The organism is Pseudoalteromonas sp. S3178, from assembly GCF_005886985.1.
Taxonomy (GTDB): Bacteria; Pseudomonadota; Gammaproteobacteria; order Enterobacterales; family Alteromonadaceae; genus Pseudoalteromonas; species Pseudoalteromonas carrageenovora.
Window position 1 is genome coordinate 1 of record NZ_PNCW01000052.1, and the last position, 56,033, is coordinate 56,033.

Below are 56,033 nucleotides of genomic sequence, written 5' to 3' on the forward strand. Positions count from 1 at the left end.
GGGTTCTTTCTAGGGACTATTACCTCTTTGTTGCTCGGTTTTTACTTAGCCCACTAGGTTACAAATCTCGCGCAGCGATTTAATCGCCCTAGATTGAACAAATTTCAATCCACAAAGGCCAACACGCCCTAGGTTTAGAACATAATTTCATAGTGGAAGTAGAATGGATCAATATATTGAATTTATTACAAATCATCCCATTTTAAGCCTTGCTTGGGTTGGTCTTGTTTTTCTTATTGTAAGCGGTTTGATTAAAAGTAAATTTTCAGCAATCCGTCAAATTAACCCTCAACAACTTACGCTTTTAATTAATCGTGAAGACGGTAAAGTTGTTGATATTCGCGCTCAAAAAGAGTTTTCGGCAGGCCATATTGCTAACTCTGTGCACTTGAGCCCTGAAAAAGCGAAACAATCTGACTTTTCTAGCCTTGAAAAGTACAAGAGCAAACCCATTATATTGGTATGTACCACAGGTATGACTGCCCAAGGTACTGCAACTGCGATGCATAAAGCTGGTTTTGAAGAGGTTTATGTATTGGCAAGCGGTATGGGTGCGTGGCAATCAGCGAGCCTACCAACTACAACAGGTCGCTAATCATTTTAGCTAGACCGATAGAGGATTTATTATGAGTAATGTTGTTTTATACACCAAAGCGTATTGTCCATTTTGTCAGCGCGCTCTTTCGCTTTTAAATAGCAAAGGCGTGGAATATACAAATATTGATATTGGTGTACAGCCTGAACTTCGCGATGAAATGATCGCCAAAGCAGGCGGCGCAAGCACAGTACCGCAAATTTTTATTAATGATGAACATATCGGTGGCTGCGACGACATGATGGCAATAGAAGCGCAAGGTAAACTTGACGCTAAGCTAAACGCTTAAACTTAAATTATAATAACGAACAAGTTAGGAAAAACAATGAACGAAGAAACTCAAAACGCAGCAGCTGCAGAAGCCGGCGCACAATTTACTATTCAACGCATTTACACTAAAGATGTATCGTTTGAGACGCCAAACTCACCTGCTATTTTTCAAAAAGAATGGACACCAGAAGTTAAGCTAGACCTAGACACTCGCTCTAACAAGTTAGATGAAGGCGTGTTTGAAGTTGTTTTAGCGCTAACTGTAACCGCATCTATTGGCGAAGAAACTGCGTTTTTATGTGAAATTCAACAAGCAGGTATTTTTACTATTGCTGAAGTTGAAGAAGTGCAACTTGCACACATGCTAGGTGCATTTTGTCCTAACGTGTTATTCCCGTATGCTCGTGAAGCAGTATCAAATTTAGTTAATCGTGGTACTTTCCCACAGCTTAACCTTGCGCCAGTTAATTTTGACGCATTGTTTGCACAATACATGCAACAACGTACTGCGCAAACAGACCAGGTTACAGCAGACGCATAACCTATGAGTACAGCAACTACAGCTGTTACTGTATTAGGGGCGGGGTCTTACGGCACCGCCCTTGCTATTTGCTTAGCCCGAAATGGTCATAACGTGACTCTTTGGGGTAGAAATAGCGACGACGTTGCCACGCTTGCAGCTGAGCGGAAAAATCAACGTTACTTACCTGATGCTCCTTTCCCAGATACTCTTACTCTTGAAGCCGACTTACATCAAGCCGTTGCTAGCAGTAAAATTGTACTTGTTGTGGTACCAAGCCATGCATTTGGCGACACACTTCAACAAATTAAACCTGCATTACAAGAGGGTGCTGAGATTGCGTGGGCAACTAAAGGCCTTGAGCCAAATACAGGACGCTTACTGCAAGAAGTAGCTTTACAAGAGTTAGGTGACGAAGTTGCGCTTGCCGTGCTTTCTGGTCCTACATTTGCTAAAGAAATGGCAATGGGTTTACCTACCGCTATTTCTGTTTCGTCTACGTCGCCTGAGTTTGCTCAGCAATTAGCTGATTTACTTCATTGCGGTCGCTCATTTCGTGTGTATAACAATGACGACTTTATTGGTATACAGCTAGGTGGTGCGGTTAAAAATGTAATTGCTATTGGTGCCGGTATTTCGGACGGTGTGGGCTTTGGTGCTAATGCGCGAACCGCACTTATTACTCGTGGGCTTGCTGAGTTAACTCGCTTAGGTTGCGCTCTAGGTGCAAAGCCAGAAACCTTTATGGGTATGGCAGGCCTTGGCGATTTAATTTTAACCTGTACTGATAATCAATCACGTAACCGTCGATTTGGTTTAGCACTTGGTAAAGGTGAAAGTGTAGAGGCAGCAATTGAGTCTATTGGCCAAGTAGTCGAAGGATTTAGAAATACCAAAGAAGTGTATTTATTAGCGCAGCGTGCTGGTGTAGAAATGCCAATCACTGAGCAAATTTATAAAGTACTTTATGAAAATAAAGACATGAAAGAAGCCGCAATGGCGCTATTAGGCCGAGAGCAGCGTTCTGAATAAATCTATACAAAGTATACTAAAACTAAAAAACCAACTTTATGTCGGTTTTTTGTTGTTTGGTACAAGGTGTTTATTGCGCGTTAGGAAAACCCAACTGGCGCCAAGATTCATACACAAATACGGCAACCGCGTTAGATAAGTTCATGCTGCGGCTGTTTGGCTGCATAGGAATGCGTACGCGTTGATCGTTTGGCAATGCTTGAATCATTTCATCAGGCAGGCCACGTGTTTCAGGGCCAAAGACTAAACAATCTCCCGCTTCGTAGCTAGCTTCATGATGAAACTGGCTGCCTTTAGTTGTACATGCATACACTTTTTTTGGCTTGCACTTTTCTAGGTAGGCTTCAAATGATGCATGGCGTTGTACGTGGCTAAATTCGTGGTAATCAAGGCCTGCACGTTTTACACGCTTGTCGTCCCACTCAAACCCTAAAGGCTCAATTAAATGCAGTGCATAGCCTGTATTTGCACATAGGCGAATAATATTACCTGTATTAGGTGGAATTTCAGGTTGGTATAAAACAATATCCAGCATAATGAGCCTTTTTAGTAATCGGTTGAGCGCAGCAGTATACACGAAACCTTTTAAAAAAATGATATACTCAATACATTGAATACAGTGATTAACGGATATACGCGTGCACAACCGCAGCTACGAATTTTGGGTTAAAACTTCAAGTATTGTCACCATGGTTATGGTGAGCTTAATGATTGGCGCAAAAACATGGGCTTGGCTTGCTTCAGGCTCAGCTTCGATGCTTGGCTCGTTGACTGATTCGTTAATGGATATTACCGCCACAGCCATGAGTTTTTTGGTGTTAGGTTACGCACTGCGCCCTGCCGATGACGATCATCGTTTTGGGCATGGTAAAGCTGAGGCGCTTGCAGGATTAGGGCAGGCTGCATTTATTGCAGGCTCAGGGTGTTTACTTGCATTTCATGGTATTGAGCGCTTATTTAACCCAATACAGTTAACGCATTCATTATTGGGCGTATGGGTAAGTATTTTTGCAATTGTGTGTACGCTGGTAATTGTATTTGTACAAAATAAAGTAGTTAAGTATACCGACTCTATTGCTATAAAAGCCGATTCAGTACATTACAAAGGCGATTTAATATTAAATGCTGCCGTGCTATTGGCTATTTTACTCGCTTATTATGGCGTACTTTATGCCGATCCTCTTTTTGCAATTGGGGTGGCGGGCTACTTACTTTATAACAGTTGGGATATAGCGCGTGATAGTGCCGATCATTTAATGGATAAAGAGCTGCCAGATGATGAAAAGCAAAGCATATTTGATATAGCTAAAGAACATACCGATGTACATGGTGTACACGGTATTCGCACTCGCCAAGGCGGGAAAGTTAAGTTTATTCAAATGCATTTAGAGCTAGATGACAACTTAAGTTTAATACGTGCTCATAATGTGGCTGATGAAGTAGAGGCCATGATAAGTGCACGTTTTGAATCTGAGGTAGATATACTCATCCACCTCGATCCACTTTCTGTTTTAGTAAATCCTAGCACTGATCAAGAAGTAACAGACTCACAAAACTGATAAAAGTTAGTTAATAGCGGCTTTCTAATCTCGTCACGTTCAAAAAGTAGCTCGTGTTTTGCATTTTCAAAACTCTCGATTGTTGCATGAGCATGCCTTTTTGCAAGGCTGTACTGTGCTTCGTTATTAACCACTGTATCGCTAGCTGCACTTGCTATAAACAAAGGAATTGGTACGTTTAGATTATCAATAGACTTTAAAAACGCTATTGTAGCTGCTAGCCAGCCAAACGTAACGCCACCTAATTGTATGTTAGGTTCTAATTTATAGGTTTGCCTAAAGTAAGTGTAGCGCTCCTCGCTGCTAGTAAGGACGTTTTCGGCAAATGGGATCGGGTTGTAGTTGCCTTGTCCAAATGCATAGCAAGAATGTAAACCAAGTAAAGTGGCTAATTTAACAATAAACTGCGTTGGTATTTTTGGTACGTCTTTTGTAAAAATATCAAACATAGGCGCAGACAAAAACACGCCTTTATAGCTATTTTCAAATTTTGCTAAATAATCAATAGCAATCGCGCCACCCATTGAATGAGCCAGCATGACTTTTTTACCCTGCCAATGCTTTGAAACTATTTGCTGATCAAAGTTATTTAGGTCACTGCTGTAGTTATTATAGTGTTTTACAAAGCCTTTATGCTTATTTTTAAGATGCCTGTAAGAGCGCCCCTGACCTTGATGATCCATAATAAACACAGCAAAATTATTACAATACAGCTCCCATAACAGTTCTTTATATTTTTCTAGGCCTTCAATACGCCCTGTACTTACTACTATAGCGGTTGTAGCGCTTTTAGGAATTGCATATGCGTAAAATAGCTTTCCTGATGGCGTATCTAAGTAGCTTTTAATTAAATTTGAAGTATAAAAAACATTAATGGCCTCTTGATTGCTCTCAAGCTGGGCTTCTGAACTATAAAACATGTTTTACTCTTTGATTAATGGCAAGGTTATATTAGCACACAAGCCACCTTGTTCTTTATTCGATAAGACTAAATCTCCGCCATGCGCGGTAATGGCATTTTTAGCAATAGCAAGCCCTAAGCCAGTGCCGCCACTTACGCGGTCACGAGCATCTGATTGTCTAAAAAAGGGCTCACAAAGCTTACTTAGCTGCTCATTAGGCACGCCTGAGCCGTCATCACATATTTCTATATAAATGGCATCTGAATGCTTTAGCGTTATGCTAATGGTGTGCTGAGCATATTTAATCGCATTACGAAGTAAGTTTTCAAGCGCACTAGCTATAAGTGTTTCATCGCAATTAATATTTACAGCCACGCTGCCAGTAATTTTTAGCTGCTTATTGTTTTGTTTAGCTTCAAATTGAGCATCATTAATTACGTGATCCACAATAACTTGCAGTGATTGCTTTTGCAGCGAAAGCGCTTGGCTTTTAGCCTCTAAACGAGAAACCTGTAGTACGTCGGCTATCATTTTATCAAGCTGGTTTGCTTCTTTTTCAATACGTAGTAAATACGATTGGCTGGGTTCGTTAGCCTGCATTTGTGCAAGCCCTGTAGCCATTTTTAAACGTGTTAGAGGTGAGCGAAGCTCATGCGATATATCAGCAAGTAAACGCTTTTGTGAGCTAATAAGTAGTTCTAACTGATTAGCCATACTGTTAAAATCGCGCCCAAGAACGCCTAGTTCATCTTTACGGTTTAGTGGAATGTCGGCCCTGGCGGTTAAGTCGCCGGCAGATAATTTAATAGCGGCTTTTTTTAGGCTATTTATTGGGGCGATTAAGTTACGGCTAAATACAAAGCTCAAAACAAGTGACGCTGCAATTGCGATAAATATCTTCATCCAATTGGGCATTAGTTTAAAACGCAAAAGTAGCGGTGGTTTATGGTTTATATCTATTTCGTATAGATAAAAACTTCCTTCTGGCACATTTATATTAACAGGCCCGAAGGCTTGGTATTTTTCAGTAAAAATAATTTGCGGAGACATGTTTTGAGTAAAGTTTAATAAACTAAGATCTATATCGTCCGGCACTTCTTTATTGCTGCGGGCGTCTTCGCCTTGCGCGGCGCTTAAATATAAAAGCTTACGCTTTGTGAGTCTTGGATGTACTAATATTTCGTTTAAGCTGCGTTTGTGCTTAATTACTGAGCGCTCTATACTTTTGGCTGTGTATATAAGGTTCTTTTTCATCGGGCCAGATAGTGGCTCGTTGGTTACAGCATTAATTGCGGTTATGTTACTCAAAAATACAAGAGCAGCTACAGTGCCAATTATAGTTAGCCAAAACCAAAAAAATATTTTAAAAAATAAGTAATGCCTAGGGTGCTTTAGCCAAGCAAAATACACATTATTATTCGCCTTGGATAAAGACATAGCCCGTACCTCGCATGGTTTTAATTCGCTCGGCTTGTATATGCTCTGCTATTTTTTTACGTATATTACTTACATGCATATCAATAGAGCGATCAAATGAGGCTAAGCGCCTACCTAAAACTTCCTCACTTATTTGTTCTTTACTCACTACTTCGCCAGCGTTTTTACACAATAGCGCTAAAATTTCGTACTCGGTGCCAGTAAGCGTCAGTGTGGAGTTATTAATTGAAGCTTCGCGCGCAGCAAGGTTTACAGTAATTCCATTAACAATCAGCTTACTATTGGTAGTGGGTACGCTTAAGCTATTAATATGCTCTATACGGCGGGTTATTGCTTTAACGCGAGCTAGTAGCTCACGGTGGTTAAAAGGTTTGGGTATATAATCGTCTGCACCAAGCTCTAAGCCAAAAATACGGTCAAAGTCTTCGCCTTTAGCGGTAAGCATTATGACCGGTGTAAGCTTTGTTTGCCTAAGTTGTTTAAGTACTTCAAAACCATCAAGCGTAGGTAGCATTACATCTAATAATATAAGTGCGTAGTCGTTTGTTTGCGCTAACTTTAGACCTTGAGCACCGTCGTGTACGCTTTGAATTTCAAAGCCTTGCGCAGTTAAGTACTCACTTAAAAGCTCACAAAGGCCAGTGTCGTCGTCAATCATTAATAGTTTCATTTCAAACCCTTAGGCAATTCTCATATTGTTATTTTACTTCTTAAATTGTGCAAAAGTGAATCTTTACACAACCTTTACACTGCTTTGCGTTACTTTGCGTTGAGTTATGTATAGTTAACTCACTGGCTTAGCAGTCACAACCAAATTCAATCCATCCAATATTAAGGTGATGATTATGACTAAAGTAAATACACTTTCAAAATTAGTACTTATTTGTGGTCTAGCAACGGCTACACTTGGCGCAGGCAGCGTATTAGCTAAAGGCGGCATGCATGACAAGCAAGGCCATTCTCCAGCGCGTTTTTTACTTTCTGAGCGCGGCGCCGAAAAGCTTAATTTAACCGATGAGCAGCAAACTAAGCTCGAAGCTATTTTTGAAGCGCAAAAAACGCAAATGAAAGCATTACGAGGCGACGATAAAGAAGCACGTAAAGCGATGCGCGAAGCACATAAAGCTAAAATGGATGCGTTACTTTCAGCGGCAACCTTTGATGAAAATGCGGCAAAAGAGCTGTTAAATGCTCGCCACGATAAAGGCGAACAGTTTGGCTTAATTAAGCTAAAAACTCAGCACCAAGTATTGAAAGTACTTAATGCGGAGCAAAAAGAGAAATTTGCTAAAATGCAAAAACGCATGGGCAAAAAGCACCGTAAGCAAAAAGACTAATCGTTTAATTATAGATTAAACACTAAAAAGCCAGCTTAATGCTGGCTTTTTCTATTAATATAATCACTTAAACTTATTTAAAAAACTCGTCTTCATTTTTTGCCATCATGGCTTCAATATCTTCAATCATGTCTTGGCTAAACTGTTCAGCCGAAGTGATTGGCGCTGAAATTTTGTTATTTTCAAACGACCATTCACCTAAATCAATAAGTTGGCAACGTTTTGAACAAAAAGGGCGGTGTGGGCTTTGCTCAGACCATTCAACTTTGTTTTTACACGTTGGACAGTTAACAATAGTTGGCATACTTTACTCTCTAAATTTTTTGTTTATAGCTCTAAAGGCAACCCTTAGAGCTATACACTTACATATTAGTTACGCGGTTTATTTCAGCCAGAGACGTTAAACCATCGGCGGCTTTTCGTAAACCCGATAGGCGTAAATTATTAAACCCGGCTTTAAGGGATACCTCTGCTATTTCTAGTGAGTTACCACCACGCATAATAATTTGTGCAATTTCTGGCGTAATTTGCATTACTTCATAAATACCTACACGGCCTTTATAACCATCGGTACAGCTATCACAGCCTTTAGGTGCGTAGAGTGTCATATCTTCAATTTGCTTAGCTGTAAAACCTTGGCGAGACAATTCTTCGCTAGGTAGTTGCTCTGGCGTTTTACATTTAGGACATAAACGGCGGGCCAATCGCTGCGCTATAATTAAGCTAATAGAGCTTGCCACGTTATAAGCTGGTACGCCCATATTTAATAAACGAGTAATGGTTTCGGGTGCAGAGTTTGTATGCAGTGTTGATAATACTAAGTGACCCGTTTGCGCTGCTTTAATTGATATTTCAGCGGTTTCAAGGTCACGTATTTCACCTACCATTACTACATCAGGATCTTGACGCAAAAATGCACGCAGTGCGTTTGCAAAAGTCATCTCGGCTTTAGGGTTTATTTGTACTTGGTTAACCCCTTCAAGGTTTATTTCTACGGGATCCTCTGCGGTACTAATATTTCGCTCTGGCTGGTTTAAAATATTTAAGCCTGTATAAAGTGATACTGTTTTACCAGAACCTGTAGGGCCTGTAACGAGTATCATGCCTTGTGGTTGAGCAAGGGCATCCATATAGAGTTTTTTCTGCTCTTCTTCATAGCCGAGTACATCAATGCCTAGCATAGCGCTTGATGAGTCTAAAATACGCATTACTATTTTTTCGCCCCAAAGGGTCGGCATAGTACTTACACGAAAATCGATACTTTTTCGTTCAGTAATTTTTAATTTAATCCGGCCATCTTGTGGCTTACGTTTTTCAGCAATATCGAGCCTCGACATTACTTTTATACGTGCAGAAAGCTTCGCAGAAAGCGTATTAGGTGGACTGGCTACTTCATGTAAAATTCCGTCTATTCGAAAGCGAATACGGTATTTGTGCTCGTACGGTTCAAAGTGTAAATCTGACGCGCCTTTTTTAATGGCATCCATTAAAATTTTATTGATGTAAACAATGATTGGCGCATCGTCTTTGTCATCATCTTTAGGAGCAGTTTCTTTTGCGCTTTCTGTATCTAAATCGGCAAACTCTTTAAACTCATCATCACTTAAATTTAAGCTACCAGTGGCATCTAGTAGCTGCTCTATTTTATTGTCGAGTTGAATGTAATCAACCACTACCACTTCACACGATAAACCCGTACTAAATTCAAAGTTTTCAAAGGCACCGTAATCTGTAGGATCTGAGGCGGCAATGTATACTTTTCGATCTTTTTGAACGAGCGGTAAAATATGGTGTTTACGGATCAGCTTTTCTTTTACAAGATCAGCTGGAATAGATGCAGGGTCAAAGTCTTTTAAATCAAAATAGGGTACGCGGAACAAATCTATGCATTGCTCTGCTAAGTCTAGGCTGTCGATTTTTCCGCATTTAGAAATAAGCTCAGCAGTTGAGGCAAATTCGTTCTGTTTTGCTTTAACCGTGTCGGCATCAATACGGCCAAGGGTAATAAATTTTCTCAATAACGGTGAGTTAATATTCATTGCGCACCTGTTTTATTCCTTCAATAGTAAGCAATTTACCAGAAACAAGAAGGGGATTACATTATCTTTCGTTCATTGCTGCGATTTTACTAACTAAAATATAAGTTTATGTGAGTTATGACCCTATTAATGGGATTTAGTTTTACTGTGTAAAGCATATTGTAGGTAACTTTTATGAAGATCAACAACCTCTGTACGGACTAAGCTTAAATTACGGTCATTATTTAAAATATCATCCGCTTTTTGTTGTTTATTTTCACGAGGCATTTGCGCAGCAATAATACTTTTTACTTGCTCAATACTTGTATTATCGCGTTTTGCTGTACGCGTTATTTGAACAGAGTTTGGTACGTCAATAAGTAAGGTATGGTCGCAATACTTATCAAGATTATTCTCAAACAGTAAAGGCGCGACTAATATAACATAAGGGCTGGTTGCATTATTTAAATCGGCCAATATTTTTATCCGGATAAGGGGGTGAAGCAGTGCGTTTAGCCATTCTTTATTTTCATGATTAGTAAATATTTTAGTGCGCAGTGCTGCTCTATTTAATGTGCCATCGGGCAGCAAAATATCTTTACCAAAGTGCGTTGTAATAGCGTTTAGCCCTTCACTATTTGGCTCTACTACTTCACGAGCAATTATATCGGCATCAACAACTGTAATGCCTAACTCTTCAAACATATTGCTAACGGCTGTTTTACCGCAGCCAATACCGCCCGTTAAGCCTAGCACCCAGTTATTTATTTTAGCTGTTTGCTCACCCATACTAATAGCCAATTAAATTAAAATACATATTTTGAATTTGACTGCCCCACAATAGTGTTATCCAACCAGCTATTGCTAAATAAGGGCCAAATGGAATGGGCGTTGCTTTGTCTTTACCTTGAATGCTTAAAAGGGCAATACCTATAATTGCACCTACTACGCTCGAAAGTAGAATAATAGTTAAAAGTGATTGCCAACCAAGAAGTGCGCCAAACACGGCAAGTAGTTTAAAATCGCCATAACCCATGCCTTCTTTGCCGGTTAGTAACTTAAATAACCAAAACACACTCCATAAGCTTAAATAACCAAAAGCGGCACCGATAATTGCATCACTTGGCGTAATTGTAATTCCGACAACAGCGGCAATAAGTGCTAGCCAAACAAGCGGTAAAGTTAACTGATCGGGTAGCAGCATGTGGTCAATATCAATAAAGGTTAGCGCTACTAAAATCCATGTTACAAAAATATATAAGAAGGCTTGCTCTGTAGCACCAAAGCTATAAGCAACAATAAGGCTTAGTATGGCTGTAATTGCCTCAACAGCAGGGTAACGAACTGAAATAGGGTTACTACAACTCGCGCATTTAGCTTTTAGCAAAAGCCAGCTAATAACAGGAATATTTTGCCAAGGTTTAATGGCTGTTTTACATTTTGGGCAGGTAGAGTTAGGTTTTACTAAGTTAAAAGGCTCACTGGTGTTAGCTTGCTTAGATTTATTGGTTGTTAGTTCATCTTCTAGCAGTAGCCTACATTCGCTTTGCCATTCACGTTGCATCATCAACGGTAAGCGGTAAATAACCACATTTAAAAAACTGCCTACACATAAACTGACTAAGCCAACGGTGGTTAAATAAAACCACAATTGGCTTTGCATTACTTCAATAATACTTTGCATATATAACTCAATTATTAGACAACCGAACCCAATTCAAATATTGGTAAGTACATAGCGATAATTAAACCACCAACAAGCACACCAAGTACGGCCATAATTAATGGCTCAAGTAGGCTTGAAAGGCCATCAACGGCATCATCAACTTCCTGCTCATAAATAGTCGCTACTTTGGCAAGCATGCCATCAAGCGACCCTGATTCTTCACCTATGGCTACCATTTGAATAACCATATCAGGGAATATTTTAGAGTTACGCATTGCCCAGTTCATCTGGTTGCCAGAGCTAACCTCAGCTTTAATATCTAGTATTGCATAGCGATAAACAGCATTGCCGGATGCACCAGCAGCAGAATCCAGTGCATCAACTAGCGGTACGCCGGCTGCAAAGGTGGTCGAAAGTGTTCGTGCATAACGAGCAACTGCTGCTTTGTTTAAAATCATACCAATTACAGGAAGTTTTAAGATGGTTCTGTCGGTTGCATCTCTTAGTTTTAAACTTCTTAAGCTAGCTTCTTTAAATAACCAACCGGCAGCCACGACTGTAATTAGCGCAATCCACCAGTATTCTTGCATAAATTCAGATATACCAATTACAAATAGAGTAAATGCAGGAAGTTCAGCGCCAAAACCGTTAAATATATCTTGAAATTGTGGTACTACAAATATTAAAAGTATTGACGTTACAATTACGGCAACAACTAGTACTGCTATAGGGTAGAACATGGCTTTTTTAATTTTTGATTTCAGCGCCTCAGACTTTTCTTTATAAAGTGCAACACGGTCAAATATTTTATCAAGCGCACCCGATTGCTCACCCGATGCCACTAAATCGCAATATAAGTCATCAAAGTAACGAGGGTGTTTTCTTAGCGCTTGGTTAAGTGGCTGCCCTGCTTTTACTTCATCACCGATAGTCTCCATTAATTTGGCAACGCTTTTATTTGCAGAGCCTGTGCCTATCATTTCAATGGCTTGAATAAGCGGGACGCCAGCCATTAACATAGTAGCGATTTGGCGAGTTATTAAGGCTATATCTTTAGGAGTTATTTTTTGAACGTTTTGAATACCAAATAAAGGTTTTGGCTTGCGTTTCACTTTAGAAGGGGTAATACCTTGTTTACGTAGCTGTGCTTTTACAAGCGCAATACTATTGCCAGTTAATTCACCTTCCAGGCGTTTACCCCTAGCGCTAACCCCTACCCATTGAAAAAGGTCCTGCGTTTTTTTATTCGGCTGTTTTGACATTATAATACCTTTCGAGGGATTTGATTTATATAACTTAAGCTGAGGCACGGTTCTATATTAGCTTTTAGAGCTTCCTCACTATAAAGCTGGCATAGTTTATTTAGTAGATTTTTTCTCAGGTTTTTATCGTAAAATTCAGCGTATGTATAAAGGTTATGATTTTTTAAGTCTGTAATATAAATTTCATTATTATGTTCAGGGTAGATAGATAATTGCCATTTATCAAAAATAACCCCTCTTTGTTTCGAGTTAACGGCCTTTTGATATAGTTCATCTTTTACGATCATTTTACCTGATGAATCTATTTCATATAAGTTTGCATTTTGCTCTATGGTACCGTTTACATCAACAGTTCCTTTACTATTGAACATCGGTTGAAGCGAGCTTTCTATTGGCATGTCCCTTTGTTCCTTGACTTTGAGCATGCTATTTCCATCAAACTTCCTTTCAACATTTAAGTCGAGTATATCTAAAATCGTTGGGGTTATATCTGAAAGCGCGTAGTTTAAATTGTTGTTGAATTCACCTAAATTCGCAGATGTGCTATCTTTGAAATATTTGAAAGTAAGTAATATTTTATATTGAGAGTTTGAAACAATTGATGTTCCATGACCCGCCAAGTTTAGTGATTTTAAATTATGATTATGATTAGGTATATCCTCACTTCTAGCAAAACTCTCGCCATGATCTGAGACTATAAAAACTAACGAATTATTCAATAAGTTTTTATTCTTTAATAATTTTATGTAATGCGATACCTGCTTATCTGCCATTTCTATAGATTGTAAATATTTATCATAATTATTATTTAAGTGGGTCGTTTGATTATTTATCTTGTATGGCCAATGCGGCAATGTAAAATGACTCGCTATAAAAACAGGTTCTTTGACCGCGTATAAGTTAGATGAAATTTCTTTGTTGAACCTTCTGGGGTCATATGTAACCCAATTAGCTCTATTGTTTTGTAAATGTGGCATGAAGTAGTGAAAGAAGTTTAATTTTGATGTTAGTGCTAACAATGGCAAGTCTACAAGCTTCGATAAAAGGAATTCAGCAGCTGTAGCTGGAGGGCCTAAAACCTGATCAAAGAAAAAACGTTCATCGATATTGCTAAAGCGTCTTTCATCCTGAATAAAGTAGTTCTTATACCCTGCCTTATTTAAATAATAAGGCAGGGTTTTTGTTAGGTCTATTCTATCGAAGTTGGTTAGGTTTAATCGCGCTTTATTCTTTAAGGGGTAATCTCCAGTTAAAATACTTACCCATGAAGGGAAAGTTCTTGCTACATGAGTGTAGCTGTGAGGTAGGTAAGTGGATTTATTTATAAAATCATATAAAAAAGGAGTACGTGTACTATTTATTTCATTTTGATTAAGTGAATCAATGCCTATTATAAATATATTGGGCATTTTTTTTTCTTGTGTATTTTCTTGAAAGGTTAGATTTGGAATCTCTGGGGCTGCTATTAATGTTACTACAGTGACTACCATTATTTTTATACGTTTAGTGTTTATAGTAGTTATGAGTAATTGTGCTAAAACAAAGGCTAACGATGCTACAAGTGTTAGTTCACTTCCTAAGCTGGGGTGACTAAAAAAAAGATCTGGATAAAAATAGCTAGATAAGCTCATAGTCGCGGTCAATAATGCCGCCCACGTAACAACCAAACAAAATGTAGTTGATAATTTATTTTTTGATAGTTTTTTTAAATTATCAGATGCTACATAGCCTATAAATCCAATTAATACAATTGACAGCAATATTCCTATCATAAAAATTAGCACTTCAAGCATGAAAGCATAGTTAAAAAAAGCGTTTGAAAGCTTTTGCTCTAAAGACTTAATATTTAGATTTTGAGTACTTAGGTGGGAATACCAGTGATAAAAAGAAAGGAAAAAGAATAAAAAAGAAATAAATATATTGATAATCATAAGGGAACTCCAAGCGTAGTTTGAAACTACGCTTGGCTAAAATATATTAGCGACAGTTAGCTGGCTTAAATTTATCGTCCACTGTTCCACCTGTACATGTCCAAGTAATAGAACCCCCAGTTGAGGCGATAGCTGGAGCAAAAATCACAGTTGCATCGGTTGTAACTTTATCGTTATAAACAACAGTGATGTTACCATTACCGTTACCAACAGTTACACTTTTAACTGCATTTCCAGTAATCGCTGCTGCATCAGGTAAACCAGCTTGGCTATTACCAGTAGGCCAAGCTGCTTGAGATACATAATACTCAGTTACAGCAGCTTTTGCCGAGGCTGCCAGAGTTATTCCTTCACTTACATGCGCGCGCTTTGTGTAATCTTGATACGCAGGCAATGCTACCGCAGCAAGAATACCGATGATTGCTACTACAATCATTAATTCAATTAGGGTGAAACCCTGTTGTTTTTGAGTCATTGTTTTCATGTTTCCTCTCCTAAAGGATAGATTTTTGTAAATTAAATCACTTAAGTGGTTAAAATAACCAAACCTAATTTATCTGATTTACTTTACAATTTTACTTAAAATAAATTTTTATTGCACTTTAGCTTTAGGGTATGAAACACAAAAGCTAGGTGTGAATTCATTATGTTTAGTACTAATTATATAAACATTACTAAGTTTGCTGTCAGTTGCAGCAACAATCAGTATAGACATAAATAAAATAGTTTAGTTGCTTAAGTTTTTAATTCTTTTTTTAAAAATTTAGGCTGTTTCTTTAATCTAGTTATTTATGGTTGTTTTTTTTTATAAAATACTACAACAGGATTAGTGTATCATTTTATTTTAGTAATTAGCACGTTACTTTTCCTAAAAAAGCTATTTTATTTAACAAAATGTTACAAAGTAAGCCTTTCGGGTTATTAAATGTCTTTTTGCTTAGCTTGTCAATTAATTAGCATTATTAAAGTTTAAATATAGCTTTAAAATTGCTCAAAACGCATAGATAAATCGATCGATTGTAAGTTTTTTGTTAATGCGCCGCTTGATATAAAATCTACACCTGCTTGTGAGTAAGTTTTGAGCGTTTCTAGGGTCATATTGCCTGAAACTTCTAATTTGGCGCGTTTATTGGTTAAAACTACAGCTTGTTTAATTTGTTCTACGCTAAAATTATCGAGCATAATTATATCGGCGCCGGCTTCAATCGCTTGTTTAAGTTCTGGGAGTGATTCTACTTCTACTTCTACCGATTTGTTTGGGTGGTTTTGTTTAGCTTGAGCCACTGCTTTATCAATACCGCCGCACGCTGCTATGTGGTTTTCTTTAATTAAAAATGCATCGAACAGGCCAATACGATGATTTGCACCGCCACCGCATTTAACTGCGTATTTTTGAAGTGCTCTAAGGCCAGGTATTGTTTTGCGGGTATCGAGTAATTGTGTAGTGGTGCCGTTTAGCTCTTTTACATAATGAGCGGTAGTAGTGGCTGTGCCCGATAAGGTTTGTACAAAGTTAAGAGCGGTACGTTCTGCTGTTAATATTGCACGAGCAGAGCCTTTGGCGGTAAATAAAGTGCTATTTGCCGATACAAAGTCGCCATCATTTATAAGTACGTTTACTTCAACGCTTGGGTCTACTTGTTTAAAAACTTCAATAATAATGTCTTTACCACAAAAAACACAATCTTCGCGAGTTATTACTTTGGCGTTTGCTTGCTCGTTTTGTGGGATCAGCTGAGCGGTAATATCGCCATCTTGCGCAGTTTGGTAATTTAAATCTTCATCTAAGGCGAGAGTAACAAGTTGGGTAATAAGCGTGTGCGAAATAGACATATGAAGGCTCATAAGTGTTAATAAATTAAGCAAATTTTACTATGTTTAAATAACTAATAGAAGCGCTTTTAGCTGAGAAGGTTTTTTATTAAGCTGCTTATTTAATATGACTAATAATAATTTAGATGGATGAGTGCGCTAAGTTGGCTTATTTACGCAAAGCGCAGTGCGCTATCATTATTTATATAATTCCTTTAGCATCAAGTTTATATATTTTGGGATTCAACTAACAAGCGTATTATGAAAATCGATTTAAACGGTGTTGTTACTTCTATAGCGCAGCGCCCTTGTACACACTTTGATGAGCGCCTTGATGAAGCCGATATTTCTTTGTTGGTTATTCATAATATTTCACTGCCCGCAGGGCAGTTTGGTACCCCTTATGTTGATGATCTTTTTATGGGGGTTATTAATTGTGATGCTCATGCGAGTTTTAGTGATTTACAAGGGCTTCGCGTGTCGGCGCATTGTTTTATTAAACGCACCGGCGAAATTATACAATACGTACCTTTTGCAAAGCGTGCTTGGCATGCGGGGCAGTCTGCATTTGATGGTATTACGGCATGTAATAATTTTAGTATTGGTATTGAGCTTGAGGGCACCGATACAACGCCATATACTTGTGCTCAGTACAAAACATTAGCGCTTGTTAGTAAATCTATAATGCAGCGCTACCCAAAAATTACGCCTTCGCGAATTGTAGGGCATTGCGATATTGCACCCGGGCGAAAAACCGACCCTGGCGAGAGTTTTAACTGGCAATTGTTTTTAAATATGCTTGAGCAACCAAGTTAAGAGAGTTATTTCCATGATTTTAGTTTCAATAATAATTGCACTAATACTCGAGCGGTTAGGTGCGCGGTCTAACTATTGGCAAATAAGTTATTACGCCAATGGTTATTTAAAACGTTCTACTAAGCTACTTGATAAAAAAGGTTTATTTGGTTCGGTCCCTGGTTTTTTAGTGTGGTTATTTTTACCGGTTATAGCCATCGGGCTTATTTATTTACTGTCTGATTTTGTGTTGTGGCAATTGGCTGTAAATATAGCGGTATTACTAGTTTGTTTTGGCTGTGCTAAACAGCGTGCTTTATACAAGTCGTATTTAAATGCATTAACGCGTGATGACCAAACAGCGGCTTCATTGTATGCATTACAAATAGGGCAAAAACATTTAGAAGATGAAGAAGGCGGCGAAACCTTTGGGCAAACACTTGCGTGGGTAAACTTTAGATTTTACTGCGCGGTAATTTTTTGGTTTGTATTATTAGGTGCACCAGGTGCTGTACTTTATGCATTAGTACGAACATTTGCCGACTTAGTACGAGAAGACCACAAGGTTATTTTTGCAAATCGCTTTAAGCTTATTCATAAATTATTATTTTGGCTTGATTGGTTACCGGCAAGAGTTACAAGCTTTGGTTATTTAGTCATTGGTAATTTTAATAAAGGTACCAGTTGCTGGCTACGTTATGTACTTAACTTTAAATCACCAAATCGTGAAGTTGTAACGTGTACAGCCCTCGCTGCAGAACAAGTTGAAAAACGTTATTACGGTTGCACTTACGAGGCAACCTGCATGATCAAGCTCGTTAAGCGTAATGTGCTCTTTTATTTAGTACTTATTGCACTGCTTACATTATTTGGCGGGTTATCGTAGTGCGATTTTATATCGCGCATTGTGGTTTGATGCTTGGGAGATTGCTCGGCTAATGGTCGCGGGGTAAACCCGCTGCTACGAGTCTAGGTAAATGCTGTCCCAATATGGGTAATCTGCAATGTTTTTTATTAAATGTGCACGTAATGGGTTGGCGACTATGTATCTAGCGCAATGAGTTAAATCTTCATCACTTCTTACTAAGTGGTCATAAAACCCTTTCTGCCAAAGTTTTTGTTTACTGAATTCTCGGTACACAGTTGCAGAGCGCCCTTTAAAATTTCTGATTACTTCACTTAATGTTGCTATATCGTTTAATTGAAATAACCAATGAATATGATTCGGCATTAATACAAATGTATTAGAGTTAATTTGCTTATCCTTCTCTAGCTCTTTCATTTCATTGATTACTGCTCTATTAATTATTAAATTTGTGAGTAGATTCTTCCGTTCGTAGCAAACTAACGTAATAGCATAATAGTGGTTTTCTTTAGATATTCTTCCTTTTCGTAATAAATATGAACGATGCATAACATACCCGTATTTTAGCAATCACAGACCCACGAATTTAAAGCATAAGTAATTTTTATAAATTTGCGTAGTCGCGATTTTACATCGCGCATTGTGTTTGATATGCAGGCAATTGCTCGGCTAATGGTCGCGGGGTAAACCCGCTGCTACGATATTGCGTAGTCGCGATTTTACGGCGTGCATTGTGTTTTATGTTTAGTTGATTGCTCGTACAATGGTCGCGGGGTAAACCCGCTGCTACGATATTGCGTAGTCGCGATTTTATATCGCGCATAATGTTTGATGCTTAGTTGATTGCTCACACAAGGGTCGCGGGATAAACCCGCTGATAGGATATTTGCGTAGTCGCGATTTTACATCGCGCATTGTGGTTTACTTTTATCTTGCTACTAATTTCTTTAATAAATTCAACTAGAGCTAAAACTCTACTCTTTCTGGTCTGACCATTTGTTTTCATCTTGTTAACTTTTAAGGAAGTTGACCTCAATTGTGCATTGTTTGATCTTCGTTCAAAATGCGTTACGCTACTTTAATTGCTCAAGCTGGCTGTAAATTGACAGCTATTAGGGTTTTTGATACCTTATTGAAAATTTTTGGTATGACCAATTTACCTTTTGGGCAAGTCATCCAACTCTACGCCATGTTTTTAGGGCTTTTGGTATTTATACAACGCGGACGTTGATTCATGTCTTTAAAGATTAAAGCAGCAAAATTATCTGATGTTATTTTACAGCAACTCGAGAACATGATTCTTGAAGGCTCTTTAGCACCAGGTGAAAAGTTGCCTCCAGAGCGTGAACTAGCAAAGCAGTTTGAAGTGTCTCGTCCGTCATTGCGTGAGGCAATCCAAAAACTTGAAGCTAAAGGTTTAGTTACGCGTCGCCAAGGTGGCGGTACGTTTGTAAAAAATCAGCTTGAAGAAGGGCTAACCGATCCGTTATTTGAACTGATCAGTAAACATCCTGAATCGCAATTTGATTTACTAGAATTTCGTCATGCACTCGAAGGCATTGCTGCTTACTATGCAGCGCTGCGCGGAACCAGCACCGACTTTACCAAAGTAAAACAAAGCTTTGATAAAATCGCTTTAGTTAATGATGATTTACAGCAAAAAGCAAAAGCAATAAATGCCTTTCATTTTAGCGTTGCAGAAGCTTCGCACAATGTTGTTTTATTGCATTTGGTTAGAGGTATGCAAGCGCTGCTTGAGCAAAATGTACTGCAAAATTTAACTGTTTTATTAAAAAAATCAGATATAAGCAGTCAGTTAGCCGAGCACAGGCGTTTATTAATGGATGCCGTTATTGATGGCAATCCAGAACAAGCCCGCTTAGCAAGTAATGCACACTTAGCGTTTATTGAAGAAGCATTACTTGAAGCAGGTAAAGAGCATTCGCGAATTGAACGTAGTTTAAGACGCACAAAACAAAATTAAGCTAATACGCTGTACTTAGAACACACAAAATTAAGTATACGTTGTATTAAATTAACAACATTCGTATTTTAAACATAAGGAAACCTCCATATGTCTGAAGTCAATAAAATTGACGTAGACGCGCTAGAAACACAAGAGTGGTTACAAGCTCTTGAATCAGTTGTGCGCGAAGAAGGTGTTGAACGAGCTCAGTATTTACTTGAGCAAGTGTTAGAGCAAGCCCGTTTAGACGGCGTTGATATGCCAACGGGTATTACCACGAACTACGTTAATACTATTCCAGTAGATCAAGAACCGGCTTACCCAGGTGATGTTAACCTAGAGCGCCGTATTCGTTCGATCATACGTTGGAACGCGATTATGATCGTTCTACGTGCATCGAAAAAAGATCTCGACTTAGGCGGCCATATGGCGTCTTACCAATCATCTGCTGCGTTTTATGAAGTGTGTTTTAACCACTTTTTCAAAGCACCAAATGACGTAGACGGCGGTGACTTAGTTTATTACCAAGGCCATATTTCTCCTGGTATTTACGCGCGTGCGTTTGTTGAAGGGCGTTTAAGCGCTGCTCAACTAGATAACTTCCGCCAAGAAGTAGATGGTAAAGGCTTACCTTCATACCCTCACCCTAAATTAATGCCTGAATTTTGGCAGTTCCCTACAGTATCAATGGGCTTAGGTCCTATCGCGTCTATTTACCAAGCGCGTTTCTTAAAATACTTAGATGGACGTGGCTTAAAAGAAACTAAAAACCAACGTGTATATGCGTTTTTAGGTGACGGTGAAATGGATGAGCCAGAATCACGTGGTGCAATTTCGTTTGCTGCTCGTGAAAAGCTAGACAACCTATGTTACTTAATTAACTGTAACTTACAGCGTCTAGATGGCCCAGTAATGGGTAATGGTAAAATTATTCAAGAACTAGAAGGCCTATTTAAAGGCGCTGGTTGGAACGTAATTAAAGTTGTATGGGGTAGCGGTTGGGATATCCTGCTTGCTAAAGATACAACAGGTAAATTACTACAATTGATGAACGAAACAATTGATGGCGATTACCAAACATATAAAGCTAAAGATGGCGCATATGTACGTGAGCATTTCTTTGGTCGTTACCCAGAAACAGCAGCCCTTGTTGCAGATATGACGGATGACGAAATTTTTGCACTTAAGCGTGGTGGTCATGAGCCATCAAAACTTTATGCTGCATTTAAAAAGGCCGAGCAAACTAACGATCGTCCTACTGTAATTCTTGCTAAAACTGTTAAAGGTTACGGCATGGGTGAAGCAGCAGAAGGTAAAAACATTGCGCACCAAGTGAAAAAGATGGACATGAGCCATGTTGAACACTTACGTGACCGTTTAGGCCTGCAAGATTTAGTATCTGAAGAGCAAATTAAAGATCTTCCGTACTTAACGCTTGAAGAAGGTTCAGAAGAGTACAAGTACTTACACGCACGTCGTGATGAGCTTAAAGGTTACACACCTACTCGTATTCCTCGCTTTAGCGAAAAATTACAATTGCCAGAAGTAGATGCATTTAAGCCGCTACTTGAAGAGCAAAAGCGTGATATTTCTACAACAATGGGCTTTGTTCGTGCACTTAATATCTTATTAAAAGATAAAGGCATTGGTAAAAACATCGTACCAATTATTGCCGATGAAGCGCGTACCTTTGGTATGGAAGGTTTATTCCGTCAAATAGGTATTTACAACCCACACGGCCAAAACTACACCCCTCAAGACCGTGATATTGTTTCTTACTACAAAGAAGCTACATCAGGGCAAGTATTGCAAGAAGGTATTAACGAGCTAGGTGCAATGTCGTCATGGGTAGCTGCTGCAACATCGTACAGCACTAACGATTTACCAATGATCCCATTCTACATTTACTATTCTATGTTTGGTTTCCAACGTGTTGGCGACATGGCATGGATGGCGGGGGATCAACAAGCACGTGGTTTCTTATTAGGTGCTACTGCCGGTCGTACTACGCTAAATGGTGAAGGCCTACAGCACGAAGATGGTCACAGCCATATTCTTGCAAACACGGTTCCTAACTGTATTTCTTACGATCCTACTTACGCATTTGAAGTAGCAGTAATTGTACAAGATGGTATTCGTCGTATGTACGGTGACGACCAAGAAAATATTTACTACTACCTAACGCTTATGAACGAAAACTACCATCAGCCAGCTATGCCAGAAGGCGCTGAAGAAGGTATTCGTAAAGGTATCTACAAACTTGAAAGCTACGAAGGTAAAAAAGCCAACGTACAGCTATTAAGCTCAGGTACTATCATGACTGAAGTGCGTAAAGCTGCTGCAATTTTAAGTGATGATTACGGCATTGCATCAGACGTTTACTCTGTAACTTCATTCAATGAGCTTACGCGTGATGGTCAAGATGTTGAACGTTTCAACATGCTTAATCCAGAAAGCGAGCAAAAAACAGCTTACATTACGAGCGTATTAAACGACTCAGTAACTGTTGCCGCAACTGATTACATGAAAAACTACGCAGAACAAGCACGTTCATTTATCCCAAGCAGTAACTATAAAGTGCTTGGTACAGATGGTTACGGACGTTCTGATAGCCGTGAAAACTTACGTCGTCACTTTGAAGTTAACGCAAGCTACGTTGTTGTTGCTACGTTATCTGAACTTGCTAAACGCGGTGAAGTTGAAAAGTCAGTGGTTGTTGAAGCGATTAAAAAGTTCGACATTGACACAAATAAACTAAACCCACTGTACGCATAAGAGGTTTGCAATGAGTATTGAAATTAATGTACCAGATATCGGTGGCGATGAAGTTGAAGTAACCGAAATCTTAGTAAGTGTTGGCGACAAAGTAGATGTTGACCAATCGCTACTAACCGTTGAAGGCGACAAAGCCTCAATGGAAGTACCTGCTGCACAAGCAGGTACAGTTAAAGAAATTAAAGTAAGCGAAGGCGACACTGTTACAACAGGCACGCTAATTATGATTTTTGAAGGCGAAGAGACTGGTTCACAAAGCGAGCCAGAAGCGCCGGCTAAAACTGAAGCTGCTGCACCTGCAGAAGCTTCAGGTTCTTCAACTAAAGAAGTCACGGTACCAGATATTGGTGACGACGAAGTTGAAGTAACAGAAATCATGGTTGCCGTTGGCGATACTGTTGAAGAAGAACAATCTATTTTAAACGTTGAAGGCGATAAAGCCGCAATGGAAGTACCAGCACCATTTGCAGGTACTGTAAAAGAGATTAAAGTAGCCTCGGGTGACAAAGTAAAAACAGGCTCTTTAGTGTTTGTTTTTGAAGTTGCCGGTTCAAGTGCTCCAGCATCAGATGCACCTAAGCAAGAGTCTGCACCAGCAGAAACTGCTCAAAGTGCACAGCCAAGCACAAAAGAAGTAAATGTACCTGATATTGGCGATGATGAAGTTGAAGTAACTGAAATCATGGTTGCTGTTGGCGATACGGTTGAAGAAGAGCAATCTATCTTAAACGTTGAAGGCGACAAAGCAGCAATGGAAGTACCAGCACCATTTGCAGGCACAGTTAAAGAAATTAAAATTGCAGCGGGCGATAAAGTAAAAACAGGTTCGCTTATTTTTGTATTTGAAGTTGCCGGCAGTGCACCTGCAAAAGCTTCAGCACCAGCTGAGCAAAAGCCAGCTGCAGCACCTGCAAAAACCGAGTCTGCGCCAGCTCAAGCTGCACCTGCGGCTAAAGCGAGCAACGAAAGCTTTGAAAACAACAGCGCATATGCACATGCATCGCCAGTTGTTCGCCGTTTAGCGCGTGAGTTTGGTATTAACCTAGCAAACGTTAAAGGCTCAGGTCGTAAAAACCGTATAGTAAAAGAAGACGTGCAAAACTATGTTAAAAACTTAGTTAAGCAAGTTGAATCAGGCCAATTACCAGCTGGTAAAGGCAACGCGGGCGGTAGTGAGCTTGGTTTAATTCCGTGGCCTAAAGTAGATTTTGCTAAGTTTGGTGAAATTGAAGAGAAAAAACTATCTCGCATTCAAAAGCTGTCGGGTAAAAACTTACACCGTAACTGGGTACAAATCCCACATGTTACACAGTTTGACGAAGCTGATATCACAAGCCTTGAAGTATTCCGTAAAGAGCAAAACGTGTTAAGCGAGAAGAAAAAGCTTGGCGTTAAAATCACACCACTTGTGTTTGTGATGAAAGCAGCGGCAAAAGTACTTGCTGAATTCCCAACATTTAACTCGTCATTGTCTGAGGATGGCGAAAGCTTAATTCTTAAGAAATACATTAACATTGGTGTTGCGGTAGATACACCTAATGGCTTAGTTGTTCCGGTATTTAAAGATGTGGACAAAAAAGGCATTATGGAATTATCTCGCGAGCTAATGGATATTTCTAAAAAGGCGCGTGAAGGTAAATTAACGTCATCTGATATGCAAGGCGGCTGTTTTACTATTTCAAGCTTAGGCGGTATTGGCGGTACGGCATTTACGCCGATTGTTAATGCACCAGAGGTTGCTATTTTAGGTGTATCTAAATCTGAAATGAAACCTAAGTGGAATGGTAAAGACTTTGAACCAAAACTAATGGTTCCGCTGTCTATGTCGTACGATCACCGTGTGATTGACGGTGCCCTAGCAGCACGCTTTACAGCAACGCTTGCTAGCTACATGAGCGATATTCGTCAATTAGTGATGTAATCGCTACAATATGAATAAAATCAAATCCCAGCCAGTTGTTTTTAGCTGGGATTTTTACTATATGCAATGATACAATCTTTGCACTATTTGTGAATTGCTCTGATTTTCTGCCCATGCAGAAACATGGCAGTTAAATTTTAGGGCAGTGTCCCGTTCAAACAATTAAGGTAATAGCATGAGCAACGAATTAAAAACTCAAGTTGTTGTACTAGGCGGTGGTCCTGGTGGTTACTCTGCGGCTTTCCGTGCTGCTGACTTGGGCTTAGAAGTTACATTGGTAGAATCGCGTGAAACATTAGGCGGCGTATGTCTTAATGTTGGTTGTATTCCTTCAAAAGCACTTTTACACGTAGCTAAAGTGATTGATGACGCTGCAGAAATGTCATCTCACGGTGTTACTTTTGGCGCTCCGCAAATTGATTTAGACAAAATTCGCTCTTGGAAAGAGTCGGTTGTTGGCCAGCTTACTGGTGGCTTAGACGGCATGGCTAAGATGCGTAAAGTTAAAGTTGTACCAGGTTACGGTAAGTTTACTGGCAGCAACACTTTAGACGTTGAAGGTGCTGACGGCACAACAACTATTACATTTGATAATGCAATTATTGCTGCGGGTTCTAAACCTGTAAGCTTACCGTTCATCCCAGAAGATGAGCGTGTAATTGATTCAACGGGCGCATTAGAGCTTAAGGACATTCCAGAGAAGCTACTTGTTTTAGGCGGTGGTATCATCGGTCTTGAAATGGGTACTGTTTACCGCGCATTGGGTTCTGACATTGATGTTGTTGAGTTTGCAGACCAATTAGTTCCGGCTGCTGATAAAGATATCATCAAGATTTATCAGAAATACGTAAGCAAAAAATTCAATGTTATGCTTTCAACTAAAGTTGTTGGCGTTGAAGCGAAAGATGATGGCTTATACGTTACTTTTGAAGGCAAAAACGCACCAGCTGAGCCAGTACGTTACGACAAAGTACTTGTTGCAGTAGGCCGTACGCCTAACGGTAACTTGCTTGATGCTGACAAAGCAGGCGTTAATGTTGATGAGCGTGGCTTTATTAATGTTGATAAGCAACTTAAAACAAACGTAGACCACATTTTTGCAATTGGTGACTTAGTTGGCCAGCCTATGCTTGCACATAAAGCGGTTCATGAAGGTCATGTTGCTGCAGAAGTTATTTCTGGTCAGAAGCATTTCTTCGACCCTAAATGTATTCCTTCAATAGCATACACAGACCCAGAAATCGCTTGGGTAGGTGTTACTGAGAAAGAAGCAAAAGAGCAAGGCTTGAAAGTTGAAACTGCGGTATTCCCGTGGGCAGCATCTGGTCGTGCAATTGCATCTGCTCGTACTGAAGGTTCTACTAAACTTATCTTTGATAAAGAAAGTGGCCGTATAATCGGTGGTGCTATGATCGGTATTAACGCAGGCGAAATGCTTGGTGAAATCGGTTTAGGTATTGAAATGGGTGCTGATGGTGAAGATTTAGCACTTACTATTCATGCTCACCCAACATTGAACGAGTCTATTGGCCTTGCAGCTGAAATTTTTGAAGGTTCGATCACTGATTTACCAAACAAAAAAGCGGTTAAAAAGAAGAAGTAATTTAACTTTTTAATTTAGTTTTTAAAAACCCAGCTTTTGCTGGGTTTTTGTTTTTATAGCCGGCAATTCAAAAATAGATAAAACAAAACTAGCTTCATTTGGTATGCTTTTTTATTTTGAGCTGATAGCTGATAGCTGATAGCTGATAGCTGATAGCTGATAGCTGATAGCTGGTAGCTGATAGCTGATATCTATTCCCTTTAATTTTAGCTACAATACGCGCCGATCAAATTTAAGGTAATTAATCACTGTGGCCAACTCTTTTAAAAACTCAGTTCTGGCATTACGCGCTCAGCAAATAAGTGAGTCTCGCCGTGAATTCAATGCGCGAGGCGGTAAATTAGATCGCTGTGAGCAGTGCCTAATAGCCAAACATTACTGTATTTGTAAAGGTGTTGAGTACGCTCAGTGCGGTGCTGCTGTATGTTTACTAATGTACCATAATGAAAGTTTTAAGCCGTCTAATACAGGACGATTAATTGCTGAGATTGTTCCTGATAACTATGCATTTAGATGGGATAGAACAGACCCCGATTCTGCTTTTTTAGCTTTAATAAACGATCCTCAATATCAACCGATGGTCGTGTTTCCTGCTGAAGACGTAGAAGAAGGTAGAGCGATTACTGAAGTGAATATTGAATCAGGTAAAAAGCCACTTTTTATATTTTTAGATGGTACGTGGCGCGAAGCTAAAAAAATGATCCGTAAAAGCCCTTATCTAGATAACTTACCTGTATTGTCTGTTACTGCTGATAAACTATCTGATTATCGCTTACGTGTAGCGCCTCATGCGCATCAACTTGGTACTGCTGAAGTAGGCATTATGGTGCTTGCTCTGGCTGGTGAAGCTGAAGCATCTAAAAAATTAGAAAATCACTTTATAAAGTTTCGCGATGCATACTTATTAGGTAAGCGAAATAAAGGCAGGCCAGCAGTATAATACCAATACGCAATAATACTTAATCATTTTGCAGGGCTAAAGGTGTCGCTACCTGCATTAAAAAATCCTCATTTACGACTGTATAGATGCAGAAAGTAGAACAATGCAGGAGCAATTGCCGAGAACAACTAAATAGCAAATTTTTTGCCTAGCTATCAACACGTTTTTCCAGTCTCAAAATAGATCAATTAAATAAGCCAATTGGTATAATTACTGAATTTTGGGCAAAGAAAAGCGCGCTCTATCTCTAGGCGCGCTTGCGGAATCTTCTAATTTTTTGCATCCTGCAATTGAACTTAATCAACTCCAATTTCTACTAATCCATGTTTATTACTATATTACTTTTTAGTTCTATGTAATTTAGGCTATCCGGGCCTATATCCTTTAAATCCTAAAACATCCTGTATGGTAAAAACTATTACCGGTCCTTCTTTGCACTTACTTGTGCTTCCATGTGTTAATCAATCCGTTGTGTTACCTAAAAAGGCCTGTCCATTTATTCCTACATCCTGTTAAACAACTTAATCCTCAGTTGCTTCCTTTACGTACCATCCTGATACTATCCTTTGTGCAACAATCCATTGCGATACTCATCCTGAGTCTGTCCTAATTTCCGTGTTGTCCGTAGTAACCTAATCATTGGTTGTTCGAGTAAGCAGTCCATTTCCTTTTACTCGATAAGCATCACTGCTTGGTTGATGTAGTAATTATAATGGCTAACCCTAAGTAAAGTAGGATATAAACTACATTAAACTTCCTTTAATATAATCGTAAATTTATAAAAACCATTTAAAACATAATGTTAAGCTTTAACTGCTGTTTTTTTATGACGTTTTTTACTCATTAGCTGCCATATCCGTGAGATATGTCTTACGCGCAATTTCCTTTTTGGGCGTTATTTACATATTTACATTTATTTAAAGTGTGCACTTTTTAGCTGATCACGGTAGAATTCTTTGATAATAATTACTATTTAGGTGAAGTAATGAAGAAAGCTTTAGCACTGTGTTTGGGGTTAGTTACGTCTATGCCAGCCTTGGCAAGCGATGTGGTTAATATTTATTCTTTTCGTCAGCCATTTTTAATCCAGCCAATTTTAGATGATTTTACAAAGCAAACAGGTATTAAAACCAATGTTGTTTTTGCTAAAAAAGGGCTAATTGAACGTGTAAAGCGTGAGGGAAAGCATAGTAAAGCCGATTTAGTATTAACATCTAACTTTAGTGCGCTTATTCAGCTTGAGGATTTAAAGCTAACGCAAACGATTAAAAGTGACCGCATTAATACAAATGTACCAGCGGCGTTTCGTGATGGTGATGGCCAATGGGTTGCACTTACCAAGCGTGTGCGTAATGTATATTCATCTAAAGAGCGACTTGGAGCATTACCTGAGCTCACTTACGAAGATTTAGCTGACCCTAAATACCAAGGGCAAATTTGTACACGCTCTGGTAAGCATCCGTATAATTTGGGTTTAGTGGCTTCGATGATTGCACACCATGGTGAAGAAAACACAAAATCATGGCTAGAAGGTGTTAAGGCTAACTTAGCGCGTAAGCCACAAGGTAACGATAGAGCGCAAGTAAAGGCGGTTAAAGAAGGCTTGTGTAATTTAGCGCTGGGTAACAGTTACTACCTTGGTAAAATGTTGGAAGATGATGTACAAAAAGCATGGGCTGAGTCTGTTAATATTAACTTTCCTAACCAAACTAACCGAGGTTCACATATTAATGTGTCGGGTGCGGTTATTACTAAGTATGCTAAAAACCCTAAAAACGCTTTAAAACTCATAGAATATATGACCGATAATAAAGCACAAAATATGTACGCTTCGGTTAATATGGAATATCCGGTTAAACTAGGTGTTGAGTTATCAAGCTTGGTTGCCTCTTGGGGAAGCTTCAAAGAAGACAGTTTACCACTTGATGAAATTAGTAAATATCGTCCGTTAGCACTTAAGCTAATTGATGAGGTGAAATTCGATCTTTAATGAATTCTCAATTTAAGCTGTCGAAATGGCAGCTATTTGCATGGGCAACAGGCTTAATACTGTCGGCCCCGTTGTTTTTTCTATTACTTGAATCCTTACAAGGCGACTCTGAGGTGTTTTCTCACCTTTGGGATACAGTGCTGTGGGATTATATTTTAAATACGGTACTGCTTGTTGTTGGTGTGTCTGTGCTTAGCTGCGTTATTGCGTTACCGCTTGGCTGGCTCACTGCGTATTGTCACTTTCCTGGTAAAAAGCAATTTGAATGGGCACTTATGCTGCCACTTGCCATGCCGACCTACATAATTGCTTATGTTTATACCGACTTACTTGATTACGCAGGCCCTGTTCAAATAGCCCTCAGAGAGTGGTTTGGCTGGCAATCCCCTAACGATTATTGGTTTTTTGATATACGCACTTTACCTGGTGCAATAGTCATGATTGCCTTAGTGCTTTACCCATATTTGTTTTTAATCTTTAAAACGGCTCTTCGTGAACAGTCATTTAAGTTAGTGCAAGCCAGCCAACTAATGGGCTTGTCTCCTTGGCAGAGCTTTTTTAGGGTGAGTTTAGTGCTTTCGCGTGGGGCTATAGTCGCGGCACTTGCACTGATTAGTATGGAAACCATGGCTGACTTTGCAACCGTTAGTTATTTTGCCGTAAGTACGTTAACGACTGCAGTTTACGATACGTGGTTTGGTTATTACTCATTAACAGCGGCTGCCAAAATATCGGGTGTCATGCTGCTACTTCTATTTTTAGCATTAATGGCCGAGCGCTTTAGTCGCCGCAAGCAAGCCGTGTTTGAGCGCCAATCAGGTGTTAATAGTGAGTCGTTATATATTCTAAAAGGTAAGTCAGCATGGTTAGCTACATTATTTTGTAGTGCTATTTTAATCCTTGCGTTTATTATTCCTATTGCTGTGCTTTTAAGTTATGCAATTACGTACTTTGATAAGGCATGGAATGCCGCATTTTTTAGCTACGCGTGGCAAAGCTTAAAAGTGGCAGCAATAGTGAGTGTTGCAACTATTGTATTGAGTATCTTTGTGGTGTTTTATCAACGCGTAGCAAAACAAACATATCCTTTAATACCAGGTCGGTTAGCAAGTACAGGTTATGCGCTACCAGGTACTGTGCTTGCAATTGCGGTGTTACTGCCGCTTACTTTACTAGAAAACTCTATTAATACAGCGCTAGAGCCCTATAACTTAGATATAGGTTTATTACTTACAGGCAGTATTTTAACCATCATACTCGCTTATGTTGTGCGTTTTTATGCCATTGCTCATGGTGCAATAGAGTCAAGCTTTGTACGGATCAGCCCTTCGCTCGATATGGCCAGCCAATCTATGGGTAAAAGCTTAGGGCAAACACTGCGTTTAGTGCATTTACCTTTACTACGAAGAGGGTTGCTGACCGCTGCGTTATTAGTGTTTATTGAATGCATGAAAGAATTGCCTGCAGCTTTGCTGTTACGACCTTTTAACTTTGAAAGTTTAGCGACACATGTTTTTCAGTACGTCAGTGATGAGCAATTAGAGCTTGCATCTATATCTGCATTATTTATTGTTATTGTTGGGTTTATACCTTTGTATTTTATTAACCGTTCTATGGAGCAGCGCAGTTAAATGAGTAGTTTAATTTTACAAGGCGTGAGCTATCACTACAGTGCCACGCAAGTGCTACATAATTTAGATTTAACGGTTGGTAAGGACGAAATAGTCTGCTTACTTGGCGCCAGTGGTTGTGGCAAAACAACAACATTAAAAGCAATTGCAGGGTTAATAGAGACCAATCAAGGCAGTATATTTATAGATGGTAAGCTTGTAAGCGACGAGCAATCATTTGTCTCACCAGAGCATCGTAATATAGGAATGATGTTTCAAGATTATGCATTGTTTCCGCACCTTACAGTGGCCGATAATATTGCGTTTGGGCTAAACAAAACAAATAAAGAGCAAAAGCGCGCGCGTGTTGAAGAAATGCTTAAGTTGGTGCACTTAACCGGCTGTGCAAAACGTTTTCCACATCAGCTCTCTGGTGGGCAGCAGCAACGTGTAGCTATAGCGCGGGCACTGGCTTATAAACCTAGTTTATTATTGCTCGATGAGCCCTTTTCTAATATTGATACGCAAGTGCGTTTTGAGCTTATTGCTGATATCCGTCGCATTATTAAAACACAGCAAGTGTCAGCTGTATTCGTTACGCACTCAAAAGAAGAGGCCTTTGCTTTTTCAGACACGCTTGCCATTATGCATCGAGGTAAAATTGCTCAGCAGGGCTCACCAGAAGCGCTTTTTGCTGTGCCAAAGTCAAAGGAGGTTGCAGAGTTTCTGGGTCAGGGCATATACTTAGACGCACAAGCATTAACAGCAACTGAATATAATACGGCGTTTGGTGTCGTTAAATCGCAAGTTGCGCATACGCACAAAACTAAAAATGGGCAATTATATATTCGCCCTCATCAAATAGAGTTAGCGTATAAAAATTGCGATGAAAATGGCCAAGCTATTACTATTTTAAGTCGTCGTTTTATTGGCTCTGCTTATGTTTATAGTGTTGTAATTGCAGAGCAAGAGATTGAAGTTGCTGCACAATATGGCCAGTCATTTGAGAAAAATGAACAGGTTATTATAAAAATAAAACCCCACACGGTGAATTTTTTCGAATCATAATCAATGTGTTATTCGCTGTGTTATATAAAAAGCTAAGGAATAACAATGGCGCAAGCGCAGTCTGGGATTTGTGCTGAAGCAAACTTACATGGTTTGCACCTATTTTTTAATGTATTTGACGCTCAGGACGAATCGTTGCGTGCAAAGCTCAAACGAGTTAGCGCTATTGAGGAGGAGTTTAGCGATCAGTTTTCGGAGTCTATGCTTTCGTGCATGGTTGCTATTGGCGCCCAGTATTGGCCGCATATTTTGCCTGAATATATCCCTAGCGAACTACAAAGCTTTCCTAATATAAACCATAGCGATTTTGTTATGAGTGCCCAGCCATGTGACTTATTTATTCAAATACGCTCAGACCGAGAAGACGTTAACCATTTATTTGCGCTACAAATTTTAAAGTTATTTGCCCCTGATGTTGAGCTGGTGGAGCAAATTCGTAACTTTCGCTTTTTAGATGGTCGTGACTTTAATGGTTTTATTTATGGAGGCAACACGCCACATGGCAGGCAAAAGCGTGCAACGGCGCTGGTTAACAAGCCAAATAGTTTTGAAGATCAGGGCAGTTATATCCATGTGCAGCGTTTTAAACACGACCTAACTGTATGGCAGCATTTATCACTGAGCGAGCAAGAGCAAATTATGGGGCGTACGCGTTTAGATAATACACTCATTGAGCCCGCTATTAGCACTAGTCATGCATCGCGAAGTGAATTAAAAGATGAAAATGGTCATGCGCTATTACTCAATCAAAGCATGCCTTATGGCGATGTTTATGAGCAAGGAATGCTAAGTATTACTTGCTCTGCATCGGGTAGTGCGTTTGAAAAGGTACTTACGAGTCGCTTAGGGGCAGGGGAGTGTTATGACCATTGGCTTGATTTTACTCAAGCCGATATGGGGTCCGCGTTTTTTGCACCCTCAATTGGGTTTTTAAAGCAGCTTTAAACCGTATCAAATAAAATACGGACGCGCTCGAGCGTAATGTCTATTTCTGATATTTTTGCTGGCGCAATAAATATGGTGTCATCACCTGCAATTGTGCCTAAAACACCATCTGCTTTACCTAATGAATCCAGCAAACGTGCAATTAATTGTGCAGCCCCAGGACTCGTGGTGATGATAATCATCATTTCATTATGCATAATATCAATTACTAGCTGACGCAGCGGGCTTTTAGCTGTTGGTACCCCCATTTCGGCCGGTAAGCAGTAAACCATTTCTTGCTTTGCGTTACGTGTACGTACAGCACCAAACTTGCTTAACATACGCGACACTTTACTTTGACTTATATTGTCAAAGCCTTGTTCTTTTAGAGCATCGACTATTTCGCCTTGAGAGCCAAAATTTTCTTCTTTTAAAAGGGATTTAAACGCTTTAACTAACGCTTCTTGTTTATCTTGTGGTTGCATAGTCTTTATTCATTTTTGTTATTTATAATGCAAATTCTACACAAAAATGAATAATTATGCAGCAGTTGTTTAGTTAACTTGCCAGTTTGATGCGATAAACGAGCAAAGTTTACAACTATGGTCGAAAATATACCTGAAATAAGCAGGATAAATTTGTTTTTAGTCGCTAATTTCATTATCTTAAGAGCCACAAATATTTCCTACCTCAAATTACGGAGAATTCCAATGAAAGTTGCTGTATTAGGTGCTGCAGGCGGTATCGGTCAAGCGTTGTCTTTATTATTAAAAACAGGCTTACCAGCTGGCTCTGAATTATCACTTTACGATGTTGCACCAGTAGTACCAGGTGTTGCTGTTGATCTTTCTCACATCCCAACAGATGTAAAAGTTGCAGGCTTTGGCGCAGACGATTTAAATAAAGCGCTTGAAGGTTCTGATATCGTACTTATCCCAGCGGGTATGCCACGTAAACCAGGTATGGATCGTGCGGATTTATTCAACGTAAATGCCGGCATCATCAAAACATTAGCTGAAGGTATTGTTGCAAGCTGTCCTAAAGCGTTTGTAGGTATTATTACAAACCCAGTAAACGGCACTGTACCAATTGTTGCTGAAGTATTTAAAAAAGCAGGTACTTACGACGCTAAACGCGTATTTGGTATTACTACACTTGACGTGATTCGTTCAGAAGCTTTTGTTGCTGAACTTAAAGGCGTAGACGTAGCAACTGTTAAAGTACCAGTAATTGGCGGTCACTCAGGCACAACTATTCTTCCTCTACTTTCTCAAGTTGAAGGCGTAAGCTTTACTGATGAAGAAGTAGCTGCACTTACTCCACGTATCCAAAACGCAGGTACTGAAGTTGTAAATGCCAAAGCGGGTGGTGGTTCTGCTACATTATCTATGGGTGCTGCTGCTGCACGTTTTTGTATGTCTTTAGTTAAAGGCCTACAAGGTGAAGACGTAGTAGATTACGCATATGTTGCTGTTGAAAATGGCGATGCAGAGTATTTTGCTCACCCAGTACGTTTAGGTAAAAACGGCGTAGAAGAAATTCTTTCTTACGGCGAGCTAAGCGCATTTGAAGAAAAAGCTAAAAACGATATGCTTGAAACACTGAAAAAAGACATCAAAGAAGGTGTTGATTTCATGGCGTAATAGCCAATTGAGTATTAAAAAAGCCTGCATTTGCAGGCTTTTTTGTTGCTCGAGATTTGTTTACTCTTAATCAAAATTAAGAGGCGTACTAAGGTTAGTGATCGCGGTCAACGGCTATACGGGCTAAGCTGACTAATGCATGTTTGTATTCAGATTCAGGTAAAAAGTCTAAGCAAGCAATCGCTTTATCGGCTTCAAGCTCTGCTTTTTGCATTGTAAACTCAAGCGCATTGGTTTGTTTGAGCGTAGATAAAATCTCTTCTAAATGCTCCATACCATTACTGTGTTCAATAGCATCACGAATTAATTGTGTTTGATGTGTATTGCCATGTTGCATTGCATATATAAGTGGCAAAGTTGGCTTACCTTCGGCTAAATCATCACCTATATTTTTACCCAATTGATCAGCATTTGCATTGTAATCGAGTACATCATCAACAAGCTGAAAAGCGGTTCCTAAATGCATACCGTATAAATTAAGTGCCTCAAGTGTTGTTTTATCTTGCTCAGTAATAATTGCAGCTAGGCCTGTAGCCGCTTCAAATAATTTAGCTGTTTTAGAATAGATTACCTGCATGTAGCTAGCTTCGGTAGTATCGGGATCGTTGCAGTTCATTAATTGCAGTACTTCGCCCTCAGCTATAATGTTAGTTGCATCCGCTAGGACCTGCATAACCTGCATTTTACCAAGGCCAACCATTAGCTGAAAAGAGCGAGTATAAATAAAGTCACCGACAAGCACGCTAGCTGCATTACCAAATTCAGCATTTGCTGTAGGTGTGCCTCGGCGTAAGTTAGACTCATCTACAACGTCATCGTGTAATAGCGTTGCGGTATGAATAAACTCAACAATTGTTGCAAGCGTAATATGATCTTTGCCCTGATAGCCTAAAGCTCTGGCAGCTAATATAGCCAGCATTGGACGCACGCGCTTACCGCCGCTGTTTACAATGTATAAACCTAGTTGGTTAACTAACGCCACATCTGAGCGCATTTGCGCATGTATAAGTTGATTGACGTCATTCATATCGCTTTCGATTAACGCCTGGATAGCTTTTATATCCATTGATCTCCGAGCCAATTTTTATGTGTGAACGGCGCAGATTGTACAACAAAAAATGCACTAGCTCGATATTTTGTGACGATTGATTGAAAAAACACTATTAAAGTACTTAATTTAGACTGAATTAGCCAAGATAACTGTTTAATTGATAACCAAATCGCAGTATCAGTTACGATTAGTTATTGTACTGTTGGCGGGTTGTTTGCCTACATAAAATAATTTTAAGCAAGGGCTAAAAAGCGCTTGGCAAAAGGCCTAATTAATATAAAATGGGGGAAATATTGAATTGCTCTCAATGCAGCTACTTTTTATTCATTTTAATTACAAAATAGGCTTGCTAGTTATTTCGCGTTAGCGTAAACTTCGCGCCCTATCGAAGAATATTTTAGTTGCGTCGATTTGAGGGCGCACAGACGGAGTTAATTATGTACGCGGTTTTCCAAAGTGGTGGTAAACAGCATCGTGTGACTGAAGGTCAAACGATTCGTCTTGAAAAATTAGACGTTGAAACTGGTGCGGCAGTAGAATTTGATTCAGTACTTTTAGTTGCTGATGGTGAGAAAATCGAGATCGGTGTACCGTTCGTAAACGGTGGTAAAGTAACAGCTGAGGTTGTTTCACATGGTCGCGGTGAGAAGATTAAGGTTGTTAAATTTAGACGCCGTAAGCATTCTCGTAAGCAAATGGGCCATCGTCAATGGTTCACTGAAGTTAAAATCACTGGCATTAGCGCTTAATTAGAGGTACTTAGAAATGGCACATAAAAAAGCAGCTGGTAGTACTCGTAACGGTCGCGATTCAGAAAGCAAACGCCTAGGTGTTAAGCGTTTTGGTGGCGAATCAGTTCTAGCGGGTAGCATCATTGTTCGTCAACGTGGAACTCGTTTCCACCCTGGCGCAAACGTAGGTATCGGTAAAGACCACACTATCTTCGCAAAAGCAGATGGTAAAGTTCAATTTGAACAAAAAGGTCCTTTAAACCGTAAATACGTAACTATCGTAGCTGAGTAATCAGTAAGGTAGTTAAAAACCCCGCCTTTGCGGGGTTTTTTGTTTTGTAGTCCAGTCAAATATATACCCAAGCCTGCATTTGCGTTGGCTTGGGTATATAATAGAGTTATTAAACAAGCCAATCCCTAAAGTGAGTAATCATGAAGTTTGTAGATGAAGTAGAAATCCGCGCAGAAGCTGGAGACGGTGGCAGCGGCATTGTGTCTTTCCGTCGTGAAAAATATGTACCAGATGGTGGACCTGATGGCGGTGACGGTGGAGACGGTGGTAGTGTTTATCTACAAGCTGATGAAAACTTAAATACCCTAATTGATTATCAATTTGAGCGTTTTCACAGAGCTGAACGTGGCACAAATGGTCGAAGCCGTAACTGTACAGGTAAAAAAGCCGATGATTTATTTGTTATGGTACCGGTTGGCACACGAATCATGGATGTTGACACCCAAGAGGGGCTAGGTGATTTAACTCAACATGGTCAAAGAATATTGGTTGCAAAAGGTGGTTTCCACGGCTTGGGGAATGCACGTTTTAAATCAAGTACTAACCGTGCTCCTCGTCAAAAAACATTAGGTACACCGGGTGAAGTACGTAACTTAAAACTAGAGTTACTACTATTAGCCGATGTAGGCCTACTTGGCTTGCCAAATGCCGGTAAATCTACATTTATTCGTAGTGTATCTGCAGCGCGCCCTAAAGTAGCTGATTATCCATTTACGACGCTTATTCCTAATTTAGGTGTTGTGCGTCCAGAAGCTAACAAGTCATTTGTTATAGCAGATATACCTGGATTAATTGAGGGGGCATCTGATGGTGCTGGCTTAGGTATTCGTTTCTTAAAGCATTTAGAGCGTTGTCGCGTGCTATTGCATATTATTGATGTAATGCCAGTGGACGGTTCTAACCCTGTAGATAATGCATTTGCCATTATTAATGAGTTACACCAATACAGCCCTAAACTCGCAGAGAAGCCGCGCTGGTTAGTATTCAATAAAATTGACTTATTACCAGAAGACGAAGCAAAAGCGTTATGTACAGCTATTGCAGAAGAGCTAGGCGAAACTGAAAATATTTATAATATTTCAGCAATTAATAAGCTACACACTCAGCCATTAATTCACGACATCATGACACTTCTAGATAGTATGCCTAAAGAGAAGTTTGTACAGGTTGAAGATGAAGAAGTTGAATTTAAGTGGGATACCTATCATGAAAAAGCCACTAAAGGTAAAGGCAATGATGATGATTGGGACGACTGGGATGAAGATGATTACGACGTAGAAGTTGTCTACGAGCGCTAATAAAACTGAATTTATTAAAAAGGAGCTTATGCTCCTTTTTCTTTGTTTAAGAATAAAGTACTAGGTGTTTAATATGATAATTTCTATGATCGCTGCAATGGCAAACAATCGTGTAATTGGCCTCGATAATAAAATGCCATGGCATTTGCCTGCTGATTTACAGCACTTTAAAAAAGTGACGACGGGAAAACCTGTGATCATGGGGCGTAAAACGTTTGAGTCAATCGGGCGTCCTCTACCCGGTCGTCGAAATATTATTATTACGCGTAATAACAAATATAGCGCACCAGGTATTGAAACAGTAACTACGCCAGAGGCTGCATTAAAACTGGTTAGTGACGTTGAAGAAGTAATGATTATCGGCGGCGGAAATATTTATCAGCAGTTTTTAGGAAAAGCTGAACGCTTATATTTAACCTTTATAGATTTGGATGTAAAAGGGGATACTCAGTTTCCTGATTATAATAAAATAGCTAATTGGCATATCGAAGAAGAAGTGCAAAATCTTCCTGATGAGAAGAATAAATCTAGTTATAAATTCGTAACTTTATACAAAAAACGTTAACATTATTGCGTAAATTTTGGTGAGTTGGTACAATATTAAACAGTCGATATAAGAAAAAAGTACCATAAAGGGTTTGTCATGTTTAAATTACCAAAGCTAGCTGTACTTACTGCTGTTGTAGCTGTAAGTTCGTTTTCGTATACAGCACCTGTAAACGCTGAAGATCAATTAGCGGTATCTATTTGTGAGTACATTGCTGCAGATGATAAAAACCGATTACGTAGTAAGCTTAAGAGCTCTCGTGTAAAAATTCGTAACATTTATGATGCAGTACAGTGTAATGGTAATAACTTGCTTCGCCATGCTGTTGCTAGTAACGCAGTTGATACTGGTGAGTATATAGTTAAAAACCTATCTAAGAGCTCGCTTTCTGATGGTGCAGACATCTCATGGGCTGAAGGCAATCACGCTGGTTCACCTCTTATAGCTGTAATTAAAGACCGCGCAGGACTTTAATAAACTATTTTTAAAAACCGCGTTTAGTACGCGGTTTTTTATTGCCAAAATATTAAAAGCCGATATTGCTCATGCAATATCGGCTTTTTAGTGTGGTTTTTACCAATCAGCTTAATTAGGTGATCCATTTTAGGTAAGAAAATCGTGTCGGTAACAAGGCAAAAATTTTGTTATTTAGTTGTTCTCGGCAATTGCTCCTGCATTGCTCTACCTTCTGCATCCATGCAGTCGTAAATGAGAAATTTGTAACGTAGTTAGCGACAGGTTTAATCTCTCAAATTGATTAAGTCTTATTGCAGATTGCTATTATTTACTCTTCAATGAATGCTTCGCCTTGTGTCATCCACTTTGCAGCTGGTTTGCCTTTTAAGTAATGATCAAAGTACTGCATCATACGTACTGAAAAATCGACCTGATTAGGAAATTTTTTCAGGTGATGTGGTTCGCCTTCGTATTGTAAAAAGGTCGCGTCTTTACCTGCACGGCGCAGTGCAAGGTAGTACTGCACGCCTTCGTGCCACGGCACTGCATCGTCTTTATCGCCAAACATAATTAAAATAGGGGTATTTACTTTATCTGCAAAAAACACCGGTGAGTTTTCAATGTAAAGCTCGGGTGCTTCAAATAAGTTTTTACCTATACGGCTTTGCCCTGTTTCGTATTGAAATTGACGCGCAAGCCCCGATTTTAAACGTATGCCACTGTAAGCACTGGTCATGTTTGATACTGGCGCGCCCGATACAACCGCTTTAAACATATCTGTTTGAGTGATCATAAATGCACTTTGATAACCCGCCCATGAGTGCCCTTGTAGGCCTATTTTATCTGGGTCGGCTATACCTAAATCTATTAATTTTTGAGTGGCGTTTATCATGGTTTGCGTTGACGATTTACCCGGGTGACCTATTTCAAAGCGAATATCAGGTAAAAATACAGCGTAACCGTTTGATGTAAACATAGGGAAGTTAGGACGGTGATTTAGCTCCATTTTAGGAAAATCATACATGCGCTGGCTCATGTAGCGATAAAAGTATACAACAACCGGTACTTTATCGCCTTTTTTATAGCCTGCAGGTTTGATTAATACCCCTTGTAAATCTTCGCCATCAAAGCCTTTATAGCTTATTAGCTCTGGCTTTTCGCCCCATGCAAAACTAGCTGTTTGTGGGTTTAAGTTAGTCACCTTTTTAGGCGCTGAAAAGCTAAAATCAGTTTGGTAGTAATCAGGGTATTGTTGGTAGCTTTGCTCAGTAAATACATATTTATCGGCATGTTTTGCTTTTTTTACAATATCAAAGCGCTTTTGGCCATTAAGAACGTTTGTAATTGTATTTGAGCCTAAATCTAGTTTAGCAACTTCACTTTGCTTTGTTTGTAAATTAATAGCGGATACGAGTAATGTATCGTTTTGTTCAAAGCCGACTTGGTTTTTATCAAGTTTAATAACTCGATATTGAGTATTACTTTGTTTGCCGTTGGTTAAACGCTCAGCCTGTTGAGTGTCCACATCAAATGCCCAAATATCGTATTTGCTATAAGCGAGCACTTTACTGCTGTCGTTCATCCAACCTGCAAAACCATACCCAGGTTGTGTTGAAGGGTAGTCGTGTTTATCATCGGCAAACGTTGCCTGAATGGCTTTAGTAAGCGCGGTTACTTTGTTATTTTTTAAATCTTTTAGCTGTATTTGGCTATCACTAAAGTAAGCTGCAAATTCACCGCTAGGTGCAAGGCTTGGCCTAAAAGGAGAGTTACTAATAATAGGTGTTTGTTTACCTGTACTTATATTTACAGCAAAGTAATCAGCAAAGAAGCCTCCGTACATTATTTTTTCTAAGTAAGGAATATTAGATGAGCCCAGTAGCGATTCACTTCGCTCAGGATTAAGTGCAAGCTCTGGCATTGTTTCGTTACTAAGCTGCACAACTTTTTGCGAGTTAACATGATACACGCCACTGTAATGGCGGTTTTTATTAACGGCATTCCACTGTTGCTCTTCGCGCGGCTTTATTTGTGCATCGTTGTTATGCCAAACATTCAGCCCTTTATGCTCACGAATCGTGTCAAAGTCGTAAAGTGAGGCTTCATCTGTGTATTCTTTAGCTTTTACTTTAACTGCAAGCTTTGGGTGGTTTTCAAAGTATAAGCGTTCGCCGTTTTCTGACCACACTAGCGATGCCGTTTTACCAATAACCCATTCTTTATTTGGTGAATCTATTGTTGATAGCCGCTCATTTTTATATAGCTGCAAGCTATAATTTCGACGGCGAGTATCATCATTTACATAATTGCCCAATGTAAATGCAGCAATATTTTCTGTAGGGTGCCACGCTATGGTATTAGCAATAACACCGGGCTCATCAATTAGTGCGCTGAGAGTAAAGTTATTTAACTCAACAAGAGCAACTTGGTTATCATTACCGTCGCTGTAGCTTTGGCTAACGAGTAGTTGATTACCCATAGAGTTAATGGCGTAGCTGAATACGTTATCTATAGTGTGGCTGCGTTTATCGGTCAAATTAACAATAACGAGCGGATAGGTTTTATCTTTTTTATCAGGCGTTATAGCACTTTTATTTTTATCTTTATCTTCATTATCGCTTTGCTCTACCTTTGGCTCATCGTCTTTTTTATTTAAGCGATAGGCAAGCCAAGTGCCGTCATCAGATAATTTATAATCTTTTACATCATCAAAACTTTGCTGCTCAGCTGTTTGAGTATTAACGAGTATTAAGTTATTTTTTAGCGTTTCTTTTTTCTTAGTGGTTTCTTTTTCAAGGAGTTTAGGTGCTTGAGTAAAGGCTACCCAGTTTGCTGCCTTATTGATGTAAGGCTTTGTGCCGCGTTCTATTTGTGCAATAAGTTTATTTTTTTGAAGTGAATAAACTTCGCCGGTAGCATTACCTCTATATGGCGTTGCACTAAAAGTAAGTACACGGCCATCGTCAGATAGCTGCGTGTTTTTAGCCGATTTAAAATCAAATACATCTTTAAATTGCAGTGATTCTTTTGCGTAAATACCAGTGCTGGCTAAGCTAGCAACAAGTGCTGAACTTAGTAAGGTGAGCTTTTTTTTCATTATAGGTTCTCGTATTGTGACATTATTTCATTGTAACGAGTTTGGCTCACAATTCGAGCGGATCAGATAAATGGCAGCTCCATACGACAAAACGACCCGAAGGTCGTTTTTTTGTGTTTAATTTAGTAAAACTAAAGCCAGATTTTTTGTAATTCGGGCCATTGTTTTTCAAATTGTACACTAGGCTTTGCTTTAAAGTCGCTTCGTACAAATTGATTCATTTTGCCCTCAACGTACGCAAGCAAAAAGTTAGCAAGTGTAAGCTCATCGCTTTGGAAGGTTTTGCCTTCGCGCAGTTTTCGCTCGCGTAGTACTTGTTTAAACTGAGTTTCTAGTTTTTCAAACAAGCCTTGTACACGTTCACGTAGGCGCTCTTGTTCACCTTGTAATGCATCGCCGGTTAATATGCGAGTAATCCCCGGATTTTTTTCAGCAAAGGTGAGGAGTAATAATAAAATATTGTAAATACGTGTCTGGCTTTCTTTTTCGTTTTCTAAAATAAGGTTAATGCGCGACAAAAGTGTGTCTTCAATAAACTCAATTAGGCCTTCAAACATACGTGCTTTACTAGGAAAATGACGGTAAAGCGCTGCTTCAGAAACGCCTACTTCAGCAGCAAGCTTTGCTGTGGTAATTCGTTGTCCTGGGCTGGTTTCTAACATTTGTGCGAGTGCTTGCAGTATCTGCTCTTTGCGATTACTTCTTTTTGTCGCAGGCATGAACCTTCCTTTTTTATTAGTTATTCTTAGCTGGGGCCAGTCATTTTTTGTTCAAATGAGTCGCTTATGTTAATGTTTTATTCAGTTTGTTTCCAGCATTTTTATAGATGTTTAGCGAGCTGTTCGATCACTTGATGTGCGATTTGCGTTTTACTCGTTGCTGGTAATTCTACGCTTTCATTGTGCCAGTATAATGTTAAAGCATTATGATCAGAGTTAAATCCCAGCCCACTTTTTGATACGTCATTCGCGCAAATCATATCTAAGTTTTTATTTTTAAGCTTACCTTTGGCGTAGCTTTCAACGTTTTGAGTTTCGGCTGCAAAGCCTACAGTGTAAGGTCGGTTGTTTTTAATAGCAGCAACAGCGGCAATTATATCGGGGTTTTTAACAAGTGTAAGGGTGAGCTCATCACCTTGTTTTTTCATTTTTTGATCTGCAACATTTGCGGCTCTGTAGTCGGCAACTGCTGCACAGCCAATAAATGCATCTGACTGCGGTGCATAGTTTAATGCTTCGTTTAATAGCTGCTCAGCACTTTCAATATTTATTAAATTTACACCTGCTGGCGCTTTAATTGTTACCGGCCCTGAAATTAAATTAACCTGCGCACCTAGCTCTAGAGCCGCTTGTGCTAGAGCGTAACCCATTTTTCCTGAACTATGGTTTGATATAAAACGCACTGGATCAAGAGGCTCTCGAGTTGGGCCTGCAGTAATTGTTATTGTTTTACCTGCGAGTATTTGTGGCTGTTCTTTAGCAGTACAAAGTGCAACTAACTCGTGGGGCTCTAGCATGCGTCCTGCGCCTACATCCCCACACGCTTGTTCACCTTTACCTGGCCCCCAAATAAGCACGTTACGGGCTTTTAAGGTGGCTAAATTTGCTTGTGTAGCTGGGTGTGCGTACATTTGTTGGTTCATTGCAGGTGCTACGGCTACTTTTGCAGGGGTGGCAAGTAGTAGTGTGGTCAGTAAGTCATCTGCAATACCTGCCGCCATTTTAGCAATAATATTGCTTGTCGCAGGTGCCACCAAAATAAGGTCTGCCCACTTTGCAAATTCAATATGCCCCATTGCAGCCTCTGCTGATGGGTCAAGTAATGAATCAGACACTATTTCTCCACTTACTGCTTGCATGGTCAGTGGCGTTATAAAATGTTTAGCTGATTCGCTCATGACTACTTTTACTTCACAACCTGCGTCTTTTAAGCGCCTAACTAGCTCTGCACATTTGTAAGCTGCAATACCGCCGCTAATGCCAAGTACAATTTTTTTGTTTGTTAAGTTAATCATGGTTGTTCATCAGTCTTATTTAATATTGTGGCTAAAATAACAAATCTTGACCCGTACAGCTAAGTTTTTAATTTGAAATAATCAGGCTAATTTTAAAATTTGCATTACAGTTATAAGACACTTTGGCTCCTCAAGGATGAATAATGCAATTAACATCGCTACCAAATTCACTGCGCCCACGCGAAAAACTCATTGCAAAAGGCCCTAAAGCGCTAAGTGATGCCGAGTTACTTGCTATATTTTTACGCACAGGTCTGCCAGGAATGAACGTGATAGAACTTGCTCAGCATCTGCTTAACGAAAATCAAACGTTACATAATTTATTTAATGCCAGCCAAGAAGAGTTTTGCGCTCAAAAAGGTCTTGGTACTGCCAAATATGTACAATTACAAGCGGTGCTTGAGCTAAGTCAGCGTTATATGCAAGAGCGCTGTCAGCGTGGGGCTGTATTTAACTCACCAGATTCAGTATACGATTACCTAACAATTCAAATGCGTGGTTTGCAGCAGGAAGTTTTTATGGTGCTATACCTCGATAGTCAAAATAGGCTACTCAAAGACGAGGTGCTTTTTTATGGAACAATTAATTCGGCCAGTGTTTACCCAAGAGAAGTCGTTAAAGCAGCACTTAAAAATAATGCAGCCGCAGTTATTTTTGCACATAATCACCCAAGTGGAATTGCAGAACCAAGCCAAGCTGACAAACTTATTACTAATAAATTGCAACAAGCACTGCAATTAGTTGACATAAGTGTGCTTGATCACATCATTGTTGGCGGCGAAACCTGTGTTTCGTTCGCGCAAAGAGGCCTTATTTAATGTTGCTTGGTGAAGAAGTGTGTTAAAAATGAGCGGTTTGGGACGTTTTAGCAAATTAGTTTAATTTAAATGCAGTTTTTACTTTCCCTAAGGGCATTCGATCTTTATAATTAGCCGCTATCAAATTTACATATGAGCTGGTTGGATAGATCAGTATTTGATCTTTGCCTGTAAAAGCTGTATAAAGAGCGCCCTTCGATTTATCTAGGGCACAAATACATGGCCTTAGGTTAAATTAAGCTCGAGCGAAGTTATTGGAGATATATAGACATGTCTAAAGTATGTCAAGTTACAGGTAAGCGTCCAGCGGTTGGTAATCACCGTTCACACGCGAGAAACGCGACTAGACGTCGTTTCCTACCTAACCTACAAACACACCGTTTTTGGGTTGAAAGTGAAAAACGTTTTGTAACATTACGCACTACTACTAAAGGTATGCGTATTATCGATAAAAAAGGCATCGACGCGGTTCTTACAGAAATCCGTGCTCGCGGCGAAAAAGTTTAAGGTATTGAATTATGCGCGATAAAATCCGTTTAGTTTCAACTGCTGGTACTGGTTTCTTCTACACTACCGACAAAAACAAGCGTAACATGCCTGAAAAAATGGAAATCAAAAAGTTCGATCCTAAGGCTCGTAAACATGTGATTTTCAAAGAAGCTAAAATCAAGTAATTTTAGTTTTCTTTCAGAATATAAAAACCCAGCTTATGCTGGGTTTTTTGTTTTTGTAATTTAAGTACAAATAAAAAGGCCGAGCTAACTAGCTCGGCCTTTTCTCCCAGGGAAGGGAATATTATGGTTGGTATTGTCCGCTAAGCGTCAAACCAGAAAAGGTACTGTAAGCATTTACGCTTAAGTGCCAAGTTCCCGCTTGTGGATTGCTAAACGTACATGTTTCGGCGTTACCATTTTTATACGGACGACAATCGTAGCTAGAAGTTGTAGGTTGGCTGCCGTATTTAACAAATAGATCGGCATCACCACTACCACCAGAGGTTGTTACAGTAAATGTACTCATACCTGCTGGCACATCTAATGTGTAATGTTTCCAGTTACCTGTGGTTGCACTAACATCACTTATAGTACCGCCACCGGCTTCAGGCGTGCTTGAACCGCCACCTGTAGAACCACCCGCAATATTACCCACTAAGCTTACGCCTGAGTATGCCGAGTAGCCACGAAGCATTACATGGTATGTACCTGCTGCAGGGCTATCAATAGAACACTCTTCACTATTACCACCTTTGTATGGGCGACAATCATAGCTTGATGTTGTTGGTTGGCTACCTGCACGTACGTATAAGTCAGCATCACCTGTACCGCCGCTCATAGTAAATGTTACGTTAGTAGCACCACTTGGTACGGTCATTGTGTAGTATGCTTGTGCATTTGCTGCGCCGCTTAACCCTGTTTTAGCTTCGCCATCAACAAGTTCATTATCTCCGCCAGTTGGTGGAGTAGTGGTGCCACTGGCAGCTGCAACTGCTGCCGCTGCATCAACAATACCTGTACCACAACTAGTACATGTTGCTGAAAATGAACGAGTAGTTGATTTTAAAATACTTTCAATTTCATCAGGTGTAGCATTAGGCTTAGCTTGTTTTATAAGAGCTGCTACACCGGCCACATGAGGAGCTGCCATTGATGTACCTTGAGAGAAGGCATAGCTATCGCTTGACGGTGTAGAAGAACCTGAATTATAAGTAGAAAGAACACCTTCAGAGTCATTCGCAAAGCTTTGCGCGCCACCCGGTGCTGCAACATCAATATTGCTACCGTAGTTTGAGTAATATGCACGTCCGCCGTTACGGCCTACCGATGCCACGTTTACTACACCGCTACAGTTACCTGGGTTGTAGTTTGCTGAATTATCGTTATCGTTACCTGCAGCAATAACAACCACAGTACCATTACTACGTGCTGTGTTAATCGCATTTTGAGTAGTAGAGCTACACGAGCCGCTGCCACCTAAACTCATGTTAATTACATCGGCAGGGTTTGAGTTTGCCGGAATGCCAGACACGCTTCCACCAGAAGCCCAAATAATGCCATCAGCAATATCTGATGTTAAACCACCACATTTACCCAGTACTCGTACCGGAACAACCTTTGCGTCGTAAGCAACACCTGCTACACCTTCGCCATTATTAGTTACTGCAGCAACCGTACCTGCAACGTGAGTCCCATGCCAGCTAGAGCCTTGGGCTGCATTACTACCACATTCGTTTGCCGCAACGGCATCGCCTGGATCGCGTGCATCACTATCGCGACCGCCGCCATCATTTGCGACCGACAGGTTAGAGATCATATCGTAACCAGGTAAAATGTTAGCGTTTAAGTCTGCATGCGGACGGTAACCTGTATCAAGTACCGCAACCACTACGCCGCTACCTGTTGCTGTATCCCAAGCGGTCGGTAAATTTAAACCACCTGCTTGTTCGTAGTAGTGCCATTGATCGCCATAGCGAGGATCGTTAGGCGTTGCGAACGGCTTTAACATTTGATCCACTTCAATGTATTCAACATTGCCAGAAGCCACCATTTCTTGCATAAATTCTTGTGCTTCTTCAGCGCTTAGTTTTTTGTCTGCACGCATAACGTGATGGTTATTAAGTGCCATAGCACGAATATACTTCGCTTTTACTTTTCCTTTTTTAGATGCGAAGTTTTTTACAAAGCTCTGTGCACGCTTCTTCATATTTGAAGGGCTCGCGTCTGTACTAGAAATACTCGCCATTTCATTATTATTGTTTTTGTATTTAATAATAAACTGAGTCTCAAAACCGGTTTGGGTTTGTAGTTTTGCAGATGTTTCTGCCATTGATGTTGAGACAGATTGAGCCATGCTTGAGCTAGCAGCAAAAAGTGTACTTACCGTTAGTGCAATAGCACATTTTTTGAAGTTATTACTTGTTGTCATAATTATCCCTAGTTGTTATTAGTAAATTCGTAATCAGCGATTACGAAACAGAAACAAAGGTAAATGATCTGTTAATAAGTTTAAAATACCAATTACTTATGTACCTATTTCATTTGGTTATAACTTAGTGTACCCGTGCTTTTAACGCCTTTTAGTATTTGTGATTAAATAACAAAATAAGTTTTTAGTATTAGTTAATTTGTCCTTTTATCGAAAAGGCATAACTAACCACGATTACATTTGTTGCTATATTTCTAACAATAAATTCTATTCAAGGTGTTTAGTTAATATTTGCTATAATCTGAAAAATTTTTTAGTAGGGTAAAGTAATGAATCAAGTAGATGTAATTGTTATTGGCGCAGGTGCAGCCGGGTTAATGAGCGCTGCACAAGCAGGCTACCGAGGCCGAAGCGTTACAGTGCTTGATATGGGTAAAAAAACAGGCCGAAAAATTTTAATAAGTGGTGGAGGGCGTTGTAATTTTACAAACGAAAATGCTAGCCCCGAAAACTACCTATGCGGCAACCCTCATTTTGTTAAATCGTGCCTAAGCCGTTACACGCAACACGACTTTGTTGAGCTAGTGGATCGCCATGGTTTGGCTTATCACCACAAAACCCTAGGCCAACTTTTTTGCGATAACAGCGCGCAAGATATTGTAGATATACTACTAACTGAGTGCGAGTGGGCGGGTGTTAATATTAAATTACGTAGCGAAGTGTTAAGCGTTTCTAAAACGGAATCTGGCTATAGCGTTACTACAGAGCAAGAAACCTTGACATGCGAGTCGTTAGTTATTGCATCGGGCGGTTTAACAATGCCTAAGCTTGGCGCTTCACCCATAGGCTATAAAATTGCAGAGCAGTTTGGCTTAAAAGTATTACCTACCATGGCGGCGCTTGTGCCATTTACTTTGCACCAACATGATAAAGAACGCTTTGAAGGACTGTCAGGCATTAGTGTGCCGTGCGAAGTTTCAAGCGAAGACGGCACAGTATTTAAAGAGAATATTTTGTTTACTCACCGTGGTTTGTCGGGGCCCGCCATATTGCAAATAAGCTCGTTTTGGCGAGCAGGGCAGGCCGTAACCATAAACTTGCTCCCTGAACTTGATTTAAAACAGCAACTGACTGATTGGCGAGAAACACAACCTCAAAAGTCATTAAAAAATAGCTTGGCGACTATTTTACCTAAACGCTTTATAGAAATACTACACGACAGCAAAGCTATTCCTGATTGTAATATTAATCAGCTTACCCATACTCAAATTGATGAGCTGGTCAATTATATTCACGCGTGGCAAATAAAACCTAATGGCACAGAGGGTTATCGTACGGCTGAGGTAACTTTGGGTGGTGTTGATACCGACGAGCTCAGTTCTAAAACGTTTGAAGCTAAAAAAGCCAAAGGCCTATATTTTATAGGCGAAGTAACCGATGTAACGGGTTGGCTTGGGGGGTACAACTTCCAATATGCATGGAGCTGTGGATTTGCTGCAGGGCAATATGCTTAAATATTAACACTACTTATATTTGGTTGTTTTATAGAGTCTTGGTAAGCGCTAATTGTATTATTATCGCTTACATACACTAAGTTTCGGCCATTCTTTTTAGCTGTGTAAAGTGCTTTATCGGCTTGATCTAAAGTATTAAGTACGGTGCTGTCAAACTTAATGTGGGTTACGCCAATACTAATTGTTATTGGAATGTTTGCTACAGGGTTTTCTTTAATATACTTTTTTAATTGATTGGCTTGTGTTGTTGCATCAGTAAGTGATTTTTCAGCTAAGATAATAGTAAACTCTTCACCACCCCAGCGAGCAATTAATGTGTTAGGTGGTAGCTTATCTTTTAGTATATTAGCAAACTCGCTAAGTACACGATCACCTACAAGATGTCCGTATGTATCATTTACATTTTTAAAGTGATCTATATCGCATACAAGTAAGAAATAAGATGTTTCTGATTTCTCATTTTCAGCAATTAATTGCGATAATTCAGAATCAAATTTTTGTCTATTATACAGGCCAGTCAATTTGTCTGTCTCAGCTAAGTGTTGTATCTCTATATTACGCGTTGCTAAATGTTGGTAGGCTGAAAAACGGGTTTTTTCATAAAACCTAAAAATTAAAATATGCGCAAGGCTTACTTCAATAAGGTTAAATAAAGAACCTAAGCCAATTGTTATGGTTTGCTGTTGTTGTAAGTAAACTAGATACACACAAACACTAAAAGCGACTGCACTAAATATACTCCCCCAATTTCTGCCTACTAAAAAAAATGTGAATGGCGGAATAAGCGTGGCCCAAAATAAAGAGTGGGCATGGCCTCCAACAGAAATCACAAACATTAAAATTAAGCTTACAATCATTAATGTCACGGCCCAAGCCGCTATATTTACATTGGCAGTTTTATTAAACCAAGTATAAATTCCGAGCGATATAAACAGGCCAAAAGCATCAATAAGCGCAATTTTGTAACTTGCAAAGTAAAAGAGATTAAGCAGGGTTAATACTAAAAAGTAGCTGGTTGTAATGAGTAAGAAATGAGCAATTAAGCGAGTGCGCCAAAAGTCTTTATGATCTTTAGGATATTGCGGAAATTCCTTATACCAAAAACCTAACATATTAAATGCTCCATTAGCGCACACTTTTAATATAGAGATTATTACTTAGAAAGGGTTTTTATTATAGTTTTTTAGCTTTATTAAGAAGCCAATATATAAATTTTCGGTTATGGCAGCGCTGCAGACTTACATCTTTATAACAGTAAAGCCTAAAGAGTCTAACCCCATTAGGCCTTAAAAATTATGACTAAAAATAAACTGGCTTATAAACTAGCTTTCACTGCTGGAATATAATCGCTATTAACGCCAGCGTATTGTGGACCAAATATTTCTAAACCTTTAGGGCCTGTAAACTCCTTTGGTGCTGGTAAAATTACAACCGCTACTTGCATGCCAAACTCGTAATTTGGATTGGTAATGGGAGTCCCTGTTTGGGTATTAATACAGCATATTAAATCGGGTATGGTTACGTGAACTTCCTCATTTAAAAACCCGGCCATGTTCTCGTTTTTAACTGTTATTTTGTAGCTGTTATTTACAAATTCGCCAGCTCCTATAAGGGTCACTTCTCCGAGCGTAAAACCTTCTACGGTATTAAATTTATATGCACTTACTTGGCCTTCAAAGGCAACAAAACCACCACCATGCTGTGCGATTACTTGCGCGGTATTAGCGTGCTGCTCGTTGGCTTTACGCATTGCTTTACCTAGTTTGAGCGCTTTACTAATTGTGCCGTGAATAATCGCGTCCTTCATTTGCTCAATTGGTAAAATATGGTCAATAGCTGCTATGTCGTTACGGCTAATTTTAGCCAGCGCTCGCACGACTGTTTCGGCGCGTAAGTCATCCATTACATTTTCACAAATAAAGCACTCACCAAATTCATTAGCGGTAATAATGGGCGCTGCGGGTAAGTTATTTAAGTAATAGGTTGAGTGGGTGATCTCTGGTACTGCGCGCCCAGCGGGGTCGGCATCAATAATGTAGCCGTCAAACATTGCAGCTAAGTAAAACGATACTGCGGTATTGGAGCCGCCAAGCTCACAACAAATAGTGCCATAAATAGCATCATTACTTGTGTATTGTAGAGCTCGCTGGTAAGCGGCCAAAATAGCATGTTTGTTTGTACGTGGCAGGTTTGCATAAGCGCGCTCTTCTTGCTCACTTAAAGGTGATATTGCCCCTAAAATATAAGGTGTACATACCAGCTCCCCTGGCGGTACTTCATCAGCACTAATGAGCTTAAAGGTTTTACCTTGTGCTAGTGCTTCGTCAATGTATGCAATGCCTTCACTTAGCTCACCGCCGCCGCCAGTACCTAAAATAGCGCAGCCGTATAAAATATCAATAAGTTGTTCACGATTAAGAATTTGCATGTGTGTATCGCTATTAGTTAACTAAAAAACAGCAGGCACCCAAAGGCATACCTGCTGTATAAGATGAAATACATTAAAAGTCGTAGCTTAGCTCTATGCCGTAACTGTGTGGCTTATTAGGTTGGCGGGCAAGCTCTGTTACGCCATCGCCAAATAAGAAAATATCTTCAATGGCGCGCTCATCTGTTAAGTTGTCTACGTAAACTTGAACAGTCCATTGATCTGACTTAAGTCCTACACCTGCATTTAAGTAGGTATAACGCGACGACTCAACATCAGGAATATCAATGCTGAATGTTTTAGGGCCTTCAATTAACAGCTCGGCGCGCGAGAACAATGACCATTCTTGGTTTAGTGCTAAGTTATGATTTGCCGAAAGCCCGTAGTTGTATTCAGGCACCCAAAACTGTGGCCTGCCAGCAAGCTCAGGGCGCAGTGCAAAGCGTTTAATTTCTGAATCGATAATGCCGGCGCTAAAATTAATACTTAGATTGTTGGTGGCAGCGTATGCAGCTTCAAGCTCTAAGCCTTTGGTTTGCACTTCATCAATAGAAAGGTTTTCTAGGGTGTAGGTATCTACATTAAATTGGGTAAATTGCGCATCATCTTGTTCAATAATAAATGCGGCGCCATTTAAGGTGATTTTGTTATCAAAAAGTGATGTTTTAAACCCCATTTCGTAGCTGTCAGAAACTTCTTTATCAAAGGTGCGGCTAATACCGTCAGCGGGCTCGTTAAAACCACCACTTCTAAAACCTCGCGAATAGCCTGTGTAAAGTAGCAGGTCGTCATTCATTTGATACGCTAAGGTCACCTTTGGTTGTAACTGACTAAATGACTTTTTAGCGTATGTGGCGTCTTTGTTGGTAGGGTCGAACGACTCGCGGGTGTCGTGATCGTAGCGCATAGCGCCAGTAAGCTCTAATTGCTCGTTTATATCGTAATTAAATTGCCCGGCAAGTGCCCATGCATCACTGCTGTTGTTATCGATAATTGAAAGGTAGGGCTCGTCGTTGGCAAAATCTGCACGCGTTAAAACTTCGGCATCGGTAAAATCATCGTAAAATAATACGGCAGTATCGCGGTCGCGCTGTTGATAAAACGCCGACACTGACCACCTAAATGCCTGATCAGACTCTGATATAAATCGTGATTCTACCGTTAACGATTCAATATCGTATAGCCCTTCGGTGCCAAACGGGGCTCTAAAAAAGCCATCTTCGTCAATAAAGGTGGCATCAGCTGAGTAGTCGCCATCGTAAAAGTGCTCGTTTTCTGAATTGCTATACGCGGTTACAAACTCAAGCTTACCTAAATCATAATGTTGGGTAAGCTTAGCGCTTAGCTCATACACATCACGCTCATCTTGGTTAATGATATTTTGTGAGGTGTTAATTGAAAAGTCTTCAATGGTGTCATCGTTCACCCCTTGGTAGTAAGCAAACCCAGCTTCGCTTGAGGTGTATTTACCTTTTAGGTTTATTGATGTGTCTTCGCTTAGCTCAAACTCTAACTGAGAAAAAACCGATTGCTCTTTTAACGGGTCGGCGTAATCGCCTGTATAGGTATTTTTAATTAGCCCGTCGGCATCTTTAATGTAACCACCGGCTCTAAAATAAGCGGTGTTTTCATCGTTTAGAGAGCCAGACACAACCGCATTCAAATTATACGTGTTGCCATTACCTATTGAGCCTTTAATTTTGCCTTCAAAGTCTTCAATTGGTTTTTTGGTCGTCACAATCACTGCACCGCCAATGGCGCCTCGGCCATAAAGTGCGCCTTGTGCACCACGCATAACTTCAATACGTTCAATATCTACTAGATCTTGGTTTATAAACTCTAAATCGGGGGCGGTAACACCATCAACTACAAACGCTAATGGTGGATCGCCTACCTGCGGTGTAATTAAACCACGAATAGTAATACGGGCAAGGCCGGGTCTAAAGTTATCGAGCTGCGATAAATTAGGAGTCATGTTGGCAACATCACGAAAATTAGTAATACGTGATTTCTCTATTGTTTCGGCGCTAAATGCAGTAACAGAGTCGGGTACATTTTGAATTGACTCAACACGCCCGCGCGAAATCACAGAAATTTTCTCTATGGTGTCAGTTACTGTTTGTTGTTGTTCTTGCGCATGCACATAATTTATGCACGACAAACTTACTGCCGATGCTAATAGTGTTTTACGAAAGCTTATTCTGTTGTATCTGCTCATGTTCTATGTCCTAATGTCACTATCAAGGTGATGTTACTTAGTTACAAATATTGTCGCTTTTTCAGACAAAATAATATTTTGTAAAGCTTCAATACAGCACACACAAATTGTTGAAAATGCCACTTAAGCGCGTAAATTTATGTATCTATTGACCTGTAATTTACAAAATTAAATATTATTCAATGTGAAATTGGTTATGAAAAAAACGATAAAAATAGACAGGTACAATCAAAAAATATTAGCAATTTTGCACCTTACTGCTGATCTAACAAACGTTGAATTAGCCGAGCAGGTTAACCTATCGCCCAGTGCGTGCTTTCAGCGAGTAAAAGCGCTAAAAGAGGCAGGGTACTTTAGAACCTTTCATGCGGATATTAATTTAGAGCAAATATGTGAACACGTATTTTCCTACATGGAATTTACGCTAGAGGACAACAACCTAGCAGCGCGGCGTAAGTTTTTAGCCGATATACGAAATATTCCCGAAATAATGGATTGTATGCAATTGAGTGGCGATATTGATTATATTTCTTTTTGTTGTTTTGCCGATATTGCAGCACTTAATGCAATGTGCGATAGGCTGACCGGCAGTAAAGATTACACGATTAAAAAGCTCACTACACGTATTGTGCTTGAGCGCGCTAAGTTCTTTTTAGGCTACCCGCTTGAAAAGCTAAAGTGGCGAGATGAAATGAAAATAAATACCGAAGGGTAATGTATACAGGCGCTAAAAAGCGCCTGTATACATTTTGCAGTTATTGTTGAATAACCGGTTTTGCCGAAGCGGCTTTTACAAATAAGCTATAAATAATTGCTGTTAAAATAATGGCATCAATCACTGTAATACCACTGATTGATACATTAAATACAGGCCCATTACCTACCGCATACGCTGCACCTACAAACCAAGCTGTGAACGCGGGCATAGAAAAGTTACTATTATTTATAAGCGTTTTTGCATTATAAGCGTGGGGTTTTATGAAAATTGCATCAACAATAATAACGCCCGCTACCGGTACAAAAATGTCAGATAAAAACGCTAAAAAGCTTATAAACATATCTAAAATATTAATAAATGCAGCACCAATTCCCACTACACCTAATAACACAATACCCCATTTTTTATGCCAATGCGGGAAGGTAGCCTCTACACTCAGTGCGGTACTGTATAGATTTAACGAGTTCAAAATCCAGCTGCCTGCAATCACAATAAAAAACGCCGAAAACCCCAAGTTGAGTGCAAGCATTAAACTTAATATTTCAGTTTCTTGCATGGCGGCTGCGGCAAACACCGCTACAAAAATAACCAACAGCTCAATAACCATATAAGCAATAAATGAGGTATACACACCGCCACTTTTTTGTTTAGAAAAGCGGGTTATATCGGGTAATATTATTGCGCCAATAATAACACTGCCAACAATTGCAGCTACACCATCTTCAAGCGAAAGCTGCGCTGATTTTTCTAAATTAATAAAATCAACCAGCGGCATAGTATCGAGGGCGCCAAATAGCATCATGCCTGTTACTGCGGCTAAAATGGGGATCATTATTGAGGCTAGCACGTTAATCGCTTTAAACCCGTACAATGTGGTTATAAGCATTGCGCAGCCTGCGGCTATATCGATGGGCCATTCAGGCACAATAATATTAAACTCAGCGCTAAGTAAGCGCACTACCGCATTAGAAAACAAATCAATATTTACGCCAAACCAGCCAATTAAAGATAGGGCAAAAGCTATATTAACTATGCCTGCGCCGGCATTACCAAACGCTATTTTTACTAATAAATAAGAGCTTAAGCGGCTTTTTACACCTATGGTGCCCATGGCGCCACCAATAATTGTTAAAATAACTGAGCCAATAACTAATGCCCAAAGCGTATTGCTCACACTCGAACTTTGATGTATTTCTAGGCCGGTGATAAAAGTGGGCAGCGAAAAACTGAGCATTGCGGCTATGGCTGCAATACGCGGCCAAGCAACTAATTCTTTGGGGTTAATTGTGTGGGGGTCGTTCCCGTTAGGCATTACCTGTTCTCTTTTTTATCATCTTTTATATAACTATACGCCGCTGGCGTGCAAAATTTTTTACTATTGGCGCATTATTCAAAATATTAGGTTTTAAAAGCAGGGCGTGCACAAAATTATATTTTGCAGTGATTGTTATTATGTACTTTAAAAGCGCTAGGGCGTGTTGATCTTTG

51 protein-coding genes are annotated in these 56,033 nt (G+C 39.7%); 28 read left to right on the forward strand and 23 right to left on the reverse strand.

What is annotated here, in order from left to right; genetic code table 11:
• The first annotated feature begins 163 nt into the window (after positions 1–163).
• From CWC11_RS14435 to gpsA, 4 genes are read left to right on the forward strand one after another with little or no spacing between them, the layout of a single operon-like run.
• On the forward strand, positions 164–595 hold the full coding sequence (locus CWC11_RS14435; RefSeq protein ID WP_058549389.1) for a rhodanese-like domain-containing protein: 432 nt from the start codon (positions 164–166) through the stop codon (positions 593–595).
• Between the two features lie 31 nt (positions 596–626).
• Positions 627–884 (forward strand): glutaredoxin 3, encoded by a 258-nt coding sequence (gene grxC / locus CWC11_RS14440; RefSeq protein WP_058549390.1) that lies wholly within the window; start codon positions 627–629, stop codon positions 882–884.
• Between the two features lie 36 nt (positions 885–920).
• On the forward strand, positions 921–1,406 hold the full coding sequence (gene secB, locus CWC11_RS14445; RefSeq protein ID WP_138683269.1) for a protein-export chaperone SecB: 486 nt from the start codon (positions 921–923) through the stop codon (positions 1,404–1,406).
• Positions 1,407–1,409: 3 nt separating this feature from the next.
• Entirely contained in the window at positions 1,410–2,417 is a 1,008-nt protein-coding gene (gene gpsA, locus CWC11_RS14450; protein ID WP_104643372.1) for an NAD(P)H-dependent glycerol-3-phosphate dehydrogenase, read from the forward strand.
• 70 nt (positions 2,418–2,487) lie between these two features.
• Here gpsA and trmL read toward each other — a convergent pair whose 3' ends face one another.
• Entirely contained in the window at positions 2,488–2,952 is a 465-nt protein-coding gene (gene trmL / locus CWC11_RS14455) for a tRNA (uridine(34)/cytosine(34)/5-carboxymethylaminomethyluridine(34)-2'-O)-methyltransferase TrmL (protein ID WP_104643371.1), read from the reverse strand.
• A gap of 103 nt (positions 2,953–3,055) precedes the next feature.
• Between trmL and CWC11_RS14460 the strand changes: the two genes are divergently transcribed.
• Positions 3,056–3,976: a cation diffusion facilitator family transporter gene (locus CWC11_RS14460; RefSeq protein WP_502704801.1), complete on the forward strand. Its 921-nt coding sequence runs from the start codon at positions 3,056–3,058 to the stop codon at positions 3,974–3,976.
• Here the strand turns inward: CWC11_RS14460 and CWC11_RS14465 are convergent.
• Genes CWC11_RS14465 through CWC11_RS14475 form a run of 3 tightly spaced genes read right to left on the reverse strand, consistent with a single transcriptional unit; the run spans position 3,949 to position 6,985 of the window.
• Positions 3,949–4,896, reverse strand: coding sequence for an alpha/beta fold hydrolase (locus CWC11_RS14465; RefSeq protein WP_138683270.1), 948 nt, complete (start codon positions 4,894–4,896; stop codon positions 3,949–3,951). The two genes, CWC11_RS14460 and CWC11_RS14465, sit on opposite strands and share 28 nt — an antisense overlap.
• 3 nt (positions 4,897–4,899) lie before the next feature.
• Positions 4,900–6,315 (reverse strand): ATP-binding protein, encoded by a 1,416-nt coding sequence (locus tag CWC11_RS14470; RefSeq protein ID WP_138683271.1) that lies wholly within the window; start codon positions 6,313–6,315, stop codon positions 4,900–4,902.
• A complete protein-coding gene (locus CWC11_RS14475; RefSeq protein WP_138683272.1) occupies positions 6,293–6,985 on the reverse strand; it encodes a response regulator transcription factor in 693 nt (230 codons plus the stop codon). Before CWC11_RS14475 ends, CWC11_RS14470 begins: the two co-directional genes overlap by 23 nt.
• Positions 6,986–7,160: 175 nt before the next feature.
• Between CWC11_RS14475 and CWC11_RS14480 the strand changes: the two genes are divergently transcribed.
• Positions 7,161–7,652 carry a Spy/CpxP family protein refolding chaperone gene (locus CWC11_RS14480; protein ID WP_138683273.1) on the forward strand — a complete coding sequence of 164 codons (492 nt, stop codon included), beginning with the start codon at positions 7,161–7,163 and terminating at the stop codon, positions 7,650–7,652.
• Between the two features lie 73 nt (positions 7,653–7,725).
• Here CWC11_RS14480 and yacG read toward each other — a convergent pair whose 3' ends face one another.
• The 8 genes from yacG to nadC all read right to left on the reverse strand — a co-directional run bounded on the left by yacG (position 7,726) and on the right by nadC (position 16,362).
• The gene (yacG, locus tag CWC11_RS14485) at positions 7,726–7,956 is read right to left on the reverse strand and encodes a DNA gyrase inhibitor YacG (protein WP_058549398.1); all 231 of its coding nucleotides are present in this window, start codon (positions 7,954–7,956) and stop codon (positions 7,726–7,728) included.
• Positions 7,957–8,014: 58 nt separating this feature from the next.
• Positions 8,015–9,691: a type IV-A pilus assembly ATPase PilB gene (pilB, locus tag CWC11_RS14490; protein WP_138683274.1), complete on the reverse strand. Its 1,677-nt coding sequence runs from the start codon at positions 9,689–9,691 to the stop codon at positions 8,015–8,017.
• A gap of 126 nt (positions 9,692–9,817) precedes the next feature.
• On the reverse strand, positions 9,818–10,459 hold the full coding sequence (gene coaE / locus CWC11_RS14495; RefSeq protein WP_138683275.1) for a dephospho-CoA kinase: 642 nt from the start codon (positions 10,457–10,459) through the stop codon (positions 9,818–9,820).
• A 1-nt stretch (position 10,460) separates the two neighbouring features.
• Positions 10,461–11,354, reverse strand: coding sequence for a prepilin peptidase (locus CWC11_RS14500; RefSeq protein WP_138683276.1), 894 nt, complete (start codon positions 11,352–11,354; stop codon positions 10,461–10,463).
• A gap of 14 nt (positions 11,355–11,368) precedes the next feature.
• Positions 11,369–12,598 (reverse strand): type II secretion system F family protein, encoded by a 1,230-nt coding sequence (locus CWC11_RS14505; protein WP_138683277.1) that lies wholly within the window; start codon positions 12,596–12,598, stop codon positions 11,369–11,371.
• Positions 12,598–14,529: a sulfatase-like hydrolase/transferase gene (locus CWC11_RS14510; protein ID WP_138683278.1), complete on the reverse strand. Its 1,932-nt coding sequence runs from the start codon at positions 14,527–14,529 to the stop codon at positions 12,598–12,600. Before CWC11_RS14510 ends, CWC11_RS14505 begins: the two co-directional genes overlap by 1 nt.
• A 46-nt stretch (positions 14,530–14,575) precedes the next feature.
• Complete coding sequence (locus CWC11_RS14515) at positions 14,576–15,013, reverse strand: pilin (RefSeq protein ID WP_283241010.1); 438 nt, start codon at positions 15,011–15,013, stop codon at positions 14,576–14,578.
• Between the two features lie 497 nt (positions 15,014–15,510).
• Positions 15,511–16,362 (reverse strand): carboxylating nicotinate-nucleotide diphosphorylase, encoded by an 852-nt coding sequence (gene nadC / locus CWC11_RS14520; RefSeq protein ID WP_138683279.1) that lies wholly within the window; start codon positions 16,360–16,362, stop codon positions 15,511–15,513.
• 240 nt (positions 16,363–16,602) lie between these two features.
• Here nadC and ampD point away from each other — a divergent pair, with 240 nt between their 5' ends.
• Positions 16,603–17,157: a 1,6-anhydro-N-acetylmuramyl-L-alanine amidase AmpD gene (gene ampD / locus CWC11_RS14525; protein ID WP_138683280.1), complete on the forward strand. Its 555-nt coding sequence runs from the start codon at positions 16,603–16,605 to the stop codon at positions 17,155–17,157.
• Between the two features lie 13 nt (positions 17,158–17,170).
• A complete protein-coding gene (gene ampE, locus CWC11_RS14530; protein WP_138683281.1) occupies positions 17,171–18,022 on the forward strand; it encodes a beta-lactamase regulator AmpE in 852 nt (283 codons plus the stop codon).
• 75 nt (positions 18,023–18,097) lie between these two features.
• On the opposite strand, the gene CWC11_RS14535 is transcribed toward ampE, so the two are convergent.
• Positions 18,098–18,550 (reverse strand): REP-associated tyrosine transposase, encoded by a 453-nt coding sequence (locus tag CWC11_RS14535; RefSeq protein ID WP_138683282.1) that lies wholly within the window; start codon positions 18,548–18,550, stop codon positions 18,098–18,100.
• Between the two features lie 685 nt (positions 18,551–19,235).
• Between CWC11_RS14535 and pdhR the strand changes: the two genes are divergently transcribed.
• From pdhR to CWC11_RS14580, 9 genes are all read left to right on the forward strand, one after another.
• On the forward strand, positions 19,236–19,985 hold the full coding sequence (gene pdhR / locus CWC11_RS14540) for a pyruvate dehydrogenase complex transcriptional repressor PdhR (protein WP_138683283.1): 750 nt from the start codon (positions 19,236–19,238) through the stop codon (positions 19,983–19,985).
• Between the two features lie 90 nt (positions 19,986–20,075).
• Positions 20,076–22,742 carry a pyruvate dehydrogenase (acetyl-transferring), homodimeric type gene (gene aceE, locus CWC11_RS14545; protein WP_104643360.1) on the forward strand — a complete coding sequence of 889 codons (2,667 nt, stop codon included), beginning with the start codon at positions 20,076–20,078 and terminating at the stop codon, positions 22,740–22,742.
• A gap of 10 nt (positions 22,743–22,752) precedes the next feature.
• Complete coding sequence (gene aceF / locus CWC11_RS14550) at positions 22,753–24,663, forward strand: pyruvate dehydrogenase complex dihydrolipoyllysine-residue acetyltransferase (RefSeq protein ID WP_138683284.1); 1,911 nt, start codon at positions 22,753–22,755, stop codon at positions 24,661–24,663.
• 175 nt (positions 24,664–24,838) lie between these two features.
• Positions 24,839–26,266, forward strand: a complete 1,428-nt coding sequence (gene lpdA / locus CWC11_RS14555) for a dihydrolipoyl dehydrogenase (RefSeq protein WP_138683285.1) — start codon at positions 24,839–24,841, stop codon at positions 26,264–26,266.
• A 250-nt stretch (positions 26,267–26,516) separates the two neighbouring features.
• Positions 26,517–27,206, forward strand: coding sequence for a tRNA-uridine aminocarboxypropyltransferase (locus CWC11_RS14560; RefSeq protein WP_058549411.1), 690 nt, complete (start codon positions 26,517–26,519; stop codon positions 27,204–27,206).
• Positions 27,207–28,191: 985 nt separating this feature from the next.
• Positions 28,192–29,196 (forward strand): Fe(3+) ABC transporter substrate-binding protein, encoded by a 1,005-nt coding sequence (locus CWC11_RS14565; protein ID WP_138683286.1) that lies wholly within the window; start codon positions 28,192–28,194, stop codon positions 29,194–29,196.
• Positions 29,196–30,827, forward strand: a complete 1,632-nt coding sequence (locus CWC11_RS14570; protein WP_138683287.1) for an ABC transporter permease — start codon at positions 29,196–29,198, stop codon at positions 30,825–30,827. The genes CWC11_RS14565 and CWC11_RS14570 overlap by 1 nt, the downstream gene beginning before the upstream one ends.
• Positions 30,828–31,874 (forward strand): ABC transporter ATP-binding protein, encoded by a 1,047-nt coding sequence (locus CWC11_RS14575; protein ID WP_138683288.1) that lies wholly within the window; start codon positions 30,828–30,830, stop codon positions 31,872–31,874.
• A 45-nt stretch (positions 31,875–31,919) separates the two neighbouring features.
• On the forward strand, positions 31,920–32,819 hold the full coding sequence (locus CWC11_RS14580; RefSeq protein ID WP_138683289.1) for a Dyp-type peroxidase: 900 nt from the start codon (positions 31,920–31,922) through the stop codon (positions 32,817–32,819).
• Here CWC11_RS14580 and argR read toward each other — a convergent pair.
• Positions 32,816–33,283, reverse strand: a complete 468-nt coding sequence (gene argR / locus CWC11_RS14585) for a transcriptional regulator ArgR (RefSeq protein ID WP_058549416.1) — start codon at positions 33,281–33,283, stop codon at positions 32,816–32,818. The genes CWC11_RS14580 and argR overlap by 4 nt on opposite strands.
• Before the next feature lie 225 nt (positions 33,284–33,508).
• Between argR and mdh the strand changes: the two genes are divergently transcribed.
• Positions 33,509–34,441, forward strand: a complete 933-nt coding sequence (gene mdh, locus CWC11_RS14595) for a malate dehydrogenase (protein ID WP_058549417.1) — start codon at positions 33,509–33,511, stop codon at positions 34,439–34,441.
• A gap of 94 nt (positions 34,442–34,535) precedes the next feature.
• Here the strand turns inward: mdh and ispB are convergent, their stop codons facing one another.
• Entirely contained in the window at positions 34,536–35,507 is a 972-nt protein-coding gene (gene ispB / locus CWC11_RS14600) for an octaprenyl diphosphate synthase (protein ID WP_138683291.1), read from the reverse strand.
• Positions 35,508–35,929: 422 nt separating this feature from the next.
• On the opposite strand from ispB, the gene rplU reads away from it, so the two are divergent.
• The 5 genes from rplU to CWC11_RS14625 all read left to right on the forward strand — a co-directional run bounded on the left by rplU (position 35,930) and on the right by CWC11_RS14625 (position 38,834).
• Complete coding sequence (gene rplU / locus CWC11_RS14605) at positions 35,930–36,241, forward strand: 50S ribosomal protein L21 (protein WP_004587921.1); 312 nt, start codon at positions 35,930–35,932, stop codon at positions 36,239–36,241.
• A gap of 16 nt (positions 36,242–36,257) precedes the next feature.
• Positions 36,258–36,515, forward strand: a complete 258-nt coding sequence (gene rpmA / locus CWC11_RS14610) for a 50S ribosomal protein L27 (RefSeq protein WP_008114963.1) — start codon at positions 36,258–36,260, stop codon at positions 36,513–36,515.
• 140 nt (positions 36,516–36,655) lie between these two features.
• The gene (cgtA, locus tag CWC11_RS14615) at positions 36,656–37,813 is read left to right on the forward strand and encodes an Obg family GTPase CgtA (protein WP_138683292.1); all 1,158 of its coding nucleotides are present in this window, start codon (positions 36,656–36,658) and stop codon (positions 37,811–37,813) included.
• A 73-nt stretch (positions 37,814–37,886) separates the two neighbouring features.
• The gene (gene folA, locus CWC11_RS14620) at positions 37,887–38,378 is read left to right on the forward strand and encodes a type 3 dihydrofolate reductase (protein ID WP_138683293.1); all 492 of its coding nucleotides are present in this window, start codon (positions 37,887–37,889) and stop codon (positions 38,376–38,378) included.
• A 78-nt stretch (positions 38,379–38,456) separates the two neighbouring features.
• On the forward strand, positions 38,457–38,834 hold the full coding sequence (locus CWC11_RS14625) for a DUF3718 domain-containing protein (protein WP_058549421.1): 378 nt from the start codon (positions 38,457–38,459) through the stop codon (positions 38,832–38,834).
• A gap of 310 nt (positions 38,835–39,144) precedes the next feature.
• Here the strand turns inward: CWC11_RS14625 and CWC11_RS14630 are convergent, their stop codons facing one another.
• The 3 genes from CWC11_RS14630 to coaBC form a co-directional block, all read right to left on the reverse strand.
• Positions 39,145–41,913 carry a S9 family peptidase gene (locus CWC11_RS14630; RefSeq protein ID WP_138683294.1) on the reverse strand — a complete coding sequence of 923 codons (2,769 nt, stop codon included), beginning with the start codon at positions 41,911–41,913 and terminating at the stop codon, positions 39,145–39,147.
• A gap of 131 nt (positions 41,914–42,044) precedes the next feature.
• Positions 42,045–42,632 carry a nucleoid occlusion factor SlmA gene (slmA, locus tag CWC11_RS14635; RefSeq protein ID WP_058549423.1) on the reverse strand — a complete coding sequence of 196 codons (588 nt, stop codon included), beginning with the start codon at positions 42,630–42,632 and terminating at the stop codon, positions 42,045–42,047.
• Between the two features lie 101 nt (positions 42,633–42,733).
• Positions 42,734–43,927, reverse strand: a complete 1,194-nt coding sequence (gene coaBC / locus CWC11_RS14640) for a bifunctional phosphopantothenoylcysteine decarboxylase/phosphopantothenate--cysteine ligase CoaBC (RefSeq protein ID WP_138683295.1) — start codon at positions 43,925–43,927, stop codon at positions 42,734–42,736.
• A 143-nt stretch (positions 43,928–44,070) separates the two neighbouring features.
• On the opposite strand from coaBC, the gene radC reads away from it, so the two are divergent.
• The 3 genes from radC (at position 44,071) to rpmG (ending at position 45,419) form a co-directional block, all read left to right on the forward strand.
• Positions 44,071–44,745 carry a RadC family protein gene (gene radC / locus CWC11_RS14645; RefSeq protein WP_138683296.1) on the forward strand — a complete coding sequence of 225 codons (675 nt, stop codon included), beginning with the start codon at positions 44,071–44,073 and terminating at the stop codon, positions 44,743–44,745.
• 270 nt (positions 44,746–45,015) lie between these two features.
• The gene (rpmB, locus tag CWC11_RS14650; RefSeq protein WP_006793236.1) at positions 45,016–45,252 is read left to right on the forward strand and encodes a 50S ribosomal protein L28; all 237 of its coding nucleotides are present in this window, start codon (positions 45,016–45,018) and stop codon (positions 45,250–45,252) included.
• Positions 45,253–45,263: 11 nt separating this feature from the next.
• Positions 45,264–45,419 carry a 50S ribosomal protein L33 gene (rpmG, locus tag CWC11_RS14655; protein WP_004587947.1) on the forward strand — a complete coding sequence of 52 codons (156 nt, stop codon included), beginning with the start codon at positions 45,264–45,266 and terminating at the stop codon, positions 45,417–45,419.
• Positions 45,420–45,540: 121 nt separating this feature from the next.
• On the opposite strand, the gene CWC11_RS14660 is transcribed toward rpmG, so the two are convergent.
• Entirely contained in the window at positions 45,541–47,667 is a 2,127-nt protein-coding gene (locus CWC11_RS14660) for a S8 family peptidase (protein WP_138683297.1), read from the reverse strand.
• A 329-nt stretch (positions 47,668–47,996) separates the two neighbouring features.
• Between CWC11_RS14660 and CWC11_RS14665 the strand changes: the two genes are divergently transcribed.
• Complete coding sequence (locus CWC11_RS14665) at positions 47,997–49,181, forward strand: BaiN/RdsA family NAD(P)/FAD-dependent oxidoreductase (RefSeq protein ID WP_138683298.1); 1,185 nt, start codon at positions 47,997–47,999, stop codon at positions 49,179–49,181.
• Here CWC11_RS14665 and CWC11_RS14670 read toward each other — a convergent pair.
• The 3 genes from CWC11_RS14670 to CWC11_RS14680 form a co-directional block, all read right to left on the reverse strand.
• Positions 49,178–50,293 (reverse strand): GGDEF domain-containing protein, encoded by a 1,116-nt coding sequence (locus CWC11_RS14670; RefSeq protein WP_138683299.1) that lies wholly within the window; start codon positions 50,291–50,293, stop codon positions 49,178–49,180. The two genes, CWC11_RS14665 and CWC11_RS14670, sit on opposite strands and share 4 nt — an antisense overlap.
• A gap of 203 nt (positions 50,294–50,496) precedes the next feature.
• On the reverse strand, positions 50,497–51,609 hold the full coding sequence (locus tag CWC11_RS14675; protein ID WP_138683300.1) for an S-methyl thiohydantoin desulfurase family protein: 1,113 nt from the start codon (positions 51,607–51,609) through the stop codon (positions 50,497–50,499).
• A 73-nt stretch (positions 51,610–51,682) separates the two neighbouring features.
• Positions 51,683–53,827 (reverse strand): TonB-dependent receptor, encoded by a 2,145-nt coding sequence (locus CWC11_RS14680; RefSeq protein ID WP_138683301.1) that lies wholly within the window; start codon positions 53,825–53,827, stop codon positions 51,683–51,685.
• 196 nt (positions 53,828–54,023) lie between these two features.
• Between CWC11_RS14680 and CWC11_RS14685 the strand changes: the two genes are divergently transcribed.
• On the forward strand, positions 54,024–54,542 hold the full coding sequence (locus CWC11_RS14685; protein WP_138683302.1) for an Lrp/AsnC family transcriptional regulator: 519 nt from the start codon (positions 54,024–54,026) through the stop codon (positions 54,540–54,542).
• Positions 54,543–54,582: 40 nt separating this feature from the next.
• Here CWC11_RS14685 and CWC11_RS14690 read toward each other — a convergent pair whose 3' ends face one another.
• Positions 54,583–55,857: a purine-cytosine permease family protein gene (locus tag CWC11_RS14690; protein ID WP_138683303.1), complete on the reverse strand. Its 1,275-nt coding sequence runs from the start codon at positions 55,855–55,857 to the stop codon at positions 54,583–54,585.
• Positions 55,858–56,033: the final 176 nt, after the last annotated feature.

Bases quoted from the DNA above. Each gene is read 5' to 3' on its own strand.
- CWC11_RS14435 (WP_058549389.1), top strand. From the start codon at position 164: ATGGATCAATATATTGAATTTATTACAAATCATCCCATTTTAAGCCTT.
- grxC (WP_058549390.1), top strand. From the start codon at position 627: ATGAGTAATGTTGTTTTATACACCAAAGCGTATTGTCCATTTTGTCAG.
- secB (WP_138683269.1), top strand. From the start codon at position 921: ATGAACGAAGAAACTCAAAACGCAGCAGCTGCAGAAGCCGGCGCACAA.
- gpsA (WP_104643372.1), top strand. From the start codon at position 1,410: ATGAGTACAGCAACTACAGCTGTTACTGTATTAGGGGCGGGGTCTTAC.
- trmL (WP_104643371.1), bottom strand. From the start codon at position 2,952: ATGCTGGATATTGTTTTATACCAACCTGAAATTCCACCTAATACAGGT.
- CWC11_RS14465 (WP_138683270.1), bottom strand. From the start codon at position 4,896: ATGTTTTATAGTTCAGAAGCCCAGCTTGAGAGCAATCAAGAGGCCATT.
- CWC11_RS14470 (WP_138683271.1), bottom strand. From the start codon at position 6,315: ATGTCTTTATCCAAGGCGAATAATAATGTGTATTTTGCTTGGCTAAAG.
- CWC11_RS14475 (WP_138683272.1), bottom strand. From the start codon at position 6,985: ATGAAACTATTAATGATTGACGACGACACTGGCCTTTGTGAGCTTTTA.
- CWC11_RS14480 (WP_138683273.1), top strand. From the start codon at position 7,161: ATGACTAAAGTAAATACACTTTCAAAATTAGTACTTATTTGTGGTCTA.
- yacG (WP_058549398.1), bottom strand. From the start codon at position 7,956: ATGCCAACTATTGTTAACTGTCCAACGTGTAAAAACAAAGTTGAATGG.
- pilB (WP_138683274.1), bottom strand. From the start codon at position 9,691: ATGAATATTAACTCACCGTTATTGAGAAAATTTATTACCCTTGGCCGT.
- coaE (WP_138683275.1), bottom strand. From the start codon at position 10,459: ATGGGTGAGCAAACAGCTAAAATAAATAACTGGGTGCTAGGCTTAACG.
- CWC11_RS14500 (WP_138683276.1), bottom strand. From the start codon at position 11,354: ATGCAAAGTATTATTGAAGTAATGCAAAGCCAATTGTGGTTTTATTTA.
- CWC11_RS14505 (WP_138683277.1), bottom strand. From the start codon at position 12,598: ATGTCAAAACAGCCGAATAAAAAAACGCAGGACCTTTTTCAATGGGTA.
- CWC11_RS14510 (WP_138683278.1), bottom strand. From the start codon at position 14,529: ATGATTATCAATATATTTATTTCTTTTTTATTCTTTTTCCTTTCTTTT.
- CWC11_RS14515 (WP_283241010.1), bottom strand. From the start codon at position 15,013: ATGAAAACAATGACTCAAAAACAACAGGGTTTCACCCTAATTGAATTA.
- nadC (WP_138683279.1), bottom strand. From the start codon at position 16,362: ATGTCTATTTCGCACACGCTTATTACCCAACTTGTTACTCTCGCCTTA.
- ampD (WP_138683280.1), top strand. From the start codon at position 16,603: ATGAAAATCGATTTAAACGGTGTTGTTACTTCTATAGCGCAGCGCCCT.
- ampE (WP_138683281.1), top strand. From the start codon at position 17,171: ATGATTTTAGTTTCAATAATAATTGCACTAATACTCGAGCGGTTAGGT.
- CWC11_RS14535 (WP_138683282.1), bottom strand. From the start codon at position 18,550: ATGCATCGTTCATATTTATTACGAAAAGGAAGAATATCTAAAGAAAAC.
- pdhR (WP_138683283.1), top strand. From the start codon at position 19,236: ATGTCTTTAAAGATTAAAGCAGCAAAATTATCTGATGTTATTTTACAG.
- aceE (WP_104643360.1), top strand. From the start codon at position 20,076: ATGTCTGAAGTCAATAAAATTGACGTAGACGCGCTAGAAACACAAGAG.
- aceF (WP_138683284.1), top strand. From the start codon at position 22,753: ATGAGTATTGAAATTAATGTACCAGATATCGGTGGCGATGAAGTTGAA.
- lpdA (WP_138683285.1), top strand. From the start codon at position 24,839: ATGAGCAACGAATTAAAAACTCAAGTTGTTGTACTAGGCGGTGGTCCT.
- CWC11_RS14565 (WP_138683286.1), top strand. From the start codon at position 28,192: ATGAAGAAAGCTTTAGCACTGTGTTTGGGGTTAGTTACGTCTATGCCA.
- CWC11_RS14570 (WP_138683287.1), top strand. From the start codon at position 29,196: ATGAATTCTCAATTTAAGCTGTCGAAATGGCAGCTATTTGCATGGGCA.
- CWC11_RS14575 (WP_138683288.1), top strand. From the start codon at position 30,828: ATGAGTAGTTTAATTTTACAAGGCGTGAGCTATCACTACAGTGCCACG.
- CWC11_RS14580 (WP_138683289.1), top strand. From the start codon at position 31,920: ATGGCGCAAGCGCAGTCTGGGATTTGTGCTGAAGCAAACTTACATGGT.
- argR (WP_058549416.1), bottom strand. From the start codon at position 33,283: ATGCAACCACAAGATAAACAAGAAGCGTTAGTTAAAGCGTTTAAATCC.
- mdh (WP_058549417.1), top strand. From the start codon at position 33,509: ATGAAAGTTGCTGTATTAGGTGCTGCAGGCGGTATCGGTCAAGCGTTG.
- ispB (WP_138683291.1), bottom strand. From the start codon at position 35,507: ATGGATATAAAAGCTATCCAGGCGTTAATCGAAAGCGATATGAATGAC.
- rplU (WP_004587921.1), top strand. From the start codon at position 35,930: ATGTACGCGGTTTTCCAAAGTGGTGGTAAACAGCATCGTGTGACTGAA.
- rpmA (WP_008114963.1), top strand. From the start codon at position 36,258: ATGGCACATAAAAAAGCAGCTGGTAGTACTCGTAACGGTCGCGATTCA.
- cgtA (WP_138683292.1), top strand. From the start codon at position 36,656: ATGAAGTTTGTAGATGAAGTAGAAATCCGCGCAGAAGCTGGAGACGGT.
- folA (WP_138683293.1), top strand. From the start codon at position 37,887: ATGATAATTTCTATGATCGCTGCAATGGCAAACAATCGTGTAATTGGC.
- CWC11_RS14625 (WP_058549421.1), top strand. From the start codon at position 38,457: ATGTTTAAATTACCAAAGCTAGCTGTACTTACTGCTGTTGTAGCTGTA.
- CWC11_RS14630 (WP_138683294.1), bottom strand. From the start codon at position 41,913: ATGAAAAAAAAGCTCACCTTACTAAGTTCAGCACTTGTTGCTAGCTTA.
- slmA (WP_058549423.1), bottom strand. From the start codon at position 42,632: ATGCCTGCGACAAAAAGAAGTAATCGCAAAGAGCAGATACTGCAAGCA.
- coaBC (WP_138683295.1), bottom strand. From the start codon at position 43,927: ATGATTAACTTAACAAACAAAAAAATTGTACTTGGCATTAGCGGCGGT.
- radC (WP_138683296.1), top strand. From the start codon at position 44,071: ATGCAATTAACATCGCTACCAAATTCACTGCGCCCACGCGAAAAACTC.
- rpmB (WP_006793236.1), top strand. From the start codon at position 45,016: ATGTCTAAAGTATGTCAAGTTACAGGTAAGCGTCCAGCGGTTGGTAAT.
- rpmG (WP_004587947.1), top strand. From the start codon at position 45,264: ATGCGCGATAAAATCCGTTTAGTTTCAACTGCTGGTACTGGTTTCTTC.
- CWC11_RS14660 (WP_138683297.1), bottom strand. From the start codon at position 47,667: ATGACAACAAGTAATAACTTCAAAAAATGTGCTATTGCACTAACGGTA.
- CWC11_RS14665 (WP_138683298.1), top strand. From the start codon at position 47,997: ATGAATCAAGTAGATGTAATTGTTATTGGCGCAGGTGCAGCCGGGTTA.
- CWC11_RS14670 (WP_138683299.1), bottom strand. From the start codon at position 50,293: ATGTTAGGTTTTTGGTATAAGGAATTTCCGCAATATCCTAAAGATCAT.
- CWC11_RS14675 (WP_138683300.1), bottom strand. From the start codon at position 51,609: ATGCAAATTCTTAATCGTGAACAACTTATTGATATTTTATACGGCTGC.
- CWC11_RS14680 (WP_138683301.1), bottom strand. From the start codon at position 53,827: ATGAGCAGATACAACAGAATAAGCTTTCGTAAAACACTATTAGCATCG.
- CWC11_RS14685 (WP_138683302.1), top strand. From the start codon at position 54,024: ATGAAAAAAACGATAAAAATAGACAGGTACAATCAAAAAATATTAGCA.
- CWC11_RS14690 (WP_138683303.1), bottom strand. From the start codon at position 55,857: ATGCCTAACGGGAACGACCCCCACACAATTAACCCCAAAGAATTAGTT.